Source organism: Frankia gtarii, assembly GCF_025403375.1.
GTDB lineage: Bacteria > Actinomycetota > Actinomycetes > Frankiales > Frankiaceae > Frankia > Frankia gtarii.
The window spans coordinates 1-57,374 of the sequence record NZ_JAMPTM010000008.1 but is presented as its reverse complement, the minus strand read 5'-3'; the positions used below and the strand labels follow the sequence as shown (position 1 = coordinate 57,374).

Genomic DNA, 57,374 nt, shown 5'->3' with positions numbered 1-57,374 from the left:
TCATCGGCGCGTCCGCCCTCGGCGGCTCGAGGCCGTTCCCGATCTCGGCTGGCACCGCGTGAGGGAAGCTGCGATCTCCAGGCGCGCCGGCCGTCGGAGTGCTCGTTCGAGCTCCTCGCAGCACGCTGGCCGTCGAGGCGGACCGCAGCGATCCTGATGCCACCGGCCCGGCCGAACCCGATGTCCGGACGCGCCGCCCGGCGCGCCCGACGAACCGGGCATCGGCCGGGCCCGCCGGCGTTGGCGACGGGCGACCTCCGCCTCGCCGGGGGGCTTCGGACCGCGTGCGCGAGGCGCGCCGGGTCGGCCGAACACCGCGGCCGGGATGCGGTTGCAGTGTCCGGAAATGCTCGGCCATAGAACCGGCCGAGGGCGATGTCGGAATATATCACCAGAGGTCGCGGCTCGCGATGCCCTCATTTGCTTCTCGGCTATGTCGCCCCTCGCGCCGCGGTAGGCCCTATAGAAGTTGATGGCAGCGGTCGAGCGGCTGCCGGAAAAGCGTCAGTTTGCCCCTCGTCCTGGTCATCGGCGCCTAGTTTTTTAGTTGGCCGCGCAAGTATCGTCGGCGAAGAAGTCGGCTGACTTTCCGTGGAAGTCGGTTACGGGAGTGGGCTACCCGGATGGAGAGGTGCGCGACCGCTACCAGCGGTAGCTGCGATCCCACCCACCCGCTCTCACCTACGGCAGTTGTGACCGCCCTGCGGTATGCGACGAGCCTCGGGACGAGGGGTGCGAGTGCTTCGCCGGTTCTTGCGGCGAGGTGACTTGTCTCACAGGTATGGAATGGGCCTACACAGTCGCCTGCAGCAATGCTTCTATCCATGTTGAGCAGAATCTGCAAATAATAGTTCACAGTGCAAACCATGTATCGATTTGTGGCTGATCGTGGTGCGGATGCCACCAGATCCGCGACGGAGCCGGCATGGCCGCGCAGGTTCCGGTTCGGAAATCGACTCTGTCCGACGATGTAGGTCCGAACGGTGACGGTCAACGCCGAGGGCGACCTGTAGTGATCGACACCGGGTCCGGCCAGTGGCCGCCCGACAGCCTGACAGCTCGAAGCCGATAACGATTAGTGAAATCTTGCCTGGCCAGGTGCCCGGCAGGGCGCCGGCCGCATATCACCCAACCCGGCACCGATCTCGTCCAACGCCTCTCCGTGCGGACGGCAGGCGAACGGTGCGGACTCACGGGTAGTCGGGGGTGAGCTTTCGGTCAACGCCGTCATCTCCCGGCCTGTCGGGCCGGGCGATCGTCGAACTCGCTACTCCAAAGGATCTCTTACGATGACGAATTTGTCTGAGATGCGGCTGCGCACGGCGGGTCTGCGCCTCGTCCCGGTGAAGCCCAATGGCTGGCGTGTCCTGGTGGTGGAGAACCATGCCGATGACGCCGAGAAACTGGTGCGTGGTTTGGAACGGCATGGGCACAAGGTCATCAGGGTCGACAGCGGAGGCGAAGCCCTGCAGGCCTACGACGACGCCGACCTGGTCCTGATCGACCTCGATCTGCCGGATCTGGACGGGCTGGAGGTCTGCCGAAGCATCCGGGTCGCCGACGACACACCGATGATCGCTGTCACCGGACGGGGCAGTGAGCTGGATACGGTACTGGCCCTGCAGGCCGGTGTGGACGACTATCTTGTCAAGCCGTACGGCTTTCGGGAGCTCATGGCCCGGATGGAGGCCGTCATGCGGCGGACGCGCCCACAGCCGACGGCCGCCGCCGCCATCGTCCACGGCATGCTCCGGATCGATGCGGCGTCGAGGCAGGTCACGGTGGGCGGTCGCCTCGTCGAGCTGACCCGTAAGGAGTTCCAGCTGCTGCATCTGCTCGCCTCCCAGGCGGGAAGTGTGATCATGCGTAAGCAGATCATGGTCCAGGTGTGGGGGGACACCTGGTCCCGGCGGACCCTGGACACCCACGTCAGCAGCCTGCGCAGCAAACTCGGCAGCGCCGAGTGGATCATTACGGTGCGCGGGGTCGGATTCCGGCTCGGGGACGTCTGACGGCCCGCTCCTGACCGGCCGACGACTGTGGACCGGCCGTGCGCCGCCCGACCGGCGCTCGGGCGGCCCACAGGTCCGCGGGTTACGTGGTCACGCCGAGCGAGGCGCCGCGGAGCTGGAACAATCGCCGGACGTTGCCGATCCGGATCAGCTCCCGCGCAGGCGCGTCGAAGCCGGCCGCAGCCAACGTGTTGTCGATGTGCGGCTGCGCCGCGTCGCGGTGGATCGGCCAGTCGCTTCCGATGATGATTCGCTCGGCGCCGAGCACCTCGCCGAGGTAGCGCAGCAGCGGGGCGCTGAACTGCATCGTGTCGAAGTAGATGTTCGCCCCGGCGCTGCCGTCACCGAGCCGGCTACGGTGCTCGGCGAGTTCGTCGGCGGCATACAGCAACCCGCCGTGCCCGAGCGCGGTGAAGACCAGCTGCAGGTGCGGCAACCGGGTGGGCAGATCCGCGTGCAGCGCCGAGAGGAAGGCCACCGCGTTCTGCAGACCGCGTCCGGCCGAGCTGCCGGGACGACCCGCGACCTCCCGCAGCACCTCGGCCTGCGGGGGCTGCACGGGGTGCACGAACACGGGCACACCCAGCCGCGCGGCGAGCTCCAGGGTCGGGAACGCCTCGGGCGAGCCGAGGAACTTCGAGTGGCGGGAGGAGTCCAGCACCAGGCCGTGCAGCCCCAGCTCCTCGATCGCGTACCGCGCCTGTTCGGCGCCGCCCTCGCCGGCATAGGCGTCGACGGTGGCCAGCCCGAGGAACCGATCATGCAAGCGCAGCTGCCCGGCGAGGTCCTCGTTCACCGCGTTCACCCGCGCCGGGTCGATGTCCCCGCTGGGACCGAACAACGATTCTGCCGGTGCACTGAGCGCGCGCAGATCGACCCCGGCGCCCTCGCTCTCGGCCGCGAGGCCGGCGAGGTCCTCGCGGGGATCGGGCTCGCCGAGACCCAGCGTGCTCGCGCTGACCCCGCCCTGCCAGCCGACCGGTTGCCAGTGCGCGTGGATGTCGACAACCGTGGCCTCATCCAGCGAGGTCATCGCCTCGCGCCCGCCACGAGACCGGCGCCGACCCGGCGCGACGGGCCCGAGCGCCATGCCGAGAACGACTCCGGGGATCGTGCGGTGCCGGTCCCCGGCTGCTTCTCCCGCAACCTTTTAGCACTGATGACGACATGCTCCGCATCTACGAGGACGGCGGTCATCGAGTTCCTCCTTCACCGACTCGGGTGAATTCTCACCGGGCGGAACGGCCGATGTCAAGCAATCTGTGTCGATTCTGTGCGACAGGAAACGAGTGGGTAGCAAAATCTCCGGCCATATCGACCGGAAGGACCATGCGAGGTGGTCCTCGGGTCAGGCCCGGAAGCGGGTGAAGCTGCTGCTCAGGCCCGCTCTCTTGCTTCCCTCACAACGCTCCCGCCGGACGCCCACTGTCACGCCCGGACTATAGCCGCGACTTCTCCGACTCGATCTCCTTGCCACCTCTCCGAGTCGTTCTCGCCCAGGGGTGTGCTCGCCGTTCTATGTGATCTTCCAGGCAAGTTCGGGTCACGAAGTACCCGCCTGGCGGTCGGTGGGTATCAGGATCGGGCCGCCGTCTGCCGTCCGCCGTCCGCCGTCGGGCGGCGGGGGCTTCGATGCTTAAACGGTCGGGTTCCCTTCGCGCGCCCCGCGGCGCCGAGCCGCGGACCCGCCGGTCACCGCATTCGCGGGACGAGGGGCGGCCGGCCGGTGCCGCGACCCGCCGGTCGCCGCCTAGCGGCCCGGTCACCATCCGACCGATCGGTCGGCATCCGGCCGGCAGGTTCATCACCAGGTCTTTTGTCGATGCCTTGACAGTGCGTGGACACAGCCGTGGGGAAGCCGCGAAGATCTGTCATTTCTTTGCGGACCTATTAAATAATTGCTATTGGCTATGCGGAAAATCCCGATGAAGATGAGGCGGCAGGCCGGGGCACCGATGACACCAGGAGTGAGTGACGATGCCCGTAGTATCTGACGCCCGACCAACCTTCGGCCGCCTCGATGTGGACGCGGTCGTGGTCACCACCGTGTCGCTGCCGAATCAGAATGCAGAGGATGCCGCCGAGACCGTCGTCGCGCGGTGGGACAGCGGGGAATGGCCGCGGGAGCTGCTCTCGTTGAGCTGCTTCGTCAGCGGCGACGGAACCTCCGTCCTGACGTATGCGCAGTGGGCGGCCGAGAATGCACTGGTGGAGTCGCTCCGGGACACCACCGGTGTTTCCTGGTCCGGTATCTCCTCGGCGAGCGTTTCGCGGGTACTGCCTGGTCGCACTGCCGGCGCCGACGGCGTGACCGAGGCCGACGCCGCCGGGGCCGGCGGGGTCGAGACCACCGGGCCCACGCCGTTCCGGGTCTACCGAACCGTCCGGGGCAGCGCGGTCACGGCCGAGGACCCGCTGCCGGAGAGCTTTCCCGTCGCGTTCTTCACCATGCCCGACCATGAGACGGCGACGCGGTGGGTCGACGGCCTGCTGTCCGCCGAGGAGGAAAGCGAGGGCGACGAACGGGCCTACCCGGGCGCCATAGCTGCCAACTTCCACGTCAGCATCGACGGCACCCGCGTGCTCGTCCTCTCGGAATGGTTGTCCGACGAGGCGGCGTCGGCGCATATCGCGGCGGTGTGGGAACCCATTCTGGAACGGTTCGGCGGAGACGCCGGAGCGCTCTACCGGCACTACGCCACGCTCACCGGCCCGGGTCAGTCCGGCCGCTGAACGCCGACGGCCCGCGCCAGACGGAGGAGCGGGAAGGTCCGCTTTGCCGCACCAGGCAGCGCCGCGATTGCGCGTGCCCGCGTCCAAGGAGTCCACCGAGCGGTCATGAGTACTCATCAGCAGAACAGTCAACTCGCCGTCGACGCCCAGGCCGTCGACGCACAGGTAATTATCGTGGGCGCGGGCCCGACCGGCCTCACACTCGCCGGCGAGCTGCGCCTGGCCGGCACGGACGTCATCGTCCTGGAACGCCTGGCCCAGCCCAGCGGCGAGTCGCGCGGCATCGGTCTCAATATCCGCACGATGGAGGTCCTCGACCAGCGCGGTCTGTTGTCGCGGTTCGGCCCGATCACGACCAGTACCCAGGGCCACTTCGGCGGCATCCCCCTCGATCTGGGGGTGCTCCAGACCGCGCACGGCGCGGCCAAGACCGTGCCGCAGTCGGTCACCGAGGCAGTGCTCGAGCGGTGGGCCCGGGAGCTGGGCGCGGACATTCGACGCGGCCAGGAGCTGCTGTCGCTGACCGACCACGGCGACGTCGTCGAGGCCCGGGTGCGTGGGGGCGACGCTTCCGGCCGGTCCGAGCAGGTGCTGCGGGCCCGCTACCTGGTCGGCTGTGACGGCGGCCGGAGCACGGTCCGGGCCCAGGGCGAGTTCGACTTCCCCGGGACCGACGCGACCACCGAACTGCTGCTGGCCGATCTGCGCGGGGTGGAGATCGAGCCGAGGATGACCGGCGAGCTGCTCGCCAACGGGATGGTCATGGCCGCGCCGCTGGGTGACGGCGTCTATCGGATCATTGTCGGCGAGCGGGACGCGCCGCCCGGGCAGCGCAGCGGTCCGCCGACGTTCGACGAGGTTGCCGACGCCTGGAAGCGGCTGACCGGCACGGACGTCTCCACTGCCGAGCCGGTGTGGGTCAGCGCGTTCACCGACGCCACGCGCCAGGCCAGCGAGTACCGCCGGGGCCGGGTGCTGCTGGCCGGGGACTCGGCCCACATCCATCTGCCGGCCGGCGGCCAGGGCATGAACACCGGCATCCAGGACGCGGTGAACCTCGGCTGGAAGCTCGCCGCCGTCCTGCGTGGCACCGCCCACGAGGGGCTGCTCGACACCTACCACACCGAACGGCACGAGGTTGGCCGCCGGATGCTGGCCAACACCAGGGCCCAGAGCCTGCTCATCCTCGGCGGGGCCGAGGTGGCGCCCGTGCGCGACGTACTGGCCGAGCTGATTGCCAGGGCCGACGTCGGCCGGGATCTCGCCGCCAGGGTCAACGGCCTCGACATCCGCTACGACGTCGGTTCGGGTCACCCGTTGCTGGGCGCTCGGGTGCCGCACCTGGAGCTGGCCGGCTCCGGTCGCCACGATCGTCCGACCAGCGTCGCCGAGCTGCTGCGCTCCGGCCGGGGTCTGCTGCTCGACCTCGAGGACAACGCGGTGCTACGCCGCCGTGCGGTCGGCTGGACCGACCGGGTCGACGTCGTCACCGCGCGGCCGCCGGGAACGCCGCCCGCCGGTCCCGGCGCCGTGCCGGCCGGGCCGTTGGCCGGTACGGCGGCGCTGCTGATCCGGCCGGATGGACACATCGCCTGGCTCGCGCCCGGCAGTCACCACGACCTGCCCACCAGCCTGGACCGCTGGTTCGGGCCGGCCCGGTAACACACGGTGACACCGACAAGAGAGGGACTGGCACCGATGTACAGCACCTTGATCGTCGCCCGGATGGAACCTGACGCCGCGGCCGACGTCGGTCGGATCTTCCAGGCATTCGACGAGACGGAGATGCCGAACCTGATGGGCACGCGGCGCCGCGAGCTGTTCTCCTATCGGGGCCTGTACTTCCACCTGCAGGACTTCGACGGCGGTGACGGCGGAGAGCGGATCGGTCATAGCCGGCAGGATCCCCGCTTCATCAAGATCAGCGATGATCTGAAGCCGTACATCGAGGCCTACGACCCGGCGACCTGGCGTTCCCCGGCCGACGCGATGGCCACCCGCTTCTACCACTGGAGTGCGCGATGAGCGCCGGCGAGCGTCGTGTCGTCATCACCGGTATCGGGGTGACGGCGCCCGGCGGGGTGGGGGCCAAGAACTTCTGGACGCTGTTGACCGACGGCCGCACCTCCACCCGCCGCATCTCCTTCTTCGACCCGTCGCCGTTTCGCTCGCAGGTCGCGGCCGAGGTGGCGTTCGACGCCGAGGCGCATGGCCTGAGCCCCCAGGAGATCCGCCGGATGGACCGGGCGGCCCAGTTCGCGGTCGTCACCGCCCGCGAGGCGGTCGCCGACAGCGGCCTGGAATTCGGCACCCACGACCCCTACCGGACCGGGGTGACGATCGGCAGCGCCGTCGGCGCGACGATGAGTCTCGACCAGGAATACCGCATCGTGAGCGACAGCGGCCGACTCGAGCTGGTGGACCACACCTACGCGGTCGCGCACCTCTACGACTACCTGGTCCCCAGCTCGTTCGCGGCCGAGGTCGCCTGGGTGGTGGGCGCCGAGGGACCGACCACGGTGGTGTCGACCGGGTGCACGTCCGGCCTGGACGCCGTCGGCTACGCGACCGAGGTGATCCGGGAGGGCCGGGCCGACGTGATGATCGCCGGTGCCACCGACGCCCCCATCTCGCCGATCACGGTGGCCTGCTTCGACGCGATCAAGGCGACGACGCCCCGTAACGACGACGCCGAACGCGCCTCGCGCCCGTTCGACGCCACCCGCAACGGTTTCGTCCTCGGCGAGGGGGCGGCCGTGTTCGTCCTGGAGGAGTACGAGGCGGCGCGGCGGCGGGGCGCGAAGCTGTACGCCGAGGTCGCGGGCTACGCCACGCGCTCCAACGCCTTCCACATGACCGGGCTGCGCCCCGATGGCCGGGAGATGGCCGAGGCGATTGCGGTGGCCCTGACGGCGGCCCGGCTCGACCGGACCGACGTCGACTACATCAACGCGCACGGCTCGGGTACGAAGCAGAACGACCGCCACGAGACGGCGGCGTTCAAGCGCAGCCTCGGCGAGCACGCCTACCGTGTCCCGGTCAGCTCCATCAAGTCCATGATCGGGCATTCCCTGGGTGCGATCGGCGCGATCGAGCTCGCCGCGTCCGCCCTGGCCATCGCGCACAACGTCGTGCCGCCGACGGCGAACCTGCACACCCCGGACCCCGAGTGCGATCTCGACTACGTCCCGCTGACCGCCCGCGACTGGCGGACGGACACGGTGCTGTCGGTCGGCAGCGGGTTCGGCGGCTTCCAGAGCGCCGCCGTGCTGACCCGTGCGGACCGGGGCGACCGGTGACCGCGGTGACGACAGCCCGGCCGGTGGCGTCGGCCGGGTCACGCGCGGTCATCACCGGCCTCGGGGTGGCCGCCCCGACCGGGCTCGGCCATCCCGCGTACTGGCGGGCGACCCTCGCGGGCCGTCGGGCGATCGGCCGGATCACCCGCTTCGATCCGGCGGGCTACCCGGCTCGGCTGGCCGGTGAGATCGGCGACTTCGTCGCCGGCGACCATCTGTCCAGCCGGTTGCTGCCGCAGACGGATCGGATGACCCAGCTCGCCCTGGTGAGCACCGACTGGGCGTTGGCCGATGCCGGCGTGCAGCCGGGTGATCTCCCCGAGTACGACATGGGGGTGATCACCGCCAGTTCCTCCGGCGGGTTCGAGTTCGGCCAGAACGAGCTGCGCGCGCTGTGGAGCAAGGGCAGCCGCCACGTCAGCGCCTACCAGTCCTTCGCCTGGTTCTACGCGGTCAACAGCGGCCAGATCTCCATCCGCCACGGCATGCGCGGCCCCAGCGGGGTGGTGGTCAGCGACCAGGCCGGCGGGCTGGAGGCGGTCGCCGCGGCCCGGCGCCAGATCGTCAAGGGCATCCCGCTGATCGTCTCCGGCGCCGTCGACGCGTCGATCTGCCCGTGGGGCTGGGTCGCCCAGATGGCCAGCGAGCGCCTGAGCGTCCGGGACGATCCGGATCGGGCCTACCTGCCCTTCGACCTCGATGCCAACGGGCACGTTCCCGGCGAGGGCGGGGCGATCCTGATCGTGGAGGACGCCGAGCACGCCGCCCGCCGCGGCGCCACCCGGGTCTACGGGGAGGTCGCCGGGTACGGGTCCACCTTCGATCCCCGTCCCGGCAGCGGCCGCCCCCCCGGCCTGCGCAAGGCGATCGAGCTGGCGCTCGAGGACGCCGAGGTGGCGGCGGAGGAGGTCGACGTCGTGTTCGCGGACGCGGCCGGGGTGGTGGAGCTGGACCGGGTGGAGGCCGAGGCGATCACCAGCGTCTTCGGGTCGCGGGGGGTGGCGGTGACCGCCCCGAAGACGGCGACCGGGCGGCTCTACTCCGGCGGGGCTCCGCTCGATCTCGCCGCCGCCCTGCTGAGCATCCGGGACGGCATCATCCCGCCGACGGTCGGCCCGGCGGCGGCGAACGGATACGACCTTGACCTCGTCGCCGTGGCGCGCCCGGCCCGGGTCAGGGTGGCGCTGGTGGTCGCGCGCGGCTACGGCGGCTTCAACTCGGTGATGGTGCTGCGGTCCGTCCCCACCTGACCGCCCGCTTTCCTTGTACCGACGGATACCGACAGAAAGGGTCCCCATGAGCGACTCGTTCACGGTCTCGGATCTCACCCGGCTGATGCGGGAGGTGGCCGGCGAGGACGAGAGCGTCGACCTCGACGGAGACATCCTCGACCTGGACTTTGCCGACCTCGGCTACGACTCGCTAGCGATTCTGGAGACGAGCGGCCGTATCGCGCGGGACTACGGAATCGTCCTCGACGACGACGCGCTCACCGACGCCCATACGCCCCGCGTGTTCCTCGGCCTCGTCAACGAGAAGTTCCCCGCGGTCGGCGGGGCCGGCATCGAGCGGGCCTCCTGACACGCTCCTTTCCTGACCATCCACTATCGAAAGCGAAGCGGAGCATGGCCGAACAGCAGGCAAAGGTAGCCCTCGTCACCGGTGCGACCAGCGGGATAGGGCTCGCGACGACCCGGCTGCTGGCCGGGAACGGACATCGGGTCTTCATCTGCGCCCGCACCGAGGACTCTGTCGCACGGGTGGTGAAGGAGCTGCGCAACGAGGGGCTCGACGTCGACGGCGTCGCCGCGGACGTGACCGTCGCCGCCGACGTCCAGGCCGTCGTGCGGGCGGCTGTCGCCCGATACGGCCCCATCGGCGTCCTCGTCAACAACGCGGGCCGCAGCGGCGGCGGGGTCACCGCGCAGATCTCGGACGAGCTGTGGCTGGACGTCCTCAACACGAACCTGACCAGCGTGTTCCGCGTGACCCGCGAGGTGCTGACCACTGGCGGCATGGGTGACTCCGATCGCGGCCGCATCATCAACATCGCCTCCACCGCCGGCAAGCAGGGGGTCGTGCTCGGCGCCCCGTACTCCGCCTCGAAGCACGGCGTCGTGGGTTTCACCAAGGCACTCGGAAACGAACTGGCGCCGGCCGGCATCACCGTGAACGCCGTCTGCCCGGGCTACGTCGAGACGCCGATGGCGCAACGGGTCCGCGAGGGATACGCGAACGCCTACAGCGTCACCGAGGATGAGATTCTGACGCGTTTCACGACCAAAATACCGCTCGGTCGCTACTCGACCCCCGAGGAAGTCGCCGGGCTGGTCGGTTATCTGGCCTCCGACACGGCGGCGTCCATCACCGCGCAGGCGCTGAACGTCTGCGGCGGTCTCGGCAACTTCTGACCGCGGGAGGAGAACCGCGTGAGGAGAACGGCCCGAGTGAATCCGACCGGCCGCTCCCGAACCGTTCGATTCGACAAGGAGAGCTGAGCGTGACTGGGAATATCCAGAGCGAAGTTAACATCCGTCCGGAGGTCGAGCACGAGATAACGGTGCTGGCCGGGGCGTCCGACGTCTACCGAATGCTGGCCGACGTGGAGAACTGGCCCCGGATATTCCCGCCGTCGGTCTACGTGGAACGCGTCGAGCACAACGGTACCGAGGAGCGGATCCGGATCTGGGCGACGGCGGGCGGCGAGCCCAAGAGCTGGACGTCGCGCCGGGAGCTCGACCCCGACGGGCTGCGGATCCGCTTCTGGCAGGAGGTCTCCAGCCCACCGGTCGCCGAGATGAGCGGCACCTGGATCGTGGAGCCGCGTGGCGAGCGGGAGACGCGGCTGCGGCTGCTGCACACCTACCGCGCAATCGACGACGACCCCGACGGGCTGGCCTGGATCGAGCGCGCCGTCGACGAGAACAGCCGGGCCGAGCTGCCCTCGCTGAAGGCCAACGTCGAGCTGGCGGCCCAGGCCGGCGAGCTCACGCTGTCCTTCCAGGACACGGTCACCATCAACGGGTCGGGCAAGGACGCCTACGACTTCGTCAACGACGCCCACCTGTGGGTCGAGCGGCTGCCCCACGTCGCGACGGTCCAGCTCACCGAGGACACCCCGGGCCTGCAGGTGCTGCGGATGGACACCCGCACGGCCGACGGCTCCGTCCACACGACCGAGTCGGTCCGGGTCTGCCGGCCGCACCACAGGATCGCCTACAAGCAGACCACGCTGCCCGCGCTGATGACGTTGCACACCGGCTACTGGGAGTTCGACGAGAGCGCCGACGGCGTGACCACCGCGACTTCCCAGCACACGGTCGTCATCAACACCGGCGCCATCGCGACCGTGCTCGGGCCGGACGCGGGCGTGGCGGACGCCCGCTCGTTCATCCGCACGGCGCTCAGTGGCAACAGCCGGGCCACGCTCGGCCACGCCAAGGCCTACGCGGAAGCGCGGCGCTGACGCGATGACCGGCCCGGCGAACGCGGACGACAACCCGCTCGAGCGGGACACCGCCGCCCCCCTGGAGACGGACGTGTTCGTCGTCGGGGCCGGGCCGGTCGGCCTGCTGCTGGCCGGCGAGCTGCGCACGGCCAGCGCGCGGGTGACCCTGCTGGAACAGCTGACCGAGCCGACCACCGAGTCGCGCGCGTCGACCCTGCACGCCCGGACGATGGAACTGCTGGCCGCGCGGGGCCTGCTGGAGCGGCTGGGGCCCCCGCCACCCGGTGGCCCGGGCCACTTCGGCGGCATTCCCCTCGACCTGACCGCCGCCGATCCCGGCCATCCCCACGCCGGGCAGTGGAAGTGCCCGCAGGCCACGCTCGAGCGGGTGCTGGGGGAGTGGTCGCGGGAGCTGGGGGCGCGGCTGCTGCGCGGGCACCGGGTCGTCGGGCTGACCCAGCGGGCGGGCCACGTCGAGGTCACTGTGGCCCGCTCCGATGGCACCCTGATCCACGGACGGGCGGCCTACCTGGTCGGCTGCGACGGCGAGGGGAGCGCGGTACGCCGGCTCGCCGGCTTCACCCTGGCCGGTCAGGATGCCTCACGGGAGATGCTGCGGGCCGACGTCGCCGGCATCGACATCCCCAACCGCCGCTTCGAGCGCCACCCACGGGGAATGGCCACCGCCGCCCGCTGGCCGGACGGGACGACGCGGGTCATGGTCCATCTCCACGGCCAGCGGCCGGTTCCGCGTTCGCGGCCCCCCGGCTTCGACGAGGTCGTCGCCGCCTGGGCCACCGTGACCGGCGAGGACATCGGCCACGGCACCCCGGTGTGGCTCAACGCCTTCGACGACACCAGCCGGCAGGTCACCCGGTACCGGCGGGGCCGGGTGCTGCTCGCCGGGGACGCCGCGCACCGGCAGATGCCGGTCGGCGGCCAGGCGCTGAACCTCGGCCTGCAGGACGCGGCCGACCTGGGGGCCAAGCTGGCCGGGCGGGTGCTGGGGCGGGCCGGCGAGGACGTCCTCGACAGCTACCACGCCAGCCGCCATCCGGTCGGCGCCCGCACGCTGACCAACATCCGCGCCCAGGCGTTGCTGCTGCTCGGCGGTCCCGAGGTGGAACCGCTGCGATCGACGATCGGCGCGCTGATGGGCAACGCGGCCGTCCATCGTCACCTGGCTCGCATGATCAGCGGCCTCGAGTCGGCGCCGCCCGCTGGCGCGGCCGTCGCGCCGACGCCCACCCAGCCACACCTGACACCCGAGAGGAACATCGTGGGCAGACTGGACAGCAGGACCGCGCTGGTAACCGGTTCCAGCCGGGGCATCGGGCGCGCCATCGCGATCCGGCTCGCCGCCGAGGGAGCCCTGGTCGCGGTCCACTACGCGACCAACGTCGACGCTGCGGACGAGACCGTCGCGCTCATCGAGAAGGACGGCGGTCGGGCCTTCCCGGTGCAGGCCGAGCTCGGCGTCCCCGGCGACGTGCACCAGCTGTTCCAGGCGCTGGAACAGGGCCTGAAGGAACGCACCGGCGAGGCCAGCCTCGATATTCTCGTGAACAACGCGGGCGCGACCACCCCGGAGGGCCAGCTCCCCGAGGACGTCACGGTGGAGGAGTTCGACCGGCTGTTCGCCATCAACGCGCGGGCACCGTTCTTCATCACGCAGCGCGCGCTGGGAATCCTCTCGACCGGCGGCCGGATCATCAACATCTCCTCCGGCCTGACCCGGCTCGCGAACCCGGAGCAGGTCGCCTACTCGATGACGAAGGGAGCCATCGAGCAGCTCTCCCTGCATCTGGCCCGGCACCTGGCGCCCCGTCAGATCACCGTCAACAGTGTCGCCCCCGGAATCACCGACAACGGGGGCCCGGTGTTCGACATCCCGGCGGCGGTGGAGCAGATGGCCCAGCTCTCCGCGTTCAAACGAGTCGGCAAGGCCGAGGACGTCGCAGACGTGGTCACCTTCCTCGCCACCGACGACGCACGCTGGATCACCGGCGCGTTCATCGATGCCACCGGCGGAACGCTGCTGGGCTAGGCCGACGGCCGGATGCGGCCGAAACAGCGGGAGTCACGGCAGGAAAAAGGCAGGAAACGAAGGCGGAAGGGTATGCATTCAATGACTTCCACGAGGACCGACGTCCTGGGGCTGGCGCGGTGACCGCCCCGGCCAACGGCCGTGCCGAGGCGGCCCGCCGCAGCCTACGGGTCGTGGACGTTCCGGTCGGCGAGGCTCTCGCCCCCGACCAGGATGTGCCGATCCTGCCGTCCCAGCCGACCCGGCGGCCTGCTCAGCCCCGCCGCGGCGAGCCGGCGCAGGAGCGGCCGGCCACGCTGGCCGACCGGGCGGCCGACCTGCGGGAGCTGCACGATCGAGTCCGCCACGGGCCGAGCGCCCAGGCCACCGAACGCCAACACGCCAAGGGCAAGCTGACCGCCCGCGAACGAATCGCGCTTCTGCTCGACGACGGGAGCTTCACCGAGATCGAGGCGTTGCGGCGCCATCGCGCGACCGGATTCGGCCTGGAGGACAGCCGTCCCCACACCGACGGGGTGGTCGCCGGCTGGGGGACGGTCGAGGGCCGGCCCGTCTTCGTCTACGCGCACGACTTCCGCATCTTCGGCGGGGCGCTCGGCGAGGCGCACGCGGAGAAGATCCACAAGGTGATGGACCTCGCGCTCGGGGCCGGCGCCCCACTGGTCTCCCTCAACGACGGCGCCGGCGCACGCATCCAGGAAGGCGTGTCCGCGCTGGCCGGTTACGGCGGGATCTTCCGCCGTAACACCCGGGCATCCGGGGTGATCCCGCAGATCAGCGTCATGCTCGGCCCGTGCGCCGGGGGCGCGGCCTACTCCCCGGCGATCACGGACTTCGTGTTCGCCGTGCGCGGCGTCTCCCAGATGTTCATCACGGGGCCGGACGTGATCCGGTCGGTGACCGGTGAGGAGGTCACGCTGGACGGACTCGGCGGCGCGGACGTCCACGGCGGGATCTCCGGGGTGGCCCACTTCGTCTACGACGACGAGGCGACCTGTCTGGCCGAGGTCCGGCTGCTGCTGTCGATGCTGCCGTCGAACAACCGCGAGATACCGCCGGTCGAGTCCGGCTCCGACCCGCCCGACCGGTCGACCGAGCGCCTGCTGGAGCTGGTCCCGCTCGACCCGCAACGGTCCTACGACGTCCGCGACGTCATCGAGGAGATCGTCGACAACGGCGACTACCTGGAGGTGCACGCGGACTGGGCCCCCAACATCGTCTGCGCCCTGGCCCGGCTCGACGGCCACGTCGTGGGCGTCGTCGCCAACCAGCCGGCCGCCCTGGCCGGGGTGCTCGACATCCAGGCGAGCGAGAAGGGTGCGCGCTTCGTCCAGTTCTGCGACGCCTTCAGCATCCCGTTGTTGAGCCTGGTCGACGTGCCCGGGTTCCTGCCCGGGGTCCGGCAGGAGCACGACGGCATCATCCGGCACGGTGCCAAGCTGCTTTACGCCTACTGCAACGCCACCGTCCCGCGGGTCTCGTTGGTGCTGCGCAAGGCGTACGGCGGTGCCTACATCGTCATGGACTCCCGCTCGATCGGCGCCGACGTCGCGCTGGCGTGGCCGTCCAACGAGATCGCGGTGATGGGCGCCGAGGCGGCGGCCAACGTGGTGTTCCGGCGCGAGATCGCCGCGGCGCCGGTGCCGGCGCAGATGCGCGAGGAAAAGATCGCGCAGTACCGGCAGGAGCTGGTCCATCCCTTCTACGCGGCTGAGCGGGGGCTGATCGACGACGTGATCGACCCGGCCGGGACCCGGTCGGTACTGATCCGCTCGTTCGCGATGCTGCACCGCAAGGACGCGGATCTCCCCCGCCGCAAGCACGGCAACCCGCCGCAGTGACGGCGGGCCGCGCGGACGGCGAGCTGCCGGTCATCCAGCTGCCGGTCATCCAGCTGAGGAAGGGACGTCCCGACGCGCTGGAGTCGGCGGCGCTGGTCGCGGTGATCGTCGCCGTGGCCCGGCGGCGCCGGGAGGCCGCCGGGTCGCCCGCTCTCGCCCCCGCGACGACCAGATGGCACCGCCCGGAGCGGTCACCGGGTTTCCACGGGCCACGGACCTGGCGGAACCCCACCGACTGACGACCGGCCCGGTTTCCGCGTGTTCCGCCAGTTGCGCGGCCACGCGGCCACGCGGCAGCACCGCGACAGGAATGAGAATTGGGGTAGAAGATGAAGGTTGGACTGTTGTTCGATGCGCGCAACCCCGATGAGTGGCATCGCCCGTGGGCGCGGCACTACGCACAGATCCTGGAGCTGTGCGAGGAGTCCGACCTGCGCGGCGCCGACGGGGTGTGGTTCACCGAACATCACCTGTTCGCCGACGGCTATCTTCCGCAGCCCCTGACGCTCGCGGCGGCCGCGGCGGCGCGGACCCGACGGGTCCGGATCGGCACCGCCATCCTGCAGCCCGCTCTGCGTCTGCCGGCCCAGCTGGCGGAGGAGGCGGCGCTGGTCGATCTGATCAGCGGGGGCCGGCTCGAGCTCGGCATGGGCGCCGGTTACCGGATACCGGAATACGCCCTGTTCGGCGCGGACATCAACCGCCGGTTCCGACAGACCGAGGCGAACATTCGGGAGGTCCGCCGGCTCTGGTCACAGGGCGGTATCACGCCGCTGCCGATCCAGGATCCGGTGCCGCTCTGGGGCGGCTTCTACGGGCCGCGGGGCGCGCGCCTGGCCGGCCAGCTCGGCATCGGGCTCCTGCACATCTCCCGACCCATGTTCGAGCACTACCGGGCGGGGCTGGCCGAGGGGGGACACGCCCCGCAGACCGCCCGGGTCGGCGATCTGCTGCCCATCATCCTCGCTGACGACCCCGAGGCGGCCTGGCCGCGGGTGGCGCCCTACCTCGCCCACCAGATGAACAGCTACCGGCAGGCGGCGGTGGAAGGCACCGACGTTCCGCCCGCGCCGCTCATTCGGCCCCACGAGCTGCGCAACCGGGATCCGGACGGCCCATGGGGAATGCTCGAGATCCTGACACCCGAGGACGCGGCCAAACGCATCATCGAGATCACCCAGGGGCTGCCGGTCACCCAGCTCATCTTCTGGGCGAGCGTGGCCGGCATGCCGGACGACCTCGTTCTGCGCAACATCGAGCTCGTCAGCGAAGCCCTGCCGCCGCTGCTGCGGGCCGCCGAAGCCGGCTCTCAGCCGGCCGAACTCGCCTACGGCCGGGAGCCGGAGGCCGGCCCGCCACCGGCGGCCGGCAGTGGTGACCGGGGATGACGACCCTGGCCGCGGCCTCGGGGCCGACCAGGTCCCCGGCGCGGCGCCCGGACCGGCCGGGATGGGCGTTGCTGCTCACGCTGTCCGGAAACATGATCCTCGACTCGATCGAGGTCTCGGTCATGCTGATCGCGCTGCCGACGATCGGCCGCAGCCTCGAACTGTCGCTCACCGGCGCGCAGTGGCTCATGGCCGGGTTCGCGCTCGGGTTCGCGGCCGTCCTGCCGCTGGGACCGATGATCGCCGCGCGCTGGGGGCGGCGCCGTCTCTATCTCGTCGCGATGGCGATCTTCGCCGCGGCCTCGGTCGTCGGCGGGCTGACCGACAGCGTGGCGCTCCTGATCGCCAGCCGGGTGGTCAAAGGCGCCTGCGCGGCGGTCACGGCACCCACCGGCCTGGCCATCATCACGACCACCTTCACCGACCCACGCCAGCAGCGCCGGGCGATCTCGATCTATTCCCTGTTCGGAGCGGCCGGGTTCACCGCGGGCCTGCTGTTGTCCGGCGCGCTGCTGACGGCGGGCTGGCACTGGACGTTTCTCTTCCCGGCCCCGCTGAGCGTGGCCCTGCTGGTCTTCGGCCTCGCGGTGCTCCCGCCCGACTCGCCCGGGCCCGACGGCCCGGCCGCCGCGGCCGCCGCGGCCGCCGCGGCCGGGCCACGGCGCGCGCTGCCGTTGCTCCGCGACGGGGCGTTGCGGCGGGCCACGCTCGGTGCCGCGAGCCTCAACGGCACCTACATCAGTCTGCTGCTGCTGATCGTCTTTCAGCTCGACCGGTGGTCGCCGTGGCGGACGGCGCTCGCCCTCCTGCCGGCCTGCCTGCCGCTGGCCGTCGCCGCGCCCTTCGCCGGACGGATGATCGCCCGGTTCCCGGCGGCGCGGCTGATCGCGGCGGGCGCGCTGACGTCGCTGCTCGGCGGACTGCTCTACCTCTGTAGTCCGGACCACTCCGCGTACCTCACCGCGATACTGCCGACGCTCGTGCTGGTCGAGATCGGCTTCGTCCTGTCGTTCACGGCACTGAACGCCCAGGCCACGGCGACAATCGCGGTCGGAGACCGTGGGCGCGCCGTTCCGCTCTACCAGACCGGCGTGCAACTCGGCGCGGCCACGATGCTCCCGTTGGTGGCGCTGCTGCTCGGCCTCGGTCACGGCCAACGGCCGGCGTTGGCCCTGATCTGCGCGGTCGGGGGCCTCGGCCTGCTCACCGCCCTGACCGGCTTGCGCAGGCCGAGGGGCCGTCGGCCAGCGGCGGACGTCGGGGACGCGGGGGAGGTGACAGACGCCGCCGGCACGACGATCCGGAACATCAGCCGATGACAGCCACGCCATCCGCCACGCGGTCACCCGGATACCCGGGGGACAAGCGTGTGGAAATGTCGAGGTAAACCGCTGGGTGGGAAGCGGCTCGCCTCGACCTCGAGGCCCACCGCGACCTCCCGGTCCCAGCTTGTCCTGACACTCTCCTGGCAGGATGTGAAGATTCCCGTGACAGTTCTGCCGATCTGAATCCGGTTCTAAGACTTCGTCCCCTTGCTGCCGGGACGTCCATCGAAGAAAATGGATTTCAGGTGCCGGCGCCCGGTCACCTCATCTCCGGCGGCTCCGCAGCCGCTCCTTTGTCATCGCTGGCGCCATCATCGAGGCCATCGGCGGGCGCGACCTGCCCGGCCAGCCCACCCGATCCGTCCAGTTCAGCGTGAGAGGGAACCAATGTCCTCCGCCACCGCGCACGTCGCCGTCGTCACCGGCGCCAACAAGGGAATAGGTTTTGAAATCGCCCGCCAACTCGGCCGGCGGGGCCTGCTGGTCTACCTCGGCGCCCGCAACGAGGGGCGAGGCCGAGCCGCCGAGCAGGCGCTGCGGGCCGACGGCCTCGACGTGCGTTTTCTGCACCTGGACGTCACCGACGACACGTCGGTGACGCTCGCGGCCAAGCGGCTCGGCGACGAGGTGGGCCGGCTGCACGTGCTGGTCAACAACGCCGGCATCGGCGGGCCCGTGCTGCCTGCCGACCAGACCTCGGCCGAAGACGTGCGGCAGGTCTACGACACCAACGTGTTCGGGGTCGTCACGGTGACGAATGCACTGCTGCCGCTGCTGCGCCGGGCCGAGTCCGCCCGGATCGTGAACATCAGCAGCGCGGTCGGCTCGTTGTCGGCGGCGGCGGCGAACCTCGACCCGACCGGGGTCCACCCACCCGGTGAATTCCCGGTCATGCTCGCGTACAGCACGTCCAAGGCCGCGCTCAACGCGGTCACCCTGACCTACGCCAACCATCTTCGCGGCACCGGAATCCTGGTCAATGCAGCCTCGCCGGGCTTCGTGGCCACCGACATCAACGGGCACCACGGTCTGCTCACCACCGAGCAGGGCGCGCACATCCCGGTTCTGCTGGCCACACTCGACGAGAACGGACCCACCGGGATCTTTCTCGGCGAGGACGGCACGCCCGCGGGGCAGCTGCTGCCCTGGTGAACGCCACGCCGGCCCACCCCGGGCCGCTGCCCGTGCGTCGCGACATCCGCAACTGACCTTTGTTGTTCGTCGCGACCAGGTTCGTCACGACAAGGTTCGTCACGACAAGGTTCGTCACGACAAGGAGGCATGTCGAAATGTCAGTTCAGGCACCCGAGTCGTCCGTGCACCCCGGTTCCATCATGGGGATCATGGCCGGATACTGGCAGGCCAGGATTCTGCTGGCCGCCGTGGAGCATGGCGTCTTCACCCGCCTGTCCGGCCGGACGGCGACGTCGGACGAGCTCGCCGACGACCTCGGTCTGGTCTCGCTCGGCACCCGTGATCTGCTCGTCGGGCTCAGCCATCTCGGTTTCCTGGACACAGCTGACGGCGCTTTCCGGAACTCTGCGGTCGCGGAGCGCTTCCTGGTCGAGGGCCGACCCGAGTATCTCGGCGGCTACCTGCGCTTCTGCCAGCTGGAGCTGAACCCCGCCTGGGACGGGCTGGCGACTGCGCTACGTACCGGGAAGCCGCAGAACCCCGCCGCCGTGGGCGGCAATCCGTACGACACGCTCTACCAGGACAGCGTCGCGACCGACGGCTTCCTCGACAGCATGGACCTGCTCGCCACGCCGGTCGGGCTGGCGCTGAGCCGGATCGACTGGAGCCGTTACTCGTCCTTCGTCGACGTCGGCGGCGCACGCGGCCATTTCGCCTACCAGGTGGTCTCCCAGAACCCGCATCTGCGGGGCGCGGTCTTCGACCTGCCGCCGCTGGAACAGACCTTCCGCCGGTACATGGACACGCTCGGCGGCCCGGCCTCGTCGATCGCCTTCCACGGGGGCGACTTCTTCACCGACGAGCTGCCCGAGGCCGACGTCCTCGTCCTCGGGCACGTCCTGCACAACTGGGGCGTCGAGGACCGCGTGCGCCTGCTGAAGAAGGCCTACGACGCGGTCCGGCCGGGCGGCGCCGTGTTCGTCTACGACCCGATGGCCGGCAGCGACAAGCCGCCGCTGAACGCGGTGCTGGCCGGCCTGGCGATGCTCGTGTGGTCCCGGGGCGGTCACGAGTACTCCGTCGCGGACCTGCACGTTTGGCTGAAGGAGGCCGGTTTCCGGCCGGAGACCGTCGAGGTCGCCGGCCTCCAGGACGACGTCCTGGTCATCGGTCACAAGGATCGCTGAGGGCCGCGCAGGACGCCCCGAGAAGCCGAGGCTCTCGGACGAAGGGCGGCGAACCGCATCCCGTATTTCTGAATCCCGTATCTCTGAGGGGAATACATGGGCAGGCTGCAGGACAAGACGGCGCTGGTCACCGGGGCCAGCCGGGGCATCGGGCGTGGTATCGCGCTGCGCCTGGCCGAGGACGGCGCCGTGGTGGCCGTGAACTACGCCACGAACGAGGGCGCTGCCAAGGAGACGGTGGCGCTGATCGAGCAGGCCGGTGGCCGCGCCTTCGCGGTGCAGGCGCAGCTGGGGACGCCGGGCGCGGTGGAGCAGCTGCTGGCCGAGGTCGAGGCGGCCCTGCTCGAACACACGGGCTCCGCCGTCCTGGACATTCTGGTGAACAACGCGGCCGCCACAGGCTTCTCCGGCGCGCAGCCGGACGCGGTGACGGAGGAGATCCTCGACTACTGCTTCGCCCTCAACGCCAAGGCCCCCTTCCTGCTCATCCAGCAGGCGCTGCGGCTGATTCCGGACGGCGGCCGGGTCATCAACATCTCGTCGGGCGTCACGCACGCCGCCTTCCCGCCGCAGATCGCCTACGCGATGGGCAAGGGTGCGTTGGAGCAGATCACCTTGCACCTGGCCCCGGTGCTGGCGCCGCGGCAGATCACCATCAACACCGTCGCTCCGGGCGTCACGGACAACGGTGATCCGGTGTTCACCAACCCCGAGGCGGTCAAGCAGATGGCCGCGCAGTCCGTGTTCAACCGGGTCGGCGAGGTTTCCGAGGTGGCCGACATCGTCGCCTTCGTCGCGTCCGGGGACTCCCGCTGGATGACCGGCGCGTTCGTCGACGCGACCGGCGGCACCCTACTCGGCTGAGGAGACAGACATGGGCGACACGACAGTGTCCGCGGTGGGCTTCGCCCGGGCCAAACCAGAGAAGGTCGAGGAACTCGGCGCCCTGCTCGTCAGCTTCGCCGAGTGGTCGCGCGGCGAGGCGGGCTGCGTGGTCAGCACGATCCACCGCGACCTGGCCGAGGAGAACCTGTTCGTCTTCTACGAGGTGTGGGCCTCGGAGGAGGACCTGGCCCGCCACCTCGCCCTGCCGTACATGACGGAGTTCCTCGCCAACCGCCTGGACTACCTGCGGGAGGACCTCCGGGTTCACCAGCTGAGCCTGGCGGGCCCGGCTCCCGCTCCGGTGCCGAGCACGGTGTCCGAGCCCGGTTCCGGGCCTGGTCCCGTGGCCGGTTCCGAGCCCGGATCCGTCGCCGACCCGGCGGAGATGAATCAGAAGTACCTCGACGCCTACAACGCCCGCGACGTCGACGGGCTCATGGCGGTCTACGCGCCGGGTGCCCTCGCCGTCTGGCAACCCGGTCAGGCGGTCAGCGCGACCGAGCACCGTGACACGGTCGCCGAGTTCCTCGCCAGGCAGCCGAAGCTGTCCGCGGAGGTGCGCGAGACCTACGTCGTGGGCGACACCGCCGCGCTCATCGTCGACTGGGACCTCGAGGTGCCCGACGCCCCGGAGATATCCGGCACCGGGCGCGGCCTGGACGTCCTGAAGAAGAACGCCGAGGGGCAGTGGCGCTACATCATCAGCAACCCGTTCGGGAGTCGATGACATGAAGATCGAAGGAACTGTCGCGGTCGTCACCGGCGCGGCCAGCGGCATCGGGCGAGCGCTCGCCGAGCGGCTTCGTGCGGCCGGAGCCCGCGGGGTCGTCGTCTCGGATCTTGATGGAGACGGGGCGGAGGAGGTCGCGGCCTCGATCGGCGACGGCGCCATCGCGGTGCGCACCGACGTGGCCGACGAGGCCGCCGTCCAGGAACTGGTCGCCCGTACCCGGGAGCGCTTCGGCGCGATCGATCTGTTCGTCTCCAACGCAGGCCTCACCGTGGCCGGCGGCTTCGAGGCATCGGACGCCGACTGGCGGCGCGCGATCGACGTCAACCTGATGGCGCACGTCTACGCCGCGCGCGCTGTTCTCCCGACGATGCTCGAGGCCGGCCGCGGGCACCTGCTGCAGACAATCGCCGCCTGCGGTGTGCTCACCGCGTTCGGCGCGGCGCCCTACACCGTCGCCAAGCAGGGCGCCGTCGCGTTCGCCGAGTACCTGGCGATCGAGTACGGCGGCCGGGGCATCGGCGTCTCCTGCCTGCTTCCGCAGGCGGTCAACACGCCGATGCTGACCGCCGGCGTCAGCGACCACAAGGCGCTCGCCGTTCTGAAGGCCAACTCGCAGGTTCTGGAACCGGAGGAGGTCGCGGTGGCTGCGCTGGCCGGTGTCGAGGAGAACCGGCTGCACATCTTCACCCACGCCGGCTCGGCGGACTCGTTCCGCCTGCGGGCCGACGACGCCGACGCGTGGGCGGCCGCGATGCGCGCGATGCTCGCCGGCCGCGGCTGACCGGTGCCCGTACTGCGCACTCCGCCCGACGCGTGTGACACCGGCCCCTGACGGGGGCCGGGCCGACGTTCTTCTTCTTCCCGACAACTTACGGAGGCCGCATGAGTTTGATCAGGGTGGAGGACGGCTACCTCGCGCTGTTCAACATCTTCCACACCGATGAGGCGCAGGGGCAGGACCGGTTGATCGACACGTGGCGAAGCCTGCCTCCGGCGCATACCCAGCCGGGTCTCGTCGCGGGCAACTTCCATCGCGGTATCGATGGCCGGTCTGTGATCAATTACGCCCAGTGGGAGAGCCAGGACGCCTACGACGCCTTCATCGCGGAGCGGGGGACCCAGGGCCGGCTGAACGAGGCCCTCACCTTCTCCCGGCTGGACAGCATCACGTCCGAGGTGGTCCACGCCTGGGATCCGCCCCCCCAGCTGTCGCTTGCCCAGCCCTGGTTCACGGTGGTGCTGGTCATCAAGGTGGAACCTGAGAACCAGGGCAAGGTGATCAAGAGCCTGGCGGACAACGACTCGCTCCTGGGTGCCACGCCCGGGCACGTCTCCCATGCCGTGCACCGGGGGCTGTCCGGTGACTACGTGATCGAGTACGGCCAGTGGGCGGACGAGGAGAGCTTCCGCGCCTTCCTGGGAAGGCTGCAGGAACAGCCGTCGCCGCTGGAGGGCCTGGTCACGTACGAGGCCTATCTCAGTCGGCTCGAGTACATCCGGGGCCGGTCGTGAGTGCCGACGGGAGCTGGCCGGACTCCGCGGCGATCCGGGCCGCGGTCGAGGTGGCCGGCCGGACCGCCGCCGAGGCGGATGCTTCGGGGCGGGTCAGCGTCGAGACCATCGAGGCGCTGTCGGCGGCGGGCTTTCCCGGTTGCTTCGTGCCGCAGCGCTGGGGGGGCGTGAGCACTACCTGCGCTGCGGTGGCGAGGGCGGTGGCGGAGGTCGGCACCGGGTGCGCGTCCGCCGCCTGGATTGCCTCGCTGCTGGCCTACAACGGGCGGTTCGGGGCCTACCTGCCGGGCGACGGCCAGGAAGAGGTGTGGGTCAAGGGCCCGAACACGCGACTGGTGAGCTCGATGGTGGCGTCCGGGGTCGAGGCGAGGCCGGTCGCCGGCGGGTGGAGCGTATCCGGTTCCTGGCTGTACGTCAGCGGCGTCGAGTTTGCCGACTGGGCACTCGTCAGCTCGGCCCTGCCCCGGGAGGGGGACCGGACGGTGCGGGTGTTCGCCATCCCGCGGGAGGCGTTCAGCTACGAGAACACCTGGGCCACGATCGGCATGCACGCCACCGGCAGCCACACCCTGACCGTGAAAGAGGCGTTCGTGCCTGAGTACCGGTCGTTCGGCTGGGATGACATGAGACAGGGCATCCTGGCCGGCCCCGCGACCAGATCGCAGGCCGCGCCGTTGTTCTCGGTGAACGGCCTGACCTTCGCGGCGCCTATCCTGGGCGCGGCCCGCGGCGCGGTGGAGCTGGTCGGGCAGCATCTCGCCGTCCCGGCCGGTGGCCCCCGCGCCGTGGCCAGAGAATCACACCTGTTCGCCTTCACCCGGGCTGCGGCCGAGATCGACGCGGCGGAGCTGTTGCTGTCGCGGATCGCCGACACCGCTGATCGGGGCCGGCTCGACAACGGTCTGGCCGAACGCAGCCACCGCGACGCCACCGTCGCGGTGGAAATCCTCGTCGGGGCGGTGGACCGGTTGTTTCGCGTGACCGGTACCCGGGGCCAGGCCAGCTCCCACCGGATGCAGCGCATCTGGCGCGACGTCCACGCCGCCGCCTCGCACGCCGCGTTGCAGTTCGAACCGGCGGCCCTCGGCTACACCCGCCGGCTGCTGTCCGCCTGATCGGCCGAGGTGGAACCCGGGCCGGGCGCGTCCATGGATGGTGCCGCCGGCCCGGGCGGCTGCACAGCCCTGCGGTGGTCGCGCTGAGCGGCGACCGGGCTCGGCCTGACCCGGCCCCGGTCGGGCCGGGTCAGGAAGGCCGGATCAGGAAGGGCTGAACTGGGCCGCGAAGCGGCCGGTGAAGATGTCGGCGCCCTTGTACTCGGCGACCGTCGCGGCCGGGGCGAGGACCGGGCCGTCGGGCGAGGGCAGCTGACCCACACCGCCGCGCGGGCCGAGCGGGAGCAGGATCATCGGGAACGGCAACGGCTGATACGTGGCGGTGGGCTGCTCGCCACGCAGCTGGGCGAGGATGTTCTGCGCCACGACCTCGGCGTGCTGCATGGCGTACCCGGCCATCTTGGCCTCGGCGACATCCGTGATGTCGCCGACGGCGTAGACGTTCTGGTGGCCACGCACGTTGAGCGTCTCGGTGACGGGGACCTGCCCCTGCGGCGTGAGCGTCGTGAGCCGGCCGTCGGTGAGGTAGTCGTTGGCGATCTTGACGCCGTAGGCCTGGAACCAGATGTCGGCGGCGATCTCGTCACCGCCGGTGGTGGTGACGGTGAAGGACTCCGTCGTGCCGGGCTTGGTCGACGGGGGCGCCGTCAGGCTCGTGTTGAGGCGCAGCTGAATGCCGAGCTCGTCGAGCTGCCGGTAAAGGTCCTCCCGCACCTCGGGCTGAAAACCGGTCAGCAGCTCGGCGACCGGGTCGACGATGGTTATCTGCTTCTCGGGCCAGACCTCCTTGATCTCGCCCGCCAGCTCCAGGCCGACCGGGCCGGCGCCGACGATCAGGATCCGGGTGGAGGCGGCCACCTCCTTGTGTGTCCGGCGAAGATCGTCCAGGGCCGTGCTGGTGGCGTCGGCGTCGGGCTTCGCCGGGTACGGGTAGTCAGAACCGGTGGCCAGCACCACGTAGTCCGCTTCGACACGGCGGCCCGAGGCGAGGGTGACGCCGCCGGGGTCGACCGAGGCCGCGCGGTCGCGGATCGCCGTGCCCCGGGTGAGCCATGTCGCAAACGGGAAAAACAGGTTGGGCGCCCAATCGGGCTTCACCAGGCCACGCAGTGACGCCGCCGAGTTGACGAATGCGTCACGAGGATCGATGAGGACGACGTCCGCCTCGGCGTCCAGCGCCTTCGCAACCGAGGCACCCCCGTATCCGCCACCGATGACTGCGACCGTACGACTCATGGACTCACGCTCCCATAGACAAACAGCCAAGTTCGTGCTACGAACTTGATCGACACGTGCAATCCGAACCCGCCGAGGCTCGTGGCATGAACGATATCAGTTCGTGTCACGAACTGCTATGCCGGGACGCGGTCGAGCTTGGCATCGTGTCGTGGCTCGATACATTTCACTTGGTTCGTGCGGTCGGACCGGCGGAACCGCCATGCGGGGTGCGGCGCGGGAGACCCGCTCGGGCAGCTGGTGGCGGCGCCCGTGGTGTGTCCCTTCTAACTGCGGGTGGCGGGGGGGACGTTCTGATCCGGCTCCAGGAAGACCACGGGCACCTTGTTGTCCAGCACGACGCGGCCGAGCAGGGTGGCAAGCGTGTCACGCTCGGCCGCGCCCAGCCCCGCCGGCAGCTTCTCGAGCCGCTGGCAGGTCTCGGTGTAGAAGGCCTCCGCGACCCGGCTGCCCCGCGGGGTGAGCGCGACCTGGACCGCCCGTGAGTCAGACCGGTCCGGCACGCGCCGGACCAGGCCGTTGCGCTCGGTGCGGTCCACCAGGCCGGTGAGGCTCGATTTGGCCAGCCCGAGCATCGCGCTCAGTTCACCCATGCCGTACGGTTGCGCCATCAGTACGCAAAGCAGTTGCCCTTGCTGGGGGGTGAGTCCGTGCTCACGACCCGCCTCGGCGTACACGGCGTTCACCAGGAACGAGGACCGCACCAGGGCGGCCACCACACCGATCTGGCCGTCGCTCCGCTCGCCCATTCCCCGATAATAACACTTGGGCAATACAGTTCGTCGGTGGAAATGTCCACGGTCGTGCTTGGAATGTCACCCGGAGAGCGCGAGCATCGCTTGCGCGGGGACGGTGTCGGTGGAGCGCGATGGCCACGGTCGTCGGCGTCCGTGGGCCGCACTGCCGGTCCGTCCCGAGGGCCGCCGACCCCGAGGGTCGGGGCGATGCTTCCGGATCTGACCGATGGACGATCCCGTGCACCCGCGGGGCGCCGAGACCGTGCTGCCGTGCTGCCGTGTTCCGGGGGACCGGCTTGCGACCCGGAGCGCATCACGTTATAGTTCGCATGACGAACTTTGTGACCGTCGCGTTCTGGCCCGACCCGGGTAGTCGAGTACTGGGCTCGCGGGGGCATCTCGGCCCAGCGTGTGATCGCTGCAGGTGACCGCGGCCACGCACGAACAGAGGAACTAATTGACTATGAAGTACGTGCGCCTTGGTACCTCGAGCCTGGAGGTCAGCAGCGTCGCGCTCGGCTGCATGAGTTTCGGCGACTCCACGCGCGGATTCACCGGGTGGACCCTCGACGACGCCGGCGCGGAGCCGATCTTCCGGCGGGCGGTCGAGGCCGGCATCACCTTCTGGGACACGGCCAACGCCTACGGCTTCGGCACCTCCGAGGAGATCGTCGGGCGAGCGGTGAAGAGGTACACGCGTCGGGAGGACGTCGTCCTGGCGACGAAGGTGTACTTCCCCATGCACAAGGGCCCGGGCGGGTCGGGACTGTCACGCAGGGCGATCCTGGAGCAGGTCGACGCGTCGCTTACCCGCCTGGGCACCGACTACATCGATCTCTACCAGATCCACCGCTTCGACCCGGACACGCCGGTCGAGGAGACCATGGAGGCCTTGCACGACGTGGTGAAAGCCGGAAAGGCCCGCTACCTCGGTGCCTCGTCGATGTGGGCCTGGCAGTTCTCCAAGATGCAGTACATCGCGCAGTTGCACGGATGGACCAGGTTCGTCTCCATGCAGAACCAGTACAGCCTCATGCAACGCGAAGAGGAGCGCGAGATGTTCGGCCTTCTCGCGGACCAGGGCGTGGCCAGCCTCCCATGGTGCCCCCTCGCCAAGGGACGGCTCGCGCGGCCCTTCGGCGAACAGACCAAGCGCTTCCACGCCGACCCCATCGGGCGCCGGGCCTTCGGCGATGGCGATCAGCCGATCATCGACGCCGTGCAGAAGGTCGCCGAGGGCCGCGCCATTCCCATGGCGCAGGTCGCGCTCGCGTGGGTGCTGGCGAACCCGGTGGTCGCCGCCCCGATCGTGGGCGTCACCAACTCCCGCCACCTCGCAGACACCACCGCGGCGCTGGACGTGCATCTCACCGATGACGAGATCCGCATCCTCACCGAGCCCTACACGCTGCGCCAGCCGACCGGATTCTGACGACACCCACTTCGCGGGAGACGGAACTCGACGCCGACCGGCACCGGCCGGCGTCGGGCTCGCGCGTCCGCCGCCGGCCCGGCCTGCTTCTAGCCGTTCTCCTTGATGATCGCTTCGCGTACGGCGGGGGCGATCTCGTGGGCCCAGCGGCCGACGCTGACGATGTCCTGGGAACTGCCGCTGGGGGAGAAGAGGATGAAGCCGGAAGCCTGGTGCTCCAGCACGGCCCCGGTTAGTTCCTCGACCCACTGGCTCGGGGAACCGCCGATCCAGCGGCCGGCGCCGTCACGGGTGGCGGCCAGCGGCCGGTCGGTGATCCGCCCGGGGAGGTTGAAGACGGTGCGGATCTCGCGCGGGTCGCGGTTCACCGCGGCCGCCGCCGCGTCGATGACCGGCCGTGACTGCTGGTACCGATCGCTGCGCCAGTCCGCCGCGTGGCCGGGAATCCAGCCGTCGGCCACGCGGCCGGTGGCGGCCAGGGACTTCGGGCCGACCGACCCGGTCCATACGGGCGGCGCGGGCACTGGTGCTGGTTCGATCTGGTTGACCTGGTAGAAGCGGCCTCGGTAGGTGACGGGCGGACCGCCACCGGACAGCTTCTTGATCAGGACGATGGCTTCTTCGAAGGCGTCCACGGCGTCACCGGGGGACAGCCGGGGGACTCCGAGGTCGGAGATCCGGTCCCAGAGTCCGCCTGCGCCGAGGCCGAGCACGATGCGGCCGCCGGAGAGCACCGACAGCGACGTCACCGCCCGTGCGAGGAGGGGAGCGGGCCGGGTCGGCAGGTTGCTCACGTTCGCGAAGCCCGCGATCTGCCGGGTGCCACCGAGGATGTAGCCGATGGAGGCGTATGCGTCCAGACGTCCGCCGATGTAAGGGTGGTCCGACAACGAGAAGATGTCGAGCCCGTCCCGGTCGGCCTGCTGGGCGGTGCGGAGCAGCTCCGGCCCGTCGTCGATGCCGGTGTGCGCGCCGAAGCCGAAGACGACCTTTTGTGCAGACAATTCTTTGCCTTTCTTTCGGGGCCCCGCAGGTGAGCTTGCCGGGAGAGGGGGCGGAGAAATAGTGCTTGGCTCGGCGAGTTCACGTGGTTTGCCGGTCGTGGGATGGTACTGGCCGTGGGACCGAACCGATCGAGAGGGCGCCCGGTGAACAGGCCGGCGCTTTCGATGACAGGAAAGCCGGTGCTGAGTTCGTGGCACGAACTATAGCTGTGCCTGCTACGAACTGCAAGCTTGCCCGCGCCACTCGTCGCGCGGCCAGCAGGTCCGCCTGCCGGTCGCGCGACAGGTCGTTCAGCTGCCGCGGATCCCTACCTCACCGGCGTACCCCGGCGGGGATGCGCCTGCCGCCGTCGTCGACGGCGGCGATGCTGACGTCGGGAAACTCCGCCACGCGGCCGGTCTCACGCGCCGGGCTCCAGCCGAAGGCCGGCGCGATCTCGGTCGCGACAATCTCGAGCCGGCGGATGTCGGCGTCGACGTCGGACAGTTCGTGACTGACGATGGGCACGAACCAGTCGGCGTAGCCGAACAGCGCCGGGTCGGCCCGCAGCGAGGCGACGACCTCGTCGACCGTGCCGCAGTGGACGTGGAGGTAGTCGAGCAACTGCTCGGCGTTCAGCTCCAGCAGCTCGGTGGCCCCGAGCTCGGTGTAGGTCTCGCGGTGCATCTCGCGCTGGACCACGAGTGCCGGCCCCAGGTCGGCGCGTGCCGCCGCCCGGTCATCGGCGGGAAAGACCCAGCGCACGAGGCCGGTCCGCGGCTGCTCAGGTCCGGCCGGGTCGTGGGTCTGCCGCCAGCCGGCCAGATACGCCTCGATGATCGGCTTCTGGGCCGTCTCCGGGTCGAGGAGGTGCGTGCCGAGCAGCAGCCCGTCGCCGATCCGACCGGCGTCGGCGGCCCGCTCGCCGTTGCCGACGGCCTGCCACAGCCGGTCGGCCAACCCGGGAGCATGCGGTTGCAGCGTGGGTGCGCCCGGCGCGTCGGTCAACGGCTGGCCGTCGAGGGCTGCACGCAGCCTGGCCAGATGATCATCATAGACTTCGCGGCGGTCCTTGACCACGCGTCCGAAGGCGCGAAACGAGTCGTAGCTGCCCCCGGCGCTGCCGACCCCGAACTCGGCCCGACCATCGGAGAGCGCGTCCAGAACCGACACGTCCTCGGCCAGACGCAGCGGGTCCTCGAGTGTCAGCGTCGTGACCGCGGTGCCCAGCCGGAGGTGTGGTGCGCGCTGGGCGGCGGCGGCGAGGAAGACCCACGGTGACGGCAGTCGGCCGTAGTCGCGGCGCAGATGGTGCTGCGCCACCCAGCCCCCGTCGTAACCCAGGTCGTCGGCCGCCTGGAAGAAGTCCAGCAGCTCACGGTAGACGGTCCGGGCGTCCTGGCCGGGTCCGTTGACGTGCGTCAGGAAGCCGAGCTTGAAGGGGCGCTGCGCGGTCGGAGTAGGCGCGCCGGGTGCGGTTGCGGTCATGGTGGTGCGTGCTCCTGGGATGCGGGTGAGCGGTCGGTTATGAGGTCGGCAACGGCCTCGAGCCGCCGGCGCTGGTCGTCAGCGGTGGCCCTTCCCCGGGGGTGGTCGCCTCCCCGGAACTGGCTGACGGGTGCCGGGCGCTACCCCTCCTCGCTGCCGAACGCCACCTTCCCCGGGAACGAGCCGTGCACCAGGTAGTGCCCGACCGTTCGTGCCTTGTAGATGGCGGGATTGTGCGAGGAGACGGTGCGGGCATTGCGCCAGTGGCGGTCCAGTGCCAGCGCGCTCGCCGTCGTGCTGGCACTCGCGGCGTCGAAGAAGTGCCAGCTGAGGTCGCCGAGCAGCCGGGTGTTGAGGACCTGGGTCGCCGACGAGGCGACGATCGCCGCCTCGAGTGCGTCGGGTGTCCGCGCCCCTTGCCCGGGGCCGGCGAAGGCGTCCAGGGCATCCGCGGCGGCGAGCACGTTCGCCTTGGTGCTGTACGCGCCGCTCGCGATCTCGCCGACCACCTGCAGCACCTGTGGGTCGTCCTGCGGCCGGGCGTCGTTCGGGGCGAGCGGGTAGGTCCGCGACCGCTCACGAACGACGTCGGCGACGTCCTCGGCCAGGCGTTGCGCTATGCCGGCCTGCGTCGACGAATGCACGAACTGCGTGAACGCCGGAATGTATTCTGCCAACGCGCGGTCGGAGAACGGAAAGATGAGCTCTGGCCGGATCTCGACGTGCTCGAACGTCGCCGTCCCGCTGGCGGTGAGGCGCTGACCGAAGCCGGCCCAGTCATCAATGATTTTGATTCCCGGGGCGTCGCGGGTCACGTAGACGCCCGCGAACCCACCCTCATACGGAACCAGCACCCACACCCAGTCGGCGAACAGGCTGCCCGTCGTGTAGTACTTCTCGCCCTCGAGGAAGAACCGCCCGTCCTTCTCCTCGAGTCGGGTACTCAGCGTGAAAAGGCTCGCCCCGCCGAGTTCCGACCCCGCCGGTCCGATGAATTCCCCCCGGCCAGCCGCGGTGAGCAGCTCCTCGACCGCCGCGCTGCGGGGCCGAAGGCGAAGATCTTCGACGAAACCGAGATGACCGCGCAGAATCATGGTGAGGTTCGAGTCGGCGGCGGCAAGCTCGATGAGCACCTCGGCGAGTTCCCGGATGGACGCCCCCGCGCCCCCGAACTCCTCGGGCACCCGGATCGCGCCGATCCCGGCCGCGACCAGGGCGCGGATCTCGTCGGCGGGCAGGATGCGCTCCCGTTCACGGTCCACCGCGCTGGCGCGCAGCGATGCGGTGACACGGCCGATCTCAGCGCGGTCCACGCCGGCGAATGCGGTTTTGCTCATCGATTTTTCCATTCATCAGTTGATCTTACGAGCACGATCCAGGTATGCCACGCTGCCGACAACAGTGCTCGTCTCGAGTGGTCGGGCTGATGCTCCTGGAGATGGCAATGTTCGACAGGGTGATTACGTCCACCATCTCAGCTCGTCTTCCACAGCGCCTTGTACTTCACGCTGAAGGCGAAGTCACCCGACCACGTCGTGGTCCCGGCGGGGGGCGGATTGTCCTTCGTGAACAGGCGCACCGGCACGCCGTCGTCCGCCGGGGGAGTCGCCTTGTTGAAGATCCGGTTGAAGTCGTCAAAGGCCGCCCACGTCGCCCAGGCCTGCGACCACGCGACGTCGGCGACCTGACCGCCGCCGTCGCGGACCCAGCCGAGCTGCTGGGCATCACCCTGGTAGGCCAGAACGTCCAACCGGTTGAGCAGCCCCGCCTGCCGCAGCGCCGGCACGACCGTGCTGGACGTGCCGTCGTAACCGACGAAGAACGCGTTGAGCGCCGGATTGGCCTGCGCGAACGCGACCGACGCCTGCCCCATCGCCGAGGGATCGGTGACGGTGGCGACGTCGATGGTCTTGGTCGCGACGACCGAGCCCCCGCCGCTGCTGGCCAGGTAGTCCTTGATGCCCGCGATAAGCGCCTCTCCCGACGGGTCGAAACCGGGGGCGAAGCCCAGCACGCCGACCTTCGCGTCGGCCTGGCGGGCCAGTACGGCGGCCGCGCCGATCAGCTGACCCTGCAGCGGGTAGTGCAGGTCGACGACGTGGGTGTAGCTGCTGTTGACCCGGGTGGGGAGCACGCCGATGACGACGGTCGGGATCTTCGACTTGACGAGGGCGGCGGTGATCGTCGGATACTCGTTGGCGCTGAGGTTGGAGAAGAGGATGCCGTCCGGCTTCTGCGCGATTGCTCGGTTGAACACCTCGGGGAGGTCGTTCAGCGTCGTGGCATCGAGCTCGGTGACGTTCCAGCCGAGCGCCTGCCCGGCCTCCTTCGCCGCCGTTCCGATGGCCCGAAACAGCGGCTGGGTGGGCAACTGGTTGACGTAGACGATGCGCTTGGCCTGCGCGACCGGGGGCGAGGTGGCTGGGCCACGCCACACGGGCGCCTTGACGTACGGGGCGACGAACTTCTCCGTCCTGGCGAGCGCGGGGCCTGACTGCGTGCTGCTGCTCGCCGCGTTCGGCGTGCCGCCACTGCTGGCTTCGGAGCAACCGGTGAATGCCGCCGCCGCGGCCGCGAGCGCGACCAGCATCATGGAGATGTGCCGGACTCTCAGCGCCTGCCTCACGATGCGATTGGCGATGCAGCCGAGTCGGACTGGATGGGATACGGAGCACCGGAGCGGCGCGGGCCTGGCCAGCTCGAATTTGACGGCAGCATGTGCACTACTCAACGGCACGGAACCCGGCATCGTCCCTAGATTTCTGGCTACTATAGCCAGGTGGCTACCGAGGTCGTGACCTCCGCGTCCGCGTCCGTGGCGGCTGTCGTGCTCCCGCCTGACGTTTCAGAAGCGGGCTCGGACGCTCCGGAGCAGATCAGGCTGCTTATCTTCTGCGAGGAGACCGCTCCACGGCTCGGCCTGGCCCTCGTGCTCTCGAGGGAGTCGTGGGTCGAGCGGTGCCTCACCGCCAGCGACCTCCAGCAGGCCTTGGCACACGTGCGGGCGAGTCGGCCGGCGGTCGTCGTGCTTGAGCTGTCCACGTTCGTCGCGCCGCACGTCGACGCGCTACGCCAGGTCGACCCGGGCATCCGGGTCGTGCTCAGCTCGCACTGCGGGCTGTCTACCGAGATCGCCGTCCGCAGACTCGGCGCCGTCGGCGCCCTCAATCCGGACATGGGCGCTGCCGAAGTGGCGAAGATCGTCCGTGCTGTGGCGTTCGACGAGCGGATAACCGTCAACAGTCACCGCCACGGCAAGGAGCTCGGGCTCACCGACCGCGAGCTTCAGGTCATGGCCTTCCTCACGATGGGTGCCACGAACCTGGAGATCGCCGCGCAGATGCATCTCAGCCGCGCGAGCATCAAGAAGCATGCTGCCAGCATTTACCGCAAGCTGGGTGTCCGGAACCGGACCGAGCTCGCCCGCGTCATGGCCGAGCGCGCTCCCGCGCGTGCCCTGCTCGTCGATCAGGGCACGCGTTTCGACGAGGCCGCATCGAGCTCCTAGCGAAAGGCGGCACTGTTGCATCGGCGAAGTCCGCCATCGCGGCTGCCGCTGATCGGTCATGATCGGGTGATGCGTCGACGTCGTGTCCGTCCTTCGGCTTCGGTGTCGGAGGATGACGCCCCGGTACTCGGCCCCGTAGGTGCTGATGACGAGTGAATCGTCCGACACCCTCCGCAAACGCCCACACATCGGCGCAACCACCGCTCACAGCCTCGCCACCCAGCTACGCACCGACACCCACGCCCGACTCGGCAGCCCACACCACGAGCCCGAACCCCACATGATCATAAAAAGTGGCTGACCATCCCCAGCCTGGGAAGCTGCGCTCTCCCGCCGGCGACCGCACCATCACCGCCTCCGACCTCCTACCCGACGACCTCCAGGAGCAGCCATCGTTGTCAGGTTGGTCTCCGTGATCATATCCTCGACCCCTTGGACAGACGGGCGAGGCGGGTTGGCGGCGGTGCCTGGGCAGCTTCGCGGATCTCAGGGTGGCGCGCCGCCGCGGCCGCGTACCAGCGTCCGTAGCGCCGAGCGCCCCACGGCGCGGTGACGCCGTGCAGAACCACGCTCATACCAACAGTCAGCATCACCACCGGGACGATCTGGTGCTGTTCGGGCAGACCACTGGTGGCGACCAGGTCCGCGAAGACGATCGACGCCAGCCCGCGTGGCCCGAACCAGCCGACATACGCCACGGTCTGGGGTGCGACCTTTGATCCACACAACGAGGCGGCGACCGGGATCATCCGGATGACAGTCAGGCTGAGCAGCCCGTAGGTGAGCGCCGTCCAGGTCGCGTGTGCAAGGGCTGGTGCCAGGAACAGGGCGCCGAACAGCACAAAGCTCACGGAGACGCCGAGCTGGGCGACATCTTGCGGCATCTGTTGCGCCGCGGACAAGCTCTCGCGCGCGATCACGCCGGCCACGAGGCCGGCGGCCCATGCTGCGATGAAGCCGCTGCCGTCGATCAGGTCCGCCAGCGTGTATGCCAGCGTCGCCGTGGCCAACAGCGCGACCGACTGCCACGGACGGCTGGACCAGCCCCTACTCATCGACCACCGTAGGGCCAGGGCACCACCGGCGCCCAGCGCCACCCCGATGGCGCCGGAGGCCACCAGGGCGCGCAGAAACACTGACACGGCATGTCCGCGGCCGGCGGTTTTTTCTTCTTCCTGTGCCAGGGCCAGGAAGATGGTCACGAACGGAAGGGCCAGGCCATCGTTGAGGCCGCCTTCGACATTCAGTGCATGCCGGATCAGAGGAGGAACCCGCTGGTTGTTGATGACTGGCAGCCCAAGTGCCGAGTCAGTGGGCGCCAGTATGGCCGCCAGCAGCGCCGCTTCCCACAAGCCGAGGCCGGGGAACAGCGCCGACGCCAACACCCAACCGACGGCGATGGTCAACGGGAACCCAATTCCCAGCAGCCGGCCGGGCAGTGGCGCCTCCGCCACCCAAGGGCCTAGGCCGGCCCCCATGGCGTCGGTGAACAGCACGATTACGAGGGTCAGTTCCAGGACGGCGGCGACGCCGTGCTCACCGACGGACGAGGCGATCAGTCCCGCGGCCTGTTCGCTGGCCAGCAGGCCGGCCGCGGTGAACACCAGCGCGCCGCTGATCGGCGTCTGCCGCAGGCGCCGCTCCACCAGCGCGTAGACCATCAGCGTCACCGCCACGACCGCGACCGCGGAGTCCAATGCTGTGCTCCTGCCTCACATAGGCTCGCCCAGGTGACCGGAGGAAAGGGCAGACGGCCGGGAAACCTCGACAACGGCTGTGCCACACCTGCGGTCGCTGGGGCTTGATGCCCAAGACATCCTGAGGCGACGGCCAGGGTACGACGGTCCTGGACCGAGGCCGAGATGCCGGATTATCCTTTCCGACGACAACTTCGTGACCATCGTGTAGGCGGTCGAGCAGGGCCGCAAGACGATCAAGACTCTGCGCAAACGTATTCAGTACCGACCCGACATCATCGCCTGCTTCCTCGGCTGAACCGGTCCGGCTCTCGATCCAGAATCCCCGTAGCCAGACCCTGACCATTCAACATCTGTACTGGCTGTAAAAGCGGCGGTTGTCTCGACGCCGCGTGGGCACCCTTGCCATAGCAGACTGGAGGGTGACATGTGCAGGTGGATGGGGTACCGGGGCGAGCCGATCGTCCCACGCACGTTGTTGTACGAGCCTGAAAGATCACTGATCGCCCAGAGCGTCAGACATGGGCCGGACCTGCTCGAACCGAACGGCGACGGGACCGGTCTGGGCTGGTATAGCCGGCGCGAGACCCCGGCCATCTTCCACAGCGACTCACCCGCGTGGGGCGATGAGAACTTTCGGGAACTGGCCGACGAGATCTACTCTCCGATGTTCCTCGCGCACGTGCGGGCGGGTACCGGAACACCGGTACAGAAGACGAACTGCCATCCGTTCCGCTACCAGAAATGGCTTTTCGTGCACAACGGATACATCGACAGCTTCGACTTGCTTCGCCGCGACCTGCTGATGGCCGTACGTCCTGACCTGTTCAGTAACATAAAAGGCTCCACGGATTCCGAGGTGATGTTCCATCTTGCCCTGACGTTCGGGCTGGAGGAAGACCCCGTTGGGGGGTTGGAACGAATGGCCGGTTTCGTCGAGAGTGCCGGAACCGCCGCGGGTATTGCCGAGCCCTTGCAGATGACGGTCGGGCTGGCCGACGGTGAAACACTGTTCGCGGCCAGATACGCCAGCGGGCCGGTGGTCAACACTTTGTACATGAGCGAGAGCGTCGACGCAATCCGGATGCTCTACCCCGAGCACGAACGCTTGCGGCGCATACCCGCCGATGCCCGCGCAGTCCTGTCAGAACCGCTGAGCGAGCTACCCGGGGTGTGGCGGGAGATACCCCCATCCACGGCACTCGTCGTCACCGACACCCCACACCAGCGCCCCTTCCGTCCGCAGCCGCCCGGGTAAGAAGAGTGAAGCTGCCCCAGTTTCTCGGTGGTGCCGTCTTTCTCACGACGCGACGGGCTGCGTTCGGTTGTCGCGGCGGCCGTCCCTGTCACCTGCAGTGAAGGTGCGGCGATGGTCCGCGGGACGGAGGATGGACGTTGAGGGCTGTCGGGCCTGCCGGCAGCAGGGGAAAGCTCGACAGCTACGAGCTCAACATTGCGGGAGGGTCCTTCTGGACTGGACACCCATAACCATGCACTTCACTCGACGACGCAACGAGGGTTTCCGCGGTCGTGCTCCGGAGTGCTGCCGGCCCACGTCGCCGGCCTCGCGCGTCGCCGGCGACCAGGGCTGGGGCATGCCGTGGGCTCGGGCCGCCGGCATGCTCATGGTCTGCGACGACGGCGGAAGGAACCACCATGAACGACTACCCACCGATCGCGGATCACGGTCTCGTCGGCGACCTGCAGACCGCAGCGCTGGTCGCCGCCGACGGGACCCTGGACTGGTGGTGCACCCCGCGGTTCGACTCGCCGAGTGTCTTCGCCTCGTTGCTTGACAACGATCGTGGCGGTTACTGCCGCTTGGCCGCTGACCTCGGTGAGGCCGGCGAGGCCGGCGTCCGCCAACTTTACCTGACCGATACCGCCGTACTCGTCACCCGGTTCATGGCCCCGGGCGGGGTGGGCGAGGTGCTCGACTTCATGGAGCCCGACCCCTCGTCCACCCCGTCGGCGCGGCATCGGCTGATCCGGGTCGCCCGGGTGGTTCGCGGCAGTCTGCCCTTCGAGCTGCTGTGTCGGCCACGGTTCGACTATGGTCGCGCGTCCCACACGTTGCGCCATCTCGACGACGGATCGGTGGTGTTCCACGGTCCTGACACGGATCTGCACGTGCAGGCGACCGCCCCGATCGCGCTCCATCCGGACGGCCACGACGTCTCCGCCCGCTTCACCCTCGACGCCGGCGAGCTGGCCGCGGTTGTTCTCACCAGCGACAGCGGTGACGCCGCCGCCCGCGGCGGACGCCTCGGCGGTCCGCCACCCACTGTGGAGACAGTCACCGCCGCGTTCGACGCCTGCCGCGCCTTCTGGCTGACCTGGCTGCGTGCATCCCGCTACCGAGGCCGGTGGCAGGAGATGGTCACCCGCTCGGCGATCACCCTGAAACTGCTCACCTACGCTCCTACCGGCGCTCCCATCGCCGCCGCCACGATGGGTCTGCCCGAGCAGATCGGCGGCGAACGCAACTGGGACTACCGCTACACCTGGATCCGCGACGCCTCCCTGGCGGTCCACGCCCTGACCACTCTGGGCTTCACCGACGACGCGAACGCCTACCGTCGCTGGCTACGCGAGCGCCTCGACGCGGGCTGGACCGCGTCCGGCGAACCGCTTCAGATCATGTACCGCGTCGACGGGGAACCCCACCTGACCGAGGAGATCCTCGATCATCTGGAGGGCTACCGCCGCTCCGCACCGGTCAGAGCCGGCAACGCCGCCGCTGACCAGATTCAGCTCGACATCTACGGCGAGGCCGCCTATGCCCTCGCCGAGGCGAGAGACATCGGCGGAGTCCGCGGCTGGAACGCCTTCACCGCCGTCATCGACTGGCTCACCGACCACTGGGACCGCCCGGACGAAGGTATCTGGGAAACTCGCGGCGGCCGGCAGAACTTCACCTACAGCCGCCTCATGACCTGGGTCGCCTTTGACCGGGCCATCGGGCTCGCGACCGCCTATTCCCGTCCCGCCGACCTCACCCGCTGGCAGACGGCTCGCGACACCGTCTTCCGGCAGATCATCGACCGCGGCTGGAACGACAAGCGCCGTGCCTTCGTCCAGCACTACGACACCGACGTCGTCGACGCCTCCCTGCTGCTCATGCCCCGCGTCGGTTTCCTCGCCCCGAACGACCCCGACTGGCTGAGCACGCTCGACGCGATGAACGACGAACTCGTCAGTGACAGTCTCGTCTACCGCTACAACCCCGCCGCGTCCCCCGACGGCCTGCGGGGCTCCGAGGGCACCTTCAACCTCTGCAGCTTCCTCTATGTGCAGGCCCTCGCCCGCGCCGGCCGCCTCGACCAGGCCCGCTACGCCTTCGACAAGATGCTCACCTACGCCAACCACGTCGGCCTGTTCGCCGAGGAGATCGGACCGTCCGGTGAACAGCTCGGTAATTTCCCCCAGGCCTTCACGCACCTCGCGCTCATCGACGCCGCCATCGCCCTCGACGAGGAGCTCGACCGCGCCGAGTACCTGGCCCGCTGACCGCCGGCGGCGCGACGGGAAGCGAGGCACGCGGCGATCATGACCGAGCAGACGCCCGACGCAGGTCCCCGCACCCCGCCACGGTCGGCCGGCGCCGACCGACGAGTCCTGGCACCGCTCGCGCTCGCGCAGTTCATCTGCAGCTTCGCCGGGTCGAACATGAACGTGATGATCAACGACATCAGTCGCGACCTCGACACGACCGTCCAGGCCGTTCAGGTCGTCATCACGGTCTTCCTCCTGGTCATGGCCGCGTTGATGATCCCCGGCGGCAAGCTGACCGACCGGCTCGGCCGCAAACGCTGCTTTCTCATCGGGCTCGCGGTGTATGGGACGGGGGCCGTGCTCAGCGCCGTCGCGCCGGGCGTGGGTGTACTGCTCGTCGGCAACTCGATCCTGGAAGGCGTCGGTACCGCCCTGCTGATCCCCCCGGTCTACATCCTCACCACGTTGCTGTTCACCGACCTCACCGCCCGCGCCCACGCCTTCGGGATGATCATGGCTGCTGGCGGGCTTGGGGCGGCGGCGGGCCCACTCATCGGCGGCCTGATCACCTCCGCGATCAGCTGGCGCGCGGCCTTCGCCTTCCAGGCCCTGGTCATTGCGCTCATCATCGCGCTGAGCCGGTCCGTCCCCGACCCGCTCCCGCCGGACCCGCACCGTCACTTCGACATCCCCGGTGCGGTCCTGTCCGCAGGCGGCCTCACCCTGATCGTCATGGGCATCCTCGCCGCCGACAACAGCCTGGCCCTCACGGCCGCCCTCCTGGCCGCCGGCATGCTCGTGCTGGCCGGATTCCTGCACTGGGTACGCGTCGAGGAGCGAGCCGGCCGGGAGCCGCTGCTGTCCACCAGTCTGTTCCGCAACCGAAGCTCGAACCTCGGCCTGGTCACCCAGAACATTCAGTGGTTGCTGCTCATGGGCTCGTCCTTCACCGTCGCCGCGTACCTCCAGGTGGTACGCGGCTACGACGCCGTCAAGACCGGCCTCATCTTCACCGCGGCCACTGTCGGTCTGCTCGCCTCGTCGCTTGCCGCCGAGCGGCTCGCGAAACGCCGCTCCCAGGGCACTCTGATCACGGCCGGGTTCGCCGTGACCGTCGCCGGAATCGCTCTCCTGATCGGCCTGGTCGCCGGATCACGCAGCCCGTGGGCGTTCGTTCCCGGGCTGTTGCTGATCGGTCTCGGCCTCGGCGTGATGCTCACCCCCTCGGTCAACGTCGTCCAGTCCTCCTTCTCCGAACAACGCCAGGGCGAGATCTCCGGCCTCTCCCGCAGTATCTCGAACCTCGGCTCCTCCTTCGGCACCGCCATCGCCGGAACCATCCTCGTCGCCGGCCTGACCACGAACGCCTACGCCACCGCGATGGCCACACTCGCCGTCATCGGCGTCCTCGGCCTGGTCGCCGCCGTCAAGCTCTCCCGGACCACCCCCAGAGCCGACACGCCCGATGGCGGCCGGCCCGATGTCAGCCCGCACGACTGACTGATCTCACTTCGGGGTTCAGGTCAGAACGCGGGACTTCGCCCGCTGGAAATCCTCCTCGCTGATCTCACCGTTCCGCCGGAGGTCGACCAGCTTCGCCATTTCATCGGCAACCCCCTGAGACTGCACCGCGGACGGCTGGAACGCCTGGTACAAGGCCTGCTTCCGCTGTCGGTCCGCAACTGCCCGCTCACTCATCGAATCGCCACGGAATATGGTGTACACCAGAACACCCAGAAGCGGGAGGATGATAACGGCGGTCAACCATCCGGCCTTCCCCCAGCCGGAGAGGTCACGACTGTGAAAGATGTCTGATATGACGACGAAGAGCAGGTACAGCCACAGGATAAGCCCGAAGAACAGCAGCATTGTCCAGAAGGCCGAAAGAAGCGGATAATCCATGATGAAGCCCCCTTGTGCAGGTCGCCATCGGATACCGGCGATGTCTCGTTGAGAGACTTACCCGAACTGTGCGTCACCACACATTTCACGGTCCTGGTGGGGAGTGGGGAAGAAGCTGTCCCCGGCGTCGGGGTGGATCGACGCACATTTCAGGTGCGTGCCCCTGGGTGGCCACGGTCGTTCACTCGGACGAGGAACTCGCGCGTCGCCTGAATGCGCGGAGGACGGACAGGCCCTGCTCGTTGTACCAACCGCCGACGGTCGCCCCTCCGGTGAGAACGACCCCGATTCCGATCAGCCATGAAAGAAGCGTGAAAACGACTCCGATTTCGCCGTAGTTACGCTCGTTCTCAACGATGGAAGCCGAGAACAGAAGCCGGCTCACCACCCCGAGACCGGTCAGGCCGATCGTGGTGAACACGGCTGCGGGCAGGATTTCCCGCCAGCCCAGCCGGCCGCGGACGAGAATCCGGGTACCGATCCAGAACAGCAGTCCCATCGCCGCGACGACGATCAGACCCTGGCATACCTGGCCGACTATCGTGCCGGTGAGCACTGCCCCGGTGGCGGTGGTGCCGGCGAGAAAGACGATCAGTCCGGCGAGCCAGACCACCTGAGCCGGCACACCGCGCAGGCCGAACGCCGGAATCCGGAAGACCCGCAGGTATACCGACTGCACCGCCCCGGCCAGGCTCAGTCCGCCCAGGGTAAGCCAGACCACGCCGAGGACCGTCCAACCGGACTGCGCGGATCCGCCGCCGCCGCCGTCGGGGGTGAAGAGACGCTCGACGGCCATCGCGGCGTCGTGGTTCAGCCCCATCCGCCGGACGATGACCTCGGCCGCACCGCCGGGACGCAGCGGGGACACCGCCGCCAGCGTGATGATGAACGGGAAGAACAGCATCAGGATGAGCGCGGCGAGGGTCATCGCACCGTTGATCAGATCGTTCTCCCGCAACTGGCGGGCCAGGTCCTCCGCCGAGGACCCGCGCCATCTGTCCCGAAACCCACCGCGTGATTTCAGAGTCCGCCTCCGGACGTCGGGAAGGCGCGCTCCCGACTGCTCGTGGCGACCCCGGCCGCCGGCCGGTCCCCACTGCCGACCCACACCCACAGCATCACTCAAAGTGAGGGTCAGCGCATCCCGCCGGGCCGAGCCGGGGACCGTCGACCTCGACGGTCCCCACCCCCGCTCGTCAGCCTGCCGTGCTGATCCGTCCGGACCGCACAGCCTCGGCGAGCGCCTCGTAATCGCGTTCGTTCTGGTCGGCGTAGGCCTCGGCGAACCGGGCGATCGCCCGGTCGAAGGCGTCTCCGGCGCCGAGGTAGGCCGCGATCGCGACGCGGTCACCCGAGCGGGCGTGGGCCCGGGCGAGGGTCGCTCCGCACAGCCGGGCGAACAGGGCGAGGCCGTCGGGATCCATGCGTTCGGGGAGCGCGATGCCCTTCCAGTCCTGTAGCTGGCGGACGTAGAAGTCGCGGCGCCGCCCGTCGATGCCGTCCACCCGCTGCCAGCCGAGGAAGATGTCCCCGACGGCCTGCATCAGACGTTGCCCGGCGACGACCCGCTCCCCCTGGTTGCCGTACCGGCTGACGGGCAGGTGATCCGCCAGGACCGACGCCTGCGCCTCCTTGACCTGCAGCAGCAGCGGGTCGTCGCGGTCGCGGCCGAGCAGCAGCGCCACCCAGCAGCGGGTGCCCACGCTGCCGACGCCGACGACCTTGCGCGCGACGTCGACGAGCCGGTACTGGGCGAGCAGCGAACGCCGGTCGTCCGACAGGGTGGCGCCGTACTCGTCGATGACGGTGGTGAGCTGACCTGTCAGCAGGTCATGCTCTGCTCCACGGAGCAGTTCGCGGACCGGGACGAGCAGCGGCGGGTCGGAGACGAAACGCGGCTCGCCGTCTGCCACCTCGGTCAGGCGGGCGAATGCCCGCAGCCGGTCGCGGGACCGGGCAGTGGTGGCCACGCGGGACAGGCGCCTGGTGTACCGCCGGCCCAGCACGTCCCCGAGCTGGGCCAGCAGCTGATCCACGTCGACGTGGGTGTACCAGACGTCGAGGTTGGTCATGGTCGCGAACCGGCGCATCCAGGCCCGGTACGCACCGATCGCCGCGGTGACGGCCGCCCGGCGCCGCGCCGGCGCGAACCCGTTGCCGCGGCCGGCGATGACCAGGCTCGCGGCCAGCCGTTTCACGTCCCATTCCCACGGGCCGGGAAGTGTCTCGTCGAAGTCGTTGATGTCGAACACCAGGTGGCGCTCGGGGGAGGCGAGCAGGCGGAAGTTGAGCATGTGCGCGTCGCCGCAGAGCTGGACGTCGATCCCCGAGACCGGTGTGCCGACAAGATCCGCCGCCATGATCACGGCAGCACCGCGAAAGAACCGGAACGGTGACTCCAGCATGCGCTGGTAGCGCAGCGGGACGAGCTCGGGCAGCCGAGTCTCCGACTGCCGTTCGATCACGTCGACCGGATCGGCCCGGCCCGACGCCGGCGCATACTCGCCGTGCATCCGGCGCGGGGCGAGGATCCTCGCGCTCTTTCCCCAGGCCGCGCGTTCGGTCGGCGTGGGCTGTTCGGACCTCGCGGACAGCCGCGGCCGCGAATCGGCCGCGACCGGCGGTGGGCTGACGACCGCTGTCATGCTCTACCTCACACCATTCCCGTTACTCCGGGTTCTCGTTCAGGATCTCGTCCAGTCCGAGCGCGCGCAGGACGTTCCCCGCGGCCGACACGACCCGGGCACTTCCGACGATCGGTGCGATGGCGGTGGTCACGCCCTGCGCATCGGCGGCGGTGAGGCCTGCCTCCTGGGCGGCGGTGAGGTGCATCAGATAGGAGGCGGGCGCCGAGTCCACGGCGACGAGCGCCGCCAGGCGCACGAGATGGTAGGTGCGCTCGTCCAGGCCCGACCGCTCAAGCGTGTCCAGGTGCATCTGCACGATCTCTTCGAAGACCGGTGCGTCGCCGTGCGCGATCGCGCCGAGTGTCCGCTCAGGAGCCTGTGTCGTCATTACTCTCCCCTTAGTTTGACCACTTTCATTTCAAGGATATTTTCCTCGTATTGGCTGCCCGAGACCGGCGGCCCGCAAACATGCGACGTCAACGGATCGAGGTGAAGGAAGCGGATTTCGATATTTTTCCGGAGTTTCTCGGCACCACATTCCGGTCTCGTCCCCCGACATTTTTCGGCTACTCCTCGAAGGGTTTTCGGCTACTCCTCGCGGGGAAGGACGCGGCCGCGAGACCATGATGGCGGCCTCGCCAGGCAGAATGCAGGAGGGACTGCGCCATGGTTGCCAGTGCTGGCGGCGGCACCGACGGCCCGGCGCATTCGAACGACAAGCGTCCCCTGTCCGTCGGGGAGCGGGCGGAGTACGAGCGGCTGCGCAGCGCGGCAGCGGTGCGGCACGACCGGCTACGGACTGTCGGGGCGTCCCTGCTGCTCCTGCTGGCCGCCGTGCTGGCGCCGCTCGGCGTGGTTGCCACCTGGGCGGACACGACGATCTCCGACTCGGACCGGTACGGGGACACCGTCGCCCCGCTCGCCACCGACCCCGCGGTGCAGAACATGGTGATCGACCGGCTGACCGACCGGGTCGTCAGTAACGTCAACGTCGATCAGGTCGCCGCGTCACTCGACGGCGTCCTCGCGCGCAACGACGTTCCCCCCGTTGTCGTGGACCACGCCGACGCACTGGCCGGCGCGCTGAAGACCGCCCTGACCAGCGCGGTACATCAGGTGGTTCAGGGGGTGGTCACCAGTGACCAGTTCCCCCTGGTATGGGAGAACGCGAACCGTCGGGCACATGCCGCCGTGATGAAGGTTCTCACCGGCGAGGGCAGCAGCGCCGTGCAGGCCAAGGACAACACGATCGTGTTGGACATCGGCCCGGTCGTCGACAGTGTGCAGAAGCGGCTGGCCGACGCCGGCTTCGAGAAGGCCGGCAAGATTCCCGACGTCGACCGGCAGATCGTGCTGCTGCAAACGGACAAACTGACCAGGGCCCAGGACGCCTTGCGTCTACTCGCCATCCTCGGCCTCTGGCTGCCGGTCGCCGTTGTGGCACTCGCCGCGCTGGGCGTGTGGCTGGCGCCCTCGCACCGCGCCGGGCTCATGGCCACGGGCATCGGAATCGGCGTGACGATGATCGTGCTGCTCGTGGGACTGGCGGTCATGCGCCAGATCTATCTGGACTCCGTCTCGTCCGACACCCAGCCGCGGGACGCGGCAGCGGCCATCTACGACACTCTCGTCCGTTTCCTGCGAGACAGCGCGCTTACCTGGCTGACCACAGCCGTCATCATCGTGGTCGCTGGATATCTCTACGGGCCGGGACGCGGCGCCCAGGCCATCCGCTCCGGCGCCGCCCACGCCACCGGAGCCGTCGGTCGGGCCGCGGCCCGGGTGGGTGTGCGCACCGGCGGCGCGGGCCGCTGGTTGGCCAGGCATCGCCGCCTCACCAGCGGGATCGTCATCGGGGCCGGGGCGCTGGCCCTGGTGCTGTGGAACTCTCCGACCCCGTCATCGGTCGCCCTCATCCTCGCGATAATTGTGATCACCCTGGCTGCGCTGGCTGTCCTTGCCGCCGCCGGCACCACCCGACCCGGTCCCGGGAGCCCCGATGGCAGGCCTTCCGACGGCGTCGTGGGGCCGCCGGCCACCTGACACCCACGCCGATACGCACGGGCACGGTTCATGCCGGCGACCGGCCGACGGCGATGCGGATCAGCGCGGGAAACATCCCCCAGACACCCGGCCGCGCGGCCGGGACCCCGGGCGCGTGCAGTGGAATCCGAATGCGCACAGCCGCCGGAAGCAAGCGGAGATCCAGTGGCGGCGGCAGGCGCAGTGCCTCCCCGTCCACGCCGACGCTGACCGGTCGTGCGGAGTCGATGCGCATGGTGGGGCTGGTCCACTGGTGGAAACCGCGGAACTGGCTGATGGCACCCATGGACTCGAGCGCGACGAGGGTGGGTAGGTCGCGGGCGCGATCGACGCGCAACGCCGCCACGCCAAGCCGGCCGCTGTCGAGCCGGGGCCGGGTACCGAAACCGCCAAGGCTGTGCAGCTGGTAGGCGTTGTTGGACACGAGCAGGACGTCCGCGGTCGATCCGGCGCGACCGTCCGGGCCGGTGAAGCGAAGATCCGGCGGAGCGCGGTCCACGCCCAGCAGGTCGGGCAGCATCGCGGCCGCCGTTCCCATCTTGGCGTCACGGTAGCTGTCGGACTGCACGATTTCGGCGTAGACGCCCAACGAGACGTTGTTGACGAACACGCGGTTACCGAGCTGACCGAGGTCAACGCGCTGCTCGACAGCGAGGTCGAACGCGTCGAGCGCCCCCACCACATCCTTCCGGTCGAGGCCAAGGTCAAGGGCGAAGTGGTTACGAGTACCGGCTGGGACGCAGACGAACGCCATCCCTCGCCGCCGCGCCACGTCCGCGACCAGTGCCTGCGAACCATCGCCGCCCGCCATGCCCACCACGTCGGCTCCGCGGTCGGCGGCGTCCTCGGCGAGAGAACGCAGATCAGCGCGTTGCGTGAGGGTGACGACCGCGATCCCGCGCCGGGCGGCCTCCTGAGCGAGGTTGTGGCGGTCGGCGGCGCCACCACCGGAGCGCGGGTTCACCAGCAGGACGCCGCGCCGGGCGGCTCCAACCATGAGCCCCTTTGGTCGGTGTCGTCCGAAGGCGCCGCGCGCCGCGGTTCCCGACGTGACGAGCAGGCACGCGGTGACCAGCACGGTGGTCAGGCCGACCACCCCCGCGAAGGCGATCAGGCCGCCGAGTGCGAAGGCCGCCACGACAGCCGCGCTCAGGCGGCGCAGCCCCCGTCCGACCAGCGCCGTCCAGCCCGCTACCAACGCGATCGTCACAGCGGCGACCGAAACCGGCAAGGCAATCGGCCGGTCGATCAGCCGGGCGAATACGACAGCGACCGCCGCGGCGAAGCTCACCAACGCCGCTGAAGCCGCCACCCGCCGGGAGCAGGACGCCGGCGCTCCCGCACGCCGCCGCGGCCGGCGAACCATCCAGGAAAGCACGATTACCCATCCTTCCGAGCTTCGCAGCCGCACCGCCGTGATCAGGTTCTCCTCGCGAGACGCACCCCATTCAGCGACACCGAGGAAGGGGTGGATCCGCGCTGCGGGAAGATAGAGATCATGACGCGGAAGACGCCGAGAACTGGATATTCATGCGCTGGACAGTAGCCGGAAATCTCATATTCAACCCCTCTCGGAATTGCCCCCTCTACCGTCCCATCCGTGACCCGGGCCGGCAACTCGATCAGGAGCGAAAAATTAACCCGATACGGGTGAAGAGGTCTGAATCCAGCCATCGAGCGGATGGGTGGGAGGCTACCGGTCTGTTCAATCTGCGTGCGAATCCACAGCTCAAGACATGAGAGAACTCCCTGGAGACGATGTGCCGACCTGCCTGCCGCTCCGGCGCATCGGGACGTCCGCGACCATGCCAGCGCTGAGCGTCGGACTCCTGGCGGTTCTGGATCGTGTCGGCATCAATCGGGCTCCTCTATCACGTCAGTGACAGGCGAAAAGCCCGCGACCACCTGGCCGATCTCGGCCGGTCGTGGCCGCGGCCCGGTGCATCTCATGGACGAAACCTGAAATCACCGTCCGCCCCGTCGTCACACGGGCCTCGACCTCGGACGATGCCCGATTCAGGCCGCAGCCAGCTCCAGGCGGTCCAGTAGCCCGGCCGCCGTGAAGGCGTCGACCAGGTGGGTGCGGCCCTCGGTGAAGTGGCCCCAACTGTTGAAGTGGACGGGGACCACGCGGCGGGCCGCGAGGATGGTGGCGGCCTCGGCGGCCTGGGCGCTGTCGAGGGTGAGCAGGGCGCCGTCGAACAGAGCGGTGCGGGCGGCGCCGGCGAACAGGACGGCGGTGTCCACGGGAGCGAAGCGGTCGGCAACCTGCTGGACGATGCCCAGTGAGGCGTTGTCGCCGCTGACGTAGAGGGTGGGCAGGTCGGGGGCGGTCAGGACGAATCCGATCACCTCGCCGGTGACAGGTTCGCAGCCCTCGGGTCCGTGCCGGGCGGGGGTGGCGGTCACTGTCAGGGTGCCACCGTCGGGGCGGGGCAGTTCGACAGTGTCCCAGGGGGCCAGACCCCGGGCGGTGCCGCCCAGGCGGTCCCCGCCGCCGCGTGTGGTCAGGACCAGCGGGATGTCGGCCAGTAGTGCACGGCCGGAGTGGTCGAGGTTGTCGGGGTGCTCGTCGTGGGAGAGCAGGACCACATCGACCGGGGCGAGTTCGGCGGGGTCGACGGCGGCGGGCGCGGTCTTGGTGAGGACGGGGCCGTTGCCCCGGGGATACTCGCCGGGGGCGTCGAAGGAGGGGTCGGTCAGGAACCGCAGCCCGCCGTATTCGATGAGGGCGGTCGGACCGCCGAAGACGCTGACGGGGATCTGTTCGGTGTGCGTACCGGTCATCATGTCCTCACGGATGGAGAGAAGGTTTTCCGTGAAGCGAAGCTAGCCTGGTCTCATGGATAAATGCAAGGCCTAACATGAGAACCGTGAAGGAGATCGCGACCAGCGAGCCCGCCCGCTCCGCCCCACCGCCCGCACCGGGCGCGGAGCAGTACCGCGCGCTCGACTTCGCCAACACCGCGCTCGCCCTGCCGGGCGGCCAGTACCTGGAGCTGCTCGGCTCGCCCGAGGCGGCGACGCAGTGGCTGGTCGAACGTGACCTCGCGCCGACCGACATCAAGCTGGACGAGGTGTCCGCGGTCCGGCTGCGTGCCCTGCGGGATCAGGTGCGAGCGCTGCTCGCGTCCCGGATCGGCGCCCTCCCCGCGCCGGACGGGGCCCTGCGTGCTGTCAACGACGCACTGACCTGCGCTCCCACGGCCGCGCTGCTGCGCTGGGACCCTGCGCAGGGCCTGCACCGGGTCCAGGCGCCTCCCGCCGACCGGATCGTCGACCACGCCCTCGCGGTCCTCGCCGCCGACGCCGCCGACCTGCTCACCGGCCCCGACGCCGAACGGCTCGCCGCCTGCGACTCGGTTCCCTGCCAGCGCTACCTGCTGCGCACCCATGCCCGCCGCCACTGGTGCTCGGTGCGCTGTGGAGACCGTGCCCGTGCGGCACGTGCCTACGCCCGCCGCACGCAGGCCAGCACGTGAGGAACTTCGTGACCGTCGACAACTGACAACTGACAACTGAGGCGTCACCGACCGTAGTCGACAGCTTCGGAGCCACATGGACTCGAACCGCCAACGCCACCAGGAGACCTATCCGTCTGTCCCCGCGCGAGCCGTTCACATCGATATATCGAGCCTATTTATGCAGGTCGGATGGTTCGTCGCGGTCGCCAAGCACATCGGCAACATCTTCGTGAAACCCGACCTGCCCACGACAGGACGGCCACCGCCGGGTGCTCGCTGTCCTGACCTACCTACGGAGCTGACCACTCCCGGCCTTCAAGGTTCACCGCCGCCCCCCGATGCCCTCTGATGCCCTCCGATGCCCTCCAGTGTTCTGGAGGAGGGCGTACCCGACGCCGACAGCCTGGACGGAGCGGAGGTGTTTCAGGCCGTGCATCGGCCGGAGCCGGGCTTTGAGCCAGCCGTCAGCCGGTGCCGCAAGGCGCCTTGCGGCACCGCGCACACAAGCCCGACTTGCGAAGAGTCGCTAATTCGCTACCGTGAGAAATGGGATCGGGGCGCTCACGTGGCCGCGGTCGACCGTCCTCGTGGGCAGCTCGGCCCTGACCCGGAAGCGGAGACGACCGAGCACGACGACGGAGGCCACCATGACGACGATCACGGTTCGCAACCTCGACAGGTCCGACGAACGGCGCGATTTCCCCCACGGTCACATCGACGTCCTCGCCGTCGACGGCCACAAGCTTGACCGGGCGGTGTTCGAGCCCGGCTGGCGGTGGTCAGAGTCGGTGAGGCCGATCGCGGGGACCGATCTGTGCGAGTTCGACCACTTCGGCTACGTAACCTCGGGCCGGATGCACCTCGAGATGGCTGACGGTACTGGCGCGGACATCGGCCCCGGCGACGTGGTGGTCTGCCCGCCCGGCCACGACGCCTGGGTGTTGGGCGACGAGCCCTGCGTGTTCGTCGAGATGGCAGAGCCGGTCGCTTCCGACTACGGCCGCGCGCCGGGCACCGACCAGCCGTAGGGCTCCGCGACCCGGGATCGTCGCCGCGGCCACCAGTGCGGCCAATCAACGGTTCGTCCTGACTGACACGGAGCCAGCCGGCGGCCAGGACGTAGCGCCAGACATCATCCGGGTATCAGGTCAGCGCCCGCCGTCGCGCGGTGAGCAGGTCGAAGCAGCGCCAACAGGCAGTCGCGGCGCTGGCGACATTGATCGCGCGGTGGGAACAGGCGGGCAGCCCCGCCACCCAACGCGACGACACCGCCTGAGCCGCGAACGCCTCCGCGAGGAGGCTTCCGGCAGCTACGGTCTGCCCGGACCATTTCGTGGCGGCGGTTGCCGTAGATCGTGGGCGATACGTACCCACCAGTCCAGCCCCGTCGGAGCTGGCCGCACGAACAGCTGGTCGCTATCCCTCGGCTCGCATTGCCGCCGGCACCAACGGTTACCCGACAGAGCCGACTTCTTCGGAGCCAGGAGGGGCTCGAACCGTCCGCCCGACCCGCCGACCCGCTCTTTCGGAACCCGAGGGCCTGCCTGACCTTGATTCAAGGCCCTGGAATCACTGTCCGCAAACCTGGCGGTTTCCGATGCTTCCACGCGCCTGGTGACGGTGATCGCGAGCATGGTGGTCGGGTTTACGTTTCTGTTCGGGTCCGTGAACTGCTCGCCAGACGAGACCGACGAAGGGGTCGGGCGCGATCCCCGTTGCGGTAGACGGGTCCTTCCTTGCAGGCCACACTTAGGAGTGGCAGCGTCAGGATAGGCAAACGTTCCCAAACGAGGGCAAGCCTTGTGTCGACTAACCGGGTAGGGAAGTCCATCCGAATTCCTGGGTCGTAGACCATTAGTCGCTTTCCCGTCGGACCTTGGTCGTAGGCGGCTTGGATGACCTTTCTCGAGGAGTTGTTGTGCCGTTGTTCCGAGGTTCCCGGGGGCCAGCCAGCGCCGGCGCGGTCACGCGAACAGCAGCGGTCATCGCGGCCGCCATGACTGTTGGTCCGGCCGCCAGCGGTCTTCGGCCACCGACCGGCGGTGTCCACCGGCCGGCGGCGCAGGCGATAACACAGGCTCCGGCACTCCCCGGCGCACAGCCAATCTCACCGGACGACCGGGTCTATACCGCCGACCAGGACTCCAACACCGTGACAGTCATCGACCCGAAGACCGACACGGTGCTGGGCACGATCCCCCTGGGAAAACCGCGCATGGACACGGACGCGGACGTCCTCGGCGCGATGTATGACGGGCAGATCGGCGTCCACGGTCTCGGGTTCTCGCGCGACGGCCGCTACCTCGACGTCATCGACGTAACCACCAACGCCGTGCACGTCATCGACACCGCGACCAACCAGGTGCTGCACACCATCTACCTCGGCCGCGCCCCACACGAGGGCTTCTTCTCCCCGGACGGAAACCAGTTGTGGGTAGCCGAGCGAGGCCAGGACACCGTCGCAGTCGTCGACTGGCGCAACAACCAGGTCATCGACCGCATCCACTCCGAAGACGGCCCCTCCAAGGTGGTCTTCAGCCCGGACGGCCGACTAGCCTACGTCAACCACCTGCGTGCCGACGCCTTCGATGTGATTGACGTAGCCAGCCACAGAATTATCCAGCACGTCGCCATTCCGACCAATGCCGGTGGCTCCTCCGACGAGGCGATCTCCCCCGATGGCAAGGAGATCTGGCTGGGCATGCCCAACAACGGCAAGACCACCACTGTCGTCAACACGCAGACCTACCGGGTCGAGGCCGTCCTGGACACCGGCCCGCGGACCAACCACCCCAACTTCGTCACCGTCGACGGCGTCGACTACGCCTACCTGACGGTCGGCGAACTGAACCAGACTCTGGTTTATCGCCGCTCGACCGGCCGAGCGCCGACATTGGTCAAACGTATCCACAACCACGGCGCCGGTCCGCACGGCCTCTGGCCCAGCCCAGACAACACCCGCATTTACGTGGCGCTGCAGTACTCCGACGCGGTCGACGTGATCGACACCAGGTCCATGAAAGTGATCGATACCCTCCGCGTCGGACAGTCCCCGATGGCCCTGGTCTACCTCGCGCGCAGCAGCCCCGGCAGCACCACGAACCTGACTCGGCAAGGCCTCGGTATGCGCATCGAGAACCGCCCCGTCGCAGTGCAGGGCGTTTCCGGAACCGGAGACGCTCAGCTCCGCGCCCTACCCGGCGTCGACGAAGTCGCCGTCCGCGCCCGAGGACTGCCACCTCATCGGGCCTTCACCGTGTACGCCACCCGGGGCATCGACACCATCGCGTTGCTCACGGCCACCAGCAACAGCATGGGTGTCATCCCCGAAGCGCTGGCCTTCGTAGCCTTCTTCGCCAACAACTACGAGAACCTCATCCTGCGCCCCGCCGCCACGCCCGCCACAGCGCCCCGCGGCCCCGTCGACGCAGGCGGTGGCGGCACCGCCAAAGGATAGGGACAGCGTCACCGAGGCGGGGGTGCGGCTCCGCGGTAACGATGGGGCACCAACCGCCGCCCCGGCGCGTTCGCTATGCGAACGTCTCATCCCGTGGCGCGGCGAGAGCGGTGCTGGCGGCCGGTCGGAGGTGTCCGCCCGGCGTCGAGGTGGGGACGGCCTACGCCGCGCAGTGAGCGCACTCCCACCGGCCGGCGCTACGACGCGGTGTCCCATCGGCACCCGAGCGCGGTGACCGTTACCGAAGTAGGGGAGCCGGCCCGCGCAAAGTACGGGATCAAACTGATGTTCCGCGCACCTGGCGGTTCTGGAAGCTCCGGTCCGACCGGTGTCCGATGTACCCGCTTGTCGTAGGTGACGAACGCATCCAGGTGGGCGTCGTTCGCATCTGTCAGCCGAAGGGCGGTGGCGAGGTGGATGGCATCGAGAAAGGCTCCGCCGATCATCCCGGCGATTCAGGTCCCACGTACCTGGCCTGGCGCGGCTCGCACGGGTCAGGAGACGGCGTCCGCGGTCGCCGCCAAGCTGCCCAGGAGGTCGAGCGCCCGGGCGGATGAGGTGCCGGGCTCAGCGTGATAGACGACCAGTTGCTGTCCGGGTGCGGACCGGACGTCGAAGGCCTGCATCCGCAACGTCAACTCTCCGACATCGGGATGGATGAAGGTCTTGATGTCCGCAGCCTTGCCCCGGGCGTCATTGCGTTCCCAGATCTCGACGAACTCCGGGCTCGCCGCCCGCAGATGCGCGACGATGTCCTTGATGCGAGAGTCGTCGAGCGCGGCCCCGGCAGCGGTGCGAAACCCGGCGACCGTGTTGACCGTCGCCGCGCGCCAGTCCTTGTAGAACGACGGGGCCGCGTCGTCGAGGAAGACGTTGAGCAACAGGTTGTCGGAGTGGGTGAAGGGCCGCCACAGCGCGGCGCTGAGACGGTTGCGGGCGAGCACATCGTAGGCGCGGCCGAGCAGCAGGGTCGGGGTGTGCAGCCAGCCGTCCATCAGCTGCCGCAGGTCGGGATCGATGCGCTCGGGGCGCGCCGAGGTCCGCAGCCCCGGCGCGAAACCGGCGATGCGGAACAGGTGCTGACAGGCGTCGTGGTCAAGCTGCAGCGCGTCGGCGATCGAGGAGAGCACCTGGGTCGACGGGTGCCTCTCGCGCCCCTGCTCAAGCCGGATGTAGTAGTCGACACTGAGCCCCACAAGCGCCGCGACCTCCTCCCGCCGCAGCCCGGCTACACGTCGGCGGCCGGTGGTCGGCAACCCCACCTGGTCCGGGGTCACCTGGGCGCGGCGTGCTCGGAGGAAGTCGCCGAACTCCATCGAGGCCATGCACTGAGGCTACGTCGGCCGACAGCACCGGATGGTGGGTGCGCTGTACCCAGGGTGACTGCGCCCTGAACACGGCCTCGCGAGGTCGGCAGGGTCGAACTCGTCCGACCCACACCAACAGCAGCGAGGCGAGGTACCGACCATGACGACAGCAACCCCAAAGACAGTGATCGTCACAGGCGCCAGCAGCGGCATCGGAGCCGCGACCGCGCGACGGCTGGCTACTGACGGATGGCATGTCATCGCGGCGGCGCGCCGCACGGACCGGCTCATCGACCTGGTCGCGGACATCCGGCAGGACGGTGGCTCGGCGCAGGCGGAGAAACTCGACGTCACGTCACGCGGCGACTGCACCGATCTCGCCGACCGGGTGGCCACCGAGCATGGCCACCTCGACGCGCTTGTTGCGAACGCTGGCGTGATGCCCCTGTCACGACTCGACGCGGGCCTTGTCGACGACTGGGACCAGATGATCAACGTGAACATCCGCGGACTGCTGTACGGGATCCACGCGGTCCTGCCGCACTTCGCCCGGCAGGGCGCGGGGCACGTCGTCACCGTCGCGTCCGTCGGCGGCCTGCAGGTCACGCCCATGGCGGCCGTGTACTGCGGGACGAAGTTCGCCGCCCGCGCCATCACCGAGGGCCTGCGCCTGGAAAGTGACCCGACGATTCGCGTTACCACTGTCTCGCCCGGAGTTGTCGAGACCGAACTGGCCGACTCGATCACGGACTTGGACGCCGTCGACCTGATGCGGGACTACCGACGCCATTCGATGCCCGCCTCCGTGATCGCCGACGCCATCGCCTACGCCCTCGGCGCACCGGCTGACGTCGACATCAACGAGATCGTGATCCGCCCGACCAGGCAGCGCTAGGTCGCGTATCTGGTCGCGATCATCGGATGGTCCGGGCGAGTTCTTTGATCCAGATCATGGCGGCGCGGAGGTGAAGACCGGCGAGACAGCTACCCGGGGTCTTGTCATAGCGGGTGGCGATGCCTCGCCAGGCCTTCAGCTTGCTGATCAGTCGTTCGACGGTGTTCCGTTCCTTGTACAACTCGGCGTCGTAGCGGACGGGCCGCCCACCCTTGCTGCTTTGCGCCGGCGATTCGCGGCCTGCCCCGCGGTCAACTTACGGGTGTCTCTCATGGGCGACGAATGCTGTCCGGTGGTCGTGAGCCCAGACGCGGAACGTGCGGGCCGGGTGGCCGAGGATGCGTTCGACATCGTCGGTGACGACTGCGTTACCGCCGTCCCGGACGAGCTGGTAGCCGTCGACGGCGGAGTCCGCGACGGATGGATCGAATCCGGCGCGGACCAGCTGCTGGCGGACCGCATGGGGAGGCACGTCAACCGTCGTGATGGTTCGTCCGAGCTCGGTGGCGAGCTGGGCGACCTGGTCGGGAACGCTGAGAAGTTCGGGGCCGGTCAGGGTGTGGGTCGCGCCATCGTGCTCGTCGGTCAGCAGGGCCTCGACCGCGACCGCCGCCACGTCGCGGGGATCGACAACGCCCTGGGCGCCCGTCCCGGTCATGTTGGGAACCGGGTTGCCGGCTCGAATCGCGTCGGCCCAGGACAGCGTGTTGGAGGCGAACGAGCTGGGCCGCAGCGCGGACCAGGTCAGCCCGCTGGCGACCAGCGCCTGTTCGCCGGCACGGTGCCTGGGCGAGGGCAGATTGTCGGCGTGATCGGCTTTCCCGCCGATGGCGGACAGCTTGACCACCTTCCGGACGCCGGATGCTCGGGCCGCCTGGATCATGGCCAGGTCATGCTCGGCGACCGAGCCGCCGGCGCCGGGAGCGGTCAGCAGGAAGACGCTGTCGACACCGGCGACCGCGCTCGCGAGCGAGTCAGCGCGTTCGAAGTCGGCCTGCACGACATCGATCAGCGCGCCCTCAGGAAGACGGAGACGGGCCGGTTCTCGCGTCATCGCCCGAATCCGAGCGCCCCGGACCGCTAGGAGTCGCAGAACCTCGCCACCGACGGTGCCGGTCGCACCAGTAATCAAGATCATGGAATCATCGTGGCGGCGACGGGTCGCGGTCTCTAGGAGATTCCGGCACACCGGTGCGGAGTTGGCCCGCGGGGAACCCGTCCTGGACGACTAACCTGGGGCCGTGGTCATGGTGGACAGACAACCGCCCTTGTCCGAGACCGCCCGCCCGTGGATCGAGCGGGTGATCGTCGCGAACAACGCCAGCGACGTCGGCCCGTACCCGTGGATCCACGCTCCCGACCCGGCAACCACCCTCGTGTGGCGGCGGACAATGGACGGCTGCGGTGCCCTGCGAGTCGTCGGCCCCCGCACCCGGGCCGCCTACCACCCGAGCAAGGACCTCCCCCTGTGCATTCAGGTGCGGATCAATTTCGGCTTCGTGCCGACCGTGCTCGGGGTCGCGGCGTGCGACGTCGTCGACCGAGTCCTGCCGCTCCACGAACTTTGGGACAGCTCAGCCGACCAGCTCGCGGACGATCTGGCGGGGATCGGCGACGATCCGGCGCGCGCCGCGGCGTTCCTGGTCGCAACGCTGGACTCGCGCGTCAGAGAGGCAGAGCCCGATGGGCATGCGCGGGCCAGCCTGGTGCAGGCCGCGGCTGTCGAGCTCTCGACCAGCGAAAGCGGTGCGCCGGCAACGGTCAGCGAGGTAGCCCACCAGCTCGGCGTCAGCGAGAGGCAGCTGCGTAACCTCTTCGCGGCGACCGTCGGACTCCCACCCAAGCAGGTCGCACGCCTCAACCGGGTTCGCGCGGTCCTCGACCGCACCGGTCGCCAGCCGTGGGGCCGCCTGGCCAGCGACGCCGGCTACTACGACCAGTCCCATATGATCGCGGATTTCCACCACATCATGCGAGTGACGCCGAGTCAGTTCGCCGCTGGGAAATTGCCCGTCGTTCCGTGCTGAAAACAGTGGTCGTATCTGGAGGCCGGTAGGGCGTGGTGTCAACGTGGCCGACGCCGGGGATATCTTGATTCGCCGCCGTGGAGATCGCCCAGCACAGCCATCCGCGACGATCGTCCGCTGATGGTCGACGGCTTGGTAGGCCAGCTACGAAGATCGGCGAGGTCCGGGATCGGACCAGTCCGCCCAGGCGACGGATCTCACTGAAAGTGACCATTGAACCCGATCCCCAGGAAGCCTCGGCATTGTACGAACCGTGCTCCGCACCCCGCTGACCTGCCCCTGCACAAACGCGGCACTGGCGCCGATCGCTAGATCGAACCTATTTGCCCAGGCCAGAGGCCGACTACGGAGCGTGGTGGGGCGGGTGGGGCTCGAACCCACGACCGACGGATTATGAGTCCGCTGCTCTAACCGGC

Annotated in this window: 50 protein-coding genes and 2 pseudogenes (1 of these 52 running past the window's edge); 34 read left to right on the top strand and 18 right to left on the bottom strand. The window is 69.4% G+C overall.

The window, feature by feature from the left end; translation table 11 throughout:
• Positions 1–62 carry the 3' portion of a class II aldolase/adducin family protein gene (locus tag NBZ83_RS02950; RefSeq protein ID WP_261574268.1) on the top strand. Its footprint begins 646 nt before the window's first position, so the window shows 62 of its 708 coding nt (coding positions 647–708); the start codon falls outside the window, past its left edge; the stop codon is at positions 60–62.
• Between the two features lie 1,227 nt (positions 63–1,289).
• Positions 1,290–2,012, top strand: a complete 723-nt coding sequence (locus NBZ83_RS02945; protein ID WP_261564675.1) for a response regulator transcription factor — start codon at positions 1,290–1,292, stop codon at positions 2,010–2,012.
• An 82-nt stretch (positions 2,013–2,094) separates the two neighbouring features.
• Here the strand turns inward: NBZ83_RS02945 and NBZ83_RS02940 are convergent, their stop codons facing one another.
• Entirely contained in the window at positions 2,095–3,045 is a 951-nt protein-coding gene (locus tag NBZ83_RS02940) for an amidohydrolase family protein (RefSeq protein ID WP_261564676.1), read from the bottom strand.
• Positions 3,046–3,989: 944 nt separating this feature from the next.
• Between NBZ83_RS02940 and NBZ83_RS02935 the strand changes: the two genes are divergently transcribed.
• From NBZ83_RS02935 to NBZ83_RS33225, 20 genes are all read left to right on the top strand, one after another.
• Positions 3,990–4,745 carry a hypothetical protein gene (locus NBZ83_RS02935; RefSeq protein ID WP_261564677.1) on the top strand — a complete coding sequence of 252 codons (756 nt, stop codon included), beginning with the start codon at positions 3,990–3,992 and terminating at the stop codon, positions 4,743–4,745.
• 105 nt (positions 4,746–4,850) lie between these two features.
• On the top strand, positions 4,851–6,407 hold the full coding sequence (locus tag NBZ83_RS02930; RefSeq protein ID WP_261574267.1) for an FAD-dependent monooxygenase: 1,557 nt from the start codon (positions 4,851–4,853) through the stop codon (positions 6,405–6,407).
• A 36-nt stretch (positions 6,408–6,443) separates the two neighbouring features.
• Positions 6,444–6,770, top strand: a complete 327-nt coding sequence (locus tag NBZ83_RS02925) for a TcmI family type II polyketide cyclase (RefSeq protein ID WP_261564679.1) — start codon at positions 6,444–6,446, stop codon at positions 6,768–6,770.
• Positions 6,767–8,044: a beta-ketoacyl-[acyl-carrier-protein] synthase family protein gene (locus tag NBZ83_RS02920; protein ID WP_261564680.1), complete on the top strand. Its 1,278-nt coding sequence runs from the start codon at positions 6,767–6,769 to the stop codon at positions 8,042–8,044. The genes NBZ83_RS02925 and NBZ83_RS02920 overlap by 4 nt, the downstream gene beginning before the upstream one ends.
• Before the next feature lie 5 nt (positions 8,045–8,049).
• Entirely contained in the window at positions 8,050–9,294 is a 1,245-nt protein-coding gene (locus NBZ83_RS02915) for a beta-ketoacyl synthase N-terminal-like domain-containing protein (RefSeq protein ID WP_308203273.1), read from the top strand.
• Positions 9,295–9,340: 46 nt separating this feature from the next.
• The gene (locus NBZ83_RS02910; RefSeq protein ID WP_261564683.1) at positions 9,341–9,625 is read left to right on the top strand and encodes an acyl carrier protein; all 285 of its coding nucleotides are present in this window, start codon (positions 9,341–9,343) and stop codon (positions 9,623–9,625) included.
• 44 nt (positions 9,626–9,669) lie between these two features.
• The gene (gene fabG, locus NBZ83_RS02905; protein WP_261564684.1) at positions 9,670–10,455 is read left to right on the top strand and encodes a 3-oxoacyl-ACP reductase FabG; all 786 of its coding nucleotides are present in this window, start codon (positions 9,670–9,672) and stop codon (positions 10,453–10,455) included.
• Positions 10,456–10,544: 89 nt separating this feature from the next.
• Positions 10,545–11,510 carry an aromatase/cyclase gene (locus NBZ83_RS02900; protein WP_261574266.1) on the top strand — a complete coding sequence of 322 codons (966 nt, stop codon included), beginning with the start codon at positions 10,545–10,547 and terminating at the stop codon, positions 11,508–11,510.
• 4 nt (positions 11,511–11,514) lie between these two features.
• Entirely contained in the window at positions 11,515–13,539 is a 2,025-nt protein-coding gene (locus tag NBZ83_RS02895; protein ID WP_261574265.1) for an SDR family oxidoreductase, read from the top strand.
• A gap of 119 nt (positions 13,540–13,658) precedes the next feature.
• Positions 13,659–15,380, top strand: a complete 1,722-nt coding sequence (locus NBZ83_RS02890; protein WP_261564688.1) for an acyl-CoA carboxylase subunit beta — start codon at positions 13,659–13,661, stop codon at positions 15,378–15,380.
• Positions 15,377–15,619 carry an acyl-CoA carboxylase epsilon subunit gene (locus tag NBZ83_RS02885; protein ID WP_261564689.1) on the top strand — a complete coding sequence of 81 codons (243 nt, stop codon included), beginning with the start codon at positions 15,377–15,379 and terminating at the stop codon, positions 15,617–15,619. The genes NBZ83_RS02890 and NBZ83_RS02885 overlap by 4 nt, the downstream gene beginning before the upstream one ends.
• A gap of 90 nt (positions 15,620–15,709) precedes the next feature.
• Positions 15,710–16,768: an LLM class flavin-dependent oxidoreductase gene (locus NBZ83_RS02880; RefSeq protein ID WP_261564691.1), complete on the top strand. Its 1,059-nt coding sequence runs from the start codon at positions 15,710–15,712 to the stop codon at positions 16,766–16,768.
• Positions 16,765–18,087 carry an MFS transporter gene (locus NBZ83_RS02875; protein ID WP_261574264.1) on the top strand — a complete coding sequence of 441 codons (1,323 nt, stop codon included), beginning with the start codon at positions 16,765–16,767 and terminating at the stop codon, positions 18,085–18,087. Before NBZ83_RS02880 ends, NBZ83_RS02875 begins: the two co-directional genes overlap by 4 nt.
• 393 nt (positions 18,088–18,480) lie before the next feature.
• Positions 18,481–19,245, top strand: coding sequence for an SDR family oxidoreductase (locus tag NBZ83_RS02870; protein WP_261564694.1), 765 nt, complete (start codon positions 18,481–18,483; stop codon positions 19,243–19,245).
• 137 nt (positions 19,246–19,382) lie between these two features.
• Positions 19,383–20,414, top strand: a complete 1,032-nt coding sequence (locus tag NBZ83_RS02865; protein WP_261574263.1) for a methyltransferase — start codon at positions 19,383–19,385, stop codon at positions 20,412–20,414.
• Between the two features lie 96 nt (positions 20,415–20,510).
• A complete protein-coding gene (locus NBZ83_RS02860; RefSeq protein ID WP_261564696.1) occupies positions 20,511–21,278 on the top strand; it encodes an SDR family oxidoreductase in 768 nt (255 codons plus the stop codon).
• Between the two features lie 10 nt (positions 21,279–21,288).
• Positions 21,289–22,026: an antibiotic biosynthesis monooxygenase gene (locus NBZ83_RS02855; RefSeq protein WP_261564697.1), complete on the top strand. Its 738-nt coding sequence runs from the start codon at positions 21,289–21,291 to the stop codon at positions 22,024–22,026.
• Between the two features lies 1 nt (position 22,027).
• Complete coding sequence (locus NBZ83_RS02850) at positions 22,028–22,813, top strand: SDR family oxidoreductase (RefSeq protein WP_261564699.1); 786 nt, start codon at positions 22,028–22,030, stop codon at positions 22,811–22,813.
• A 101-nt stretch (positions 22,814–22,914) separates the two neighbouring features.
• Positions 22,915–23,544, top strand: coding sequence for an antibiotic biosynthesis monooxygenase family protein (locus NBZ83_RS02845; RefSeq protein WP_261564700.1), 630 nt, complete (start codon positions 22,915–22,917; stop codon positions 23,542–23,544).
• A complete protein-coding gene (locus NBZ83_RS33225; protein WP_261564701.1) occupies positions 23,541–24,659 on the top strand; it encodes an acyl-CoA dehydrogenase family protein in 1,119 nt (372 codons plus the stop codon). The genes NBZ83_RS02845 and NBZ83_RS33225 overlap by 4 nt, the downstream gene beginning before the upstream one ends.
• A gap of 144 nt (positions 24,660–24,803) precedes the next feature.
• On the opposite strand, the gene NBZ83_RS02835 is transcribed toward NBZ83_RS33225, so the two are convergent.
• Both NBZ83_RS02835 and NBZ83_RS02830 read right to left on the bottom strand, forming a co-directional pair.
• Entirely contained in the window at positions 24,804–25,895 is a 1,092-nt protein-coding gene (locus NBZ83_RS02835; RefSeq protein ID WP_261564702.1) for an NAD(P)/FAD-dependent oxidoreductase, read from the bottom strand.
• Between the two features lie 266 nt (positions 25,896–26,161).
• Positions 26,162–26,644 carry a MarR family winged helix-turn-helix transcriptional regulator gene (locus NBZ83_RS02830; protein WP_261564704.1) on the bottom strand — a complete coding sequence of 161 codons (483 nt, stop codon included), beginning with the start codon at positions 26,642–26,644 and terminating at the stop codon, positions 26,162–26,164.
• Between the two features lie 451 nt (positions 26,645–27,095).
• Here NBZ83_RS02830 and NBZ83_RS02825 point away from each other — a divergent pair, with 451 nt between their 5' ends.
• Positions 27,096–28,064, top strand: coding sequence for an aldo/keto reductase (locus NBZ83_RS02825; protein ID WP_261564705.1), 969 nt, complete (start codon positions 27,096–27,098; stop codon positions 28,062–28,064).
• Between the two features lie 89 nt (positions 28,065–28,153).
• Here the strand turns inward: NBZ83_RS02825 and NBZ83_RS02820 are convergent, their stop codons facing one another.
• From NBZ83_RS02820 to NBZ83_RS02805, 4 genes are all read right to left on the bottom strand, one after another.
• Entirely contained in the window at positions 28,154–29,068 is a 915-nt protein-coding gene (locus tag NBZ83_RS02820) for an LLM class flavin-dependent oxidoreductase (protein ID WP_261564706.1), read from the bottom strand.
• Positions 29,069–29,381: 313 nt separating this feature from the next.
• A complete protein-coding gene (locus tag NBZ83_RS02815; protein WP_261574262.1) occupies positions 29,382–30,536 on the bottom strand; it encodes an LLM class flavin-dependent oxidoreductase in 1,155 nt (384 codons plus the stop codon).
• Positions 30,537–30,676: 140 nt separating this feature from the next.
• Positions 30,677–31,873, bottom strand: a complete 1,197-nt coding sequence (locus NBZ83_RS02810) for an acyl-CoA dehydrogenase family protein (RefSeq protein WP_261574261.1) — start codon at positions 31,871–31,873, stop codon at positions 30,677–30,679.
• 137 nt (positions 31,874–32,010) lie between these two features.
• Positions 32,011–33,162, bottom strand: a complete 1,152-nt coding sequence (locus NBZ83_RS02805; protein WP_261564710.1) for a sugar ABC transporter substrate-binding protein — start codon at positions 33,160–33,162, stop codon at positions 32,011–32,013.
• A gap of 153 nt (positions 33,163–33,315) precedes the next feature.
• Here NBZ83_RS02805 and NBZ83_RS33220 point away from each other — a divergent pair, with 153 nt between their 5' ends.
• Positions 33,316–34,044: a response regulator transcription factor gene (locus NBZ83_RS33220; protein ID WP_261574260.1), complete on the top strand. Its 729-nt coding sequence runs from the start codon at positions 33,316–33,318 to the stop codon at positions 34,042–34,044.
• A gap of 145 nt (positions 34,045–34,189) precedes the next feature.
• Positions 34,190–34,345 (top strand): hypothetical protein, encoded by a 156-nt coding sequence (locus NBZ83_RS02795; protein WP_261564712.1) that lies wholly within the window; start codon positions 34,190–34,192, stop codon positions 34,343–34,345.
• Positions 34,346–34,460: 115 nt separating this feature from the next.
• On the opposite strand, the gene NBZ83_RS02790 is transcribed toward NBZ83_RS02795, so the two are convergent.
• The gene (locus tag NBZ83_RS02790; protein WP_261574259.1) at positions 34,461–35,741 is read right to left on the bottom strand and encodes a cation:proton antiporter domain-containing protein; all 1,281 of its coding nucleotides are present in this window, start codon (positions 35,739–35,741) and stop codon (positions 34,461–34,463) included.
• Between the two features lie 439 nt (positions 35,742–36,180).
• On the opposite strand from NBZ83_RS02790, the gene NBZ83_RS02785 reads away from it, so the two are divergent.
• The 3 genes from NBZ83_RS02785 (at position 36,181) to NBZ83_RS02775 (ending at position 40,736) form a co-directional block, all read left to right on the top strand.
• Positions 36,181–36,999 carry a class II glutamine amidotransferase gene (locus tag NBZ83_RS02785; RefSeq protein ID WP_261574258.1) on the top strand — a complete coding sequence of 273 codons (819 nt, stop codon included), beginning with the start codon at positions 36,181–36,183 and terminating at the stop codon, positions 36,997–36,999.
• 398 nt (positions 37,000–37,397) lie between these two features.
• Positions 37,398–39,251, top strand: coding sequence for a glycoside hydrolase family 15 protein (locus NBZ83_RS02780; protein WP_261564716.1), 1,854 nt, complete (start codon positions 37,398–37,400; stop codon positions 39,249–39,251).
• Positions 39,252–39,290: 39 nt separating this feature from the next.
• The gene (locus NBZ83_RS02775; protein ID WP_261574257.1) at positions 39,291–40,736 is read left to right on the top strand and encodes an MFS transporter; all 1,446 of its coding nucleotides are present in this window, start codon (positions 39,291–39,293) and stop codon (positions 40,734–40,736) included.
• Between the two features lie 18 nt (positions 40,737–40,754).
• Here NBZ83_RS02775 and NBZ83_RS02770 read toward each other — a convergent pair whose 3' ends face one another.
• The 4 genes from NBZ83_RS02770 to NBZ83_RS02755 all read right to left on the bottom strand — a co-directional run bounded on the left by NBZ83_RS02770 (position 40,755) and on the right by NBZ83_RS02755 (position 44,153).
• Positions 40,755–41,138 (bottom strand): SHOCT domain-containing protein, encoded by a 384-nt coding sequence (locus NBZ83_RS02770; RefSeq protein ID WP_261564718.1) that lies wholly within the window; start codon positions 41,136–41,138, stop codon positions 40,755–40,757.
• 181 nt (positions 41,139–41,319) lie between these two features.
• On the bottom strand, positions 41,320–42,096 hold the full coding sequence (locus tag NBZ83_RS02765) for a ribonuclease BN (protein WP_261574256.1): 777 nt from the start codon (positions 42,094–42,096) through the stop codon (positions 41,320–41,322).
• 238 nt (positions 42,097–42,334) lie between these two features.
• Complete coding sequence (locus tag NBZ83_RS02760; RefSeq protein WP_261564721.1) at positions 42,335–43,783, bottom strand: DUF2252 domain-containing protein; 1,449 nt, start codon at positions 43,781–43,783, stop codon at positions 42,335–42,337.
• Positions 43,784–43,805: 22 nt separating this feature from the next.
• A complete protein-coding gene (locus tag NBZ83_RS02755; RefSeq protein WP_261564722.1) occupies positions 43,806–44,153 on the bottom strand; it encodes a carboxymuconolactone decarboxylase family protein in 348 nt (115 codons plus the stop codon).
• 278 nt (positions 44,154–44,431) lie between these two features.
• Between NBZ83_RS02755 and NBZ83_RS02750 the strand changes: the two genes are divergently transcribed.
• A complete protein-coding gene (locus NBZ83_RS02750; RefSeq protein ID WP_261564724.1) occupies positions 44,432–45,808 on the top strand; it encodes a hypothetical protein in 1,377 nt (458 codons plus the stop codon).
• A gap of 28 nt (positions 45,809–45,836) precedes the next feature.
• On the opposite strand, the gene NBZ83_RS02745 is transcribed toward NBZ83_RS02750, so the two are convergent.
• Positions 45,837–47,186: a diacylglycerol/lipid kinase family protein gene (locus NBZ83_RS02745; protein WP_261564725.1), complete on the bottom strand. Its 1,350-nt coding sequence runs from the start codon at positions 47,184–47,186 to the stop codon at positions 45,837–45,839.
• Positions 47,187–47,824: 638 nt separating this feature from the next.
• Positions 47,825–48,595 (bottom strand): MBL fold metallo-hydrolase, encoded by a 771-nt coding sequence (locus tag NBZ83_RS02740; RefSeq protein WP_261564726.1) that lies wholly within the window; start codon positions 48,593–48,595, stop codon positions 47,825–47,827.
• Positions 48,596–48,672: 77 nt separating this feature from the next.
• Between NBZ83_RS02740 and NBZ83_RS02735 the strand changes: the two genes are divergently transcribed.
• Both NBZ83_RS02735 and NBZ83_RS02725 read left to right on the top strand, forming a co-directional pair.
• Positions 48,673–49,290 (top strand): ABATE domain-containing protein, encoded by a 618-nt coding sequence (locus NBZ83_RS02735; RefSeq protein WP_261564727.1) that lies wholly within the window; start codon positions 48,673–48,675, stop codon positions 49,288–49,290.
• Between the two features lie 629 nt (positions 49,291–49,919).
• Entirely contained in the window at positions 49,920–50,300 is a 381-nt protein-coding gene (locus tag NBZ83_RS02725) for a cupin domain-containing protein (RefSeq protein WP_261564729.1), read from the top strand.
• Positions 50,301–50,313: 13 nt separating this feature from the next.
• Here the strand turns inward: NBZ83_RS02725 and NBZ83_RS34220 are convergent.
• Positions 50,314–50,403: pseudogene (locus NBZ83_RS34220) on the bottom strand (hypothetical protein); the annotation flags it as partial.
• Between the two features lie 865 nt (positions 50,404–51,268).
• Between NBZ83_RS34220 and NBZ83_RS02720 the strand changes: the two are divergent.
• Complete coding sequence (locus tag NBZ83_RS02720) at positions 51,269–52,729, top strand: beta-propeller fold lactonase family protein (protein ID WP_261564730.1); 1,461 nt, start codon at positions 51,269–51,271, stop codon at positions 52,727–52,729.
• A 494-nt stretch (positions 52,730–53,223) separates the two neighbouring features.
• Here NBZ83_RS02720 and NBZ83_RS02715 read toward each other — a convergent pair whose 3' ends face one another.
• Positions 53,224–54,054 (bottom strand): helix-turn-helix domain-containing protein, encoded by an 831-nt coding sequence (locus NBZ83_RS02715; protein ID WP_261574255.1) that lies wholly within the window; start codon positions 54,052–54,054, stop codon positions 53,224–53,226.
• Positions 54,055–54,196: 142 nt separating this feature from the next.
• Here NBZ83_RS02715 and NBZ83_RS02710 point away from each other — a divergent pair, with 142 nt between their 5' ends.
• On the top strand, positions 54,197–54,931 hold the full coding sequence (locus tag NBZ83_RS02710) for an SDR family oxidoreductase (RefSeq protein WP_261564732.1): 735 nt from the start codon (positions 54,197–54,199) through the stop codon (positions 54,929–54,931).
• 19 nt (positions 54,932–54,950) lie between these two features.
• Here NBZ83_RS02710 and NBZ83_RS02705 read toward each other — a convergent pair.
• Positions 54,951–55,174, bottom strand: a pseudogene (locus tag NBZ83_RS02705) (IS5/IS1182 family transposase); the annotation flags it as partial.
• A 13-nt stretch (positions 55,175–55,187) separates the two neighbouring features.
• A complete protein-coding gene (locus NBZ83_RS02700) occupies positions 55,188–56,069 on the bottom strand; it encodes an NAD(P)H-binding protein (RefSeq protein ID WP_261564734.1) in 882 nt (293 codons plus the stop codon).
• Positions 56,070–56,199: 130 nt separating this feature from the next.
• Here NBZ83_RS02700 and NBZ83_RS02695 point away from each other — a divergent pair, with 130 nt between their 5' ends.
• The gene (locus NBZ83_RS02695; RefSeq protein ID WP_261574254.1) at positions 56,200–56,958 is read left to right on the top strand and encodes a helix-turn-helix domain-containing protein; all 759 of its coding nucleotides are present in this window, start codon (positions 56,200–56,202) and stop codon (positions 56,956–56,958) included.
• Positions 56,959–57,374 lie beyond the last annotated feature (416 nt).

Bases quoted from the DNA above. Each gene is read 5' to 3' on its own strand.
- NBZ83_RS02895 (WP_261574265.1), top strand. From the start codon at position 11,515: ATGACCGGCCCGGCGAACGCGGACGACAACCCGCTCGAGCGGGACACC.
- NBZ83_RS02855 (WP_261564697.1), top strand. From the start codon at position 21,289: ATGGGCGACACGACAGTGTCCGCGGTGGGCTTCGCCCGGGCCAAACCA.
- NBZ83_RS02815 (WP_261574262.1), bottom strand. From the start codon at position 30,536: ATGACCGCAACCGCACCCGGCGCGCCTACTCCGACCGCGCAGCGCCCC.
- NBZ83_RS02760 (WP_261564721.1), bottom strand. From the start codon at position 43,783: ATGACAGCGGTCGTCAGCCCACCGCCGGTCGCGGCCGATTCGCGGCCG.
- NBZ83_RS02825 (WP_261564705.1), top strand. From the start codon at position 27,096: ATGAAGTACGTGCGCCTTGGTACCTCGAGCCTGGAGGTCAGCAGCGTC.
- NBZ83_RS02770 (WP_261564718.1), bottom strand. From the start codon at position 41,138: ATGGATTATCCGCTTCTTTCGGCCTTCTGGACAATGCTGCTGTTCTTC.
- NBZ83_RS02875 (WP_261574264.1), top strand. From the start codon at position 16,765: ATGACGACCCTGGCCGCGGCCTCGGGGCCGACCAGGTCCCCGGCGCGG.
- NBZ83_RS02940 (WP_261564676.1), bottom strand. From the start codon at position 3,045: ATGACCTCGCTGGATGAGGCCACGGTTGTCGACATCCACGCGCACTGG.
- NBZ83_RS02750 (WP_261564724.1), top strand. From the start codon at position 44,432: ATGGTTGCCAGTGCTGGCGGCGGCACCGACGGCCCGGCGCATTCGAAC.
- NBZ83_RS02935 (WP_261564677.1), top strand. From the start codon at position 3,990: ATGCCCGTAGTATCTGACGCCCGACCAACCTTCGGCCGCCTCGATGTG.
- NBZ83_RS02740 (WP_261564726.1), bottom strand. From the start codon at position 48,595: ATGACCGGTACGCACACCGAACAGATCCCCGTCAGCGTCTTCGGCGGT.
- NBZ83_RS02930 (WP_261574267.1), top strand. From the start codon at position 4,851: ATGAGTACTCATCAGCAGAACAGTCAACTCGCCGTCGACGCCCAGGCC.
- NBZ83_RS02925 (WP_261564679.1), top strand. From the start codon at position 6,444: ATGTACAGCACCTTGATCGTCGCCCGGATGGAACCTGACGCCGCGGCC.
- fabG (WP_261564684.1), top strand. From the start codon at position 9,670: ATGGCCGAACAGCAGGCAAAGGTAGCCCTCGTCACCGGTGCGACCAGC.
- NBZ83_RS02920 (WP_261564680.1), top strand. From the start codon at position 6,767: ATGAGCGCCGGCGAGCGTCGTGTCGTCATCACCGGTATCGGGGTGACG.
- NBZ83_RS02945 (WP_261564675.1), top strand. From the start codon at position 1,290: ATGACGAATTTGTCTGAGATGCGGCTGCGCACGGCGGGTCTGCGCCTC.
- NBZ83_RS02810 (WP_261574261.1), bottom strand. From the start codon at position 31,873: ATGAGCAAAACCGCATTCGCCGGCGTGGACCGCGCTGAGATCGGCCGT.
- NBZ83_RS02755 (WP_261564722.1), bottom strand. From the start codon at position 44,153: ATGACGACACAGGCTCCTGAGCGGACACTCGGCGCGATCGCGCACGGC.
- NBZ83_RS02795 (WP_261564712.1), top strand. From the start codon at position 34,190: ATGACGAGTGAATCGTCCGACACCCTCCGCAAACGCCCACACATCGGC.
- NBZ83_RS02725 (WP_261564729.1), top strand. From the start codon at position 49,920: ATGACGACGATCACGGTTCGCAACCTCGACAGGTCCGACGAACGGCGC.
- NBZ83_RS02735 (WP_261564727.1), top strand. From the start codon at position 48,673: ATGAGAACCGTGAAGGAGATCGCGACCAGCGAGCCCGCCCGCTCCGCC.
- NBZ83_RS02870 (WP_261564694.1), top strand. From the start codon at position 18,481: ATGTCCTCCGCCACCGCGCACGTCGCCGTCGTCACCGGCGCCAACAAG.
- NBZ83_RS02710 (WP_261564732.1), top strand. From the start codon at position 54,197: ATGACGACAGCAACCCCAAAGACAGTGATCGTCACAGGCGCCAGCAGC.
- NBZ83_RS02835 (WP_261564702.1), bottom strand. From the start codon at position 25,895: ATGAGTCGTACGGTCGCAGTCATCGGTGGCGGATACGGGGGTGCCTCG.
- NBZ83_RS02785 (WP_261574258.1), top strand. From the start codon at position 36,181: ATGGGGTACCGGGGCGAGCCGATCGTCCCACGCACGTTGTTGTACGAG.
- NBZ83_RS02830 (WP_261564704.1), bottom strand. From the start codon at position 26,644: ATGGGCGAGCGGAGCGACGGCCAGATCGGTGTGGTGGCCGCCCTGGTG.
- NBZ83_RS02700 (WP_261564734.1), bottom strand. From the start codon at position 56,069: ATGATCTTGATTACTGGTGCGACCGGCACCGTCGGTGGCGAGGTTCTG.
- NBZ83_RS02720 (WP_261564730.1), top strand. From the start codon at position 51,269: ATGACTGTTGGTCCGGCCGCCAGCGGTCTTCGGCCACCGACCGGCGGT.
- NBZ83_RS02865 (WP_261574263.1), top strand. From the start codon at position 19,383: ATGTCAGTTCAGGCACCCGAGTCGTCCGTGCACCCCGGTTCCATCATG.
- NBZ83_RS02880 (WP_261564691.1), top strand. From the start codon at position 15,710: ATGAAGGTTGGACTGTTGTTCGATGCGCGCAACCCCGATGAGTGGCAT.
- NBZ83_RS02850 (WP_261564699.1), top strand. From the start codon at position 22,028: ATGAAGATCGAAGGAACTGTCGCGGTCGTCACCGGCGCGGCCAGCGGC.
- NBZ83_RS02910 (WP_261564683.1), top strand. From the start codon at position 9,341: ATGAGCGACTCGTTCACGGTCTCGGATCTCACCCGGCTGATGCGGGAG.
- NBZ83_RS02860 (WP_261564696.1), top strand. From the start codon at position 20,511: ATGGGCAGGCTGCAGGACAAGACGGCGCTGGTCACCGGGGCCAGCCGG.
- NBZ83_RS02715 (WP_261574255.1), bottom strand. From the start codon at position 54,054: ATGGCCTCGATGGAGTTCGGCGACTTCCTCCGAGCACGCCGCGCCCAG.
- NBZ83_RS02775 (WP_261574257.1), top strand. From the start codon at position 39,291: ATGACCGAGCAGACGCCCGACGCAGGTCCCCGCACCCCGCCACGGTCG.
- NBZ83_RS02780 (WP_261564716.1), top strand. From the start codon at position 37,398: ATGAACGACTACCCACCGATCGCGGATCACGGTCTCGTCGGCGACCTG.
- NBZ83_RS02845 (WP_261564700.1), top strand. From the start codon at position 22,915: ATGAGTTTGATCAGGGTGGAGGACGGCTACCTCGCGCTGTTCAACATC.